General features: G+C 66.6%; 52 protein-coding genes (2 of these 52 cut by a window edge). 31 read left to right on the top strand and 21 right to left on the bottom strand.

Annotated features, from left to right (window positions below):
- Both ACFC0O_RS05810 and ACFC0O_RS05805 read right to left on the bottom strand, forming a co-directional pair.
- Positions 1–2,022, bottom strand: the 5' portion of a protein-coding gene (locus ACFC0O_RS05810) for a DUF4132 domain-containing protein (RefSeq protein WP_375954167.1). 1,356 nt of this gene lie to the left of the window's left edge; 2,022 of the gene's 3,378 nt are visible here — the first part of the coding sequence; it begins with the start codon at positions 2,020–2,022; the stop codon falls past the left edge of the window.
- Between the two features lie 83 nt (positions 2,023–2,105).
- On the bottom strand, positions 2,106–3,089 hold the full coding sequence (locus ACFC0O_RS05805; protein WP_375954165.1) for an aldo/keto reductase: 984 nt from the start codon (positions 3,087–3,089) through the stop codon (positions 2,106–2,108).
- A 232-nt stretch (positions 3,090–3,321) separates the two neighbouring features.
- Here ACFC0O_RS05805 and ACFC0O_RS05800 point away from each other — a divergent pair, with 232 nt between their 5' ends.
- The 3 genes from ACFC0O_RS05800 to ACFC0O_RS05790 all read left to right on the top strand — a co-directional run bounded on the left by ACFC0O_RS05800 (position 3,322) and on the right by ACFC0O_RS05790 (position 5,817).
- On the top strand, positions 3,322–4,047 hold the full coding sequence (locus tag ACFC0O_RS05800) for a hypothetical protein (RefSeq protein WP_375954164.1): 726 nt from the start codon (positions 3,322–3,324) through the stop codon (positions 4,045–4,047).
- Between the two features lie 62 nt (positions 4,048–4,109).
- A complete protein-coding gene (locus ACFC0O_RS05795) occupies positions 4,110–4,688 on the top strand; it encodes a hypothetical protein (RefSeq protein WP_375954162.1) in 579 nt (192 codons plus the stop codon).
- Between the two features lie 223 nt (positions 4,689–4,911).
- Positions 4,912–5,817 (top strand): sterol desaturase family protein, encoded by a 906-nt coding sequence (locus ACFC0O_RS05790; protein WP_375954160.1) that lies wholly within the window; start codon positions 4,912–4,914, stop codon positions 5,815–5,817.
- Here the strand turns inward: ACFC0O_RS05790 and ACFC0O_RS05785 are convergent.
- The gene (locus tag ACFC0O_RS05785; protein WP_375954158.1) at positions 5,777–7,207 is read right to left on the bottom strand and encodes a DHA2 family efflux MFS transporter permease subunit; all 1,431 of its coding nucleotides are present in this window, start codon (positions 7,205–7,207) and stop codon (positions 5,777–5,779) included. The two genes, ACFC0O_RS05790 and ACFC0O_RS05785, sit on opposite strands and share 41 nt — an antisense overlap.
- 98 nt (positions 7,208–7,305) lie before the next feature.
- Between ACFC0O_RS05785 and ACFC0O_RS05780 the strand changes: the two genes are divergently transcribed.
- Both ACFC0O_RS05780 and ACFC0O_RS05775 read left to right on the top strand, forming a co-directional pair.
- Positions 7,306–7,917, top strand: coding sequence for a TetR/AcrR family transcriptional regulator (locus ACFC0O_RS05780; protein WP_375954156.1), 612 nt, complete (start codon positions 7,306–7,308; stop codon positions 7,915–7,917).
- An 83-nt stretch (positions 7,918–8,000) separates the two neighbouring features.
- The gene (locus tag ACFC0O_RS05775) at positions 8,001–9,308 is read left to right on the top strand and encodes a class I SAM-dependent methyltransferase (protein ID WP_375954154.1); all 1,308 of its coding nucleotides are present in this window, start codon (positions 8,001–8,003) and stop codon (positions 9,306–9,308) included.
- A gap of 73 nt (positions 9,309–9,381) precedes the next feature.
- Here the strand turns inward: ACFC0O_RS05775 and speD are convergent, their stop codons facing one another.
- From speD to ACFC0O_RS05755, 4 genes are all read right to left on the bottom strand, one after another.
- Entirely contained in the window at positions 9,382–10,599 is a 1,218-nt protein-coding gene (gene speD / locus ACFC0O_RS05770; protein ID WP_375954152.1) for an adenosylmethionine decarboxylase, read from the bottom strand.
- An 8-nt stretch (positions 10,600–10,607) separates the two neighbouring features.
- Positions 10,608–11,669, bottom strand: coding sequence for a type III PLP-dependent enzyme (locus ACFC0O_RS05765; protein ID WP_375955973.1), 1,062 nt, complete (start codon positions 11,667–11,669; stop codon positions 10,608–10,610).
- Positions 11,670–11,914: 245 nt separating this feature from the next.
- Positions 11,915–14,425 carry a DEAD/DEAH box helicase gene (locus tag ACFC0O_RS05760; protein ID WP_375954150.1) on the bottom strand — a complete coding sequence of 837 codons (2,511 nt, stop codon included), beginning with the start codon at positions 14,423–14,425 and terminating at the stop codon, positions 11,915–11,917.
- Between the two features lie 63 nt (positions 14,426–14,488).
- A complete protein-coding gene (locus tag ACFC0O_RS05755; protein WP_375954148.1) occupies positions 14,489–15,436 on the bottom strand; it encodes a PAC2 family protein in 948 nt (315 codons plus the stop codon).
- A 257-nt stretch (positions 15,437–15,693) separates the two neighbouring features.
- On the opposite strand from ACFC0O_RS05755, the gene ACFC0O_RS05750 reads away from it, so the two are divergent.
- Positions 15,694–16,365 (top strand): sensor domain-containing protein, encoded by a 672-nt coding sequence (locus ACFC0O_RS05750; protein WP_375954146.1) that lies wholly within the window; start codon positions 15,694–15,696, stop codon positions 16,363–16,365.
- Positions 16,366–16,414: 49 nt separating this feature from the next.
- Here ACFC0O_RS05750 and ACFC0O_RS05745 read toward each other — a convergent pair whose 3' ends face one another.
- Both ACFC0O_RS05745 and ACFC0O_RS05740 read right to left on the bottom strand, forming a co-directional pair.
- Complete coding sequence (locus ACFC0O_RS05745; RefSeq protein ID WP_375954144.1) at positions 16,415–16,930, bottom strand: hypothetical protein; 516 nt, start codon at positions 16,928–16,930, stop codon at positions 16,415–16,417.
- A gap of 125 nt (positions 16,931–17,055) precedes the next feature.
- The gene (locus ACFC0O_RS05740; RefSeq protein ID WP_375954142.1) at positions 17,056–17,997 is read right to left on the bottom strand and encodes a helix-turn-helix transcriptional regulator; all 942 of its coding nucleotides are present in this window, start codon (positions 17,995–17,997) and stop codon (positions 17,056–17,058) included.
- A 91-nt stretch (positions 17,998–18,088) separates the two neighbouring features.
- Between ACFC0O_RS05740 and ACFC0O_RS05735 the strand changes: the two genes are divergently transcribed.
- Both ACFC0O_RS05735 and ACFC0O_RS05730 read left to right on the top strand, forming a co-directional pair.
- Positions 18,089–18,496 carry a VOC family protein gene (locus ACFC0O_RS05735; protein WP_375954140.1) on the top strand — a complete coding sequence of 136 codons (408 nt, stop codon included), beginning with the start codon at positions 18,089–18,091 and terminating at the stop codon, positions 18,494–18,496.
- 529 nt (positions 18,497–19,025) lie between these two features.
- Complete coding sequence (locus ACFC0O_RS05730; protein ID WP_375954138.1) at positions 19,026–20,165, top strand: DUF4192 domain-containing protein; 1,140 nt, start codon at positions 19,026–19,028, stop codon at positions 20,163–20,165.
- Positions 20,166–20,188: 23 nt separating this feature from the next.
- On the opposite strand, the gene galE is transcribed toward ACFC0O_RS05730, so the two are convergent.
- Together galE and ACFC0O_RS05720 are read right to left on the bottom strand one after the other, a co-directional pair.
- Positions 20,189–21,172: a UDP-glucose 4-epimerase GalE gene (gene galE / locus ACFC0O_RS05725; RefSeq protein ID WP_375954136.1), complete on the bottom strand. Its 984-nt coding sequence runs from the start codon at positions 21,170–21,172 to the stop codon at positions 20,189–20,191.
- A 3-nt stretch (positions 21,173–21,175) separates the two neighbouring features.
- Positions 21,176–21,862: an iron dependent repressor, metal binding and dimerization domain protein gene (locus ACFC0O_RS05720; RefSeq protein ID WP_364631491.1), complete on the bottom strand. Its 687-nt coding sequence runs from the start codon at positions 21,860–21,862 to the stop codon at positions 21,176–21,178.
- A gap of 204 nt (positions 21,863–22,066) precedes the next feature.
- On the opposite strand from ACFC0O_RS05720, the gene ACFC0O_RS05715 reads away from it, so the two are divergent.
- The 3 genes from ACFC0O_RS05715 to ppc all read left to right on the top strand — a co-directional run bounded on the left by ACFC0O_RS05715 (position 22,067) and on the right by ppc (position 28,858).
- Positions 22,067–23,305 carry an acetoin utilization protein AcuC gene (locus ACFC0O_RS05715; RefSeq protein WP_375954134.1) on the top strand — a complete coding sequence of 413 codons (1,239 nt, stop codon included), beginning with the start codon at positions 22,067–22,069 and terminating at the stop codon, positions 23,303–23,305.
- A gap of 34 nt (positions 23,306–23,339) precedes the next feature.
- The gene (locus tag ACFC0O_RS05710) at positions 23,340–26,021 is read left to right on the top strand and encodes a GNAT family N-acetyltransferase (protein WP_375955970.1); all 2,682 of its coding nucleotides are present in this window, start codon (positions 23,340–23,342) and stop codon (positions 26,019–26,021) included.
- A 74-nt stretch (positions 26,022–26,095) separates the two neighbouring features.
- On the top strand, positions 26,096–28,858 hold the full coding sequence (gene ppc / locus ACFC0O_RS05705; RefSeq protein ID WP_375954132.1) for a phosphoenolpyruvate carboxylase: 2,763 nt from the start codon (positions 26,096–26,098) through the stop codon (positions 28,856–28,858).
- On the opposite strand, the gene ACFC0O_RS05700 is transcribed toward ppc, so the two are convergent.
- A complete protein-coding gene (locus ACFC0O_RS05700) occupies positions 28,855–30,378 on the bottom strand; it encodes an MDR family MFS transporter (protein WP_375954130.1) in 1,524 nt (507 codons plus the stop codon). The two genes, ppc and ACFC0O_RS05700, sit on opposite strands and share 4 nt — an antisense overlap.
- An 83-nt stretch (positions 30,379–30,461) precedes the next feature.
- On the opposite strand from ACFC0O_RS05700, the gene ACFC0O_RS05695 reads away from it, so the two are divergent.
- Positions 30,462–31,034 carry a TetR/AcrR family transcriptional regulator gene (locus ACFC0O_RS05695; RefSeq protein ID WP_375954128.1) on the top strand — a complete coding sequence of 191 codons (573 nt, stop codon included), beginning with the start codon at positions 30,462–30,464 and terminating at the stop codon, positions 31,032–31,034.
- On the opposite strand, the gene ACFC0O_RS05690 is transcribed toward ACFC0O_RS05695, so the two are convergent.
- Positions 31,024–31,875 (bottom strand): NAD(P)H-binding protein, encoded by an 852-nt coding sequence (locus ACFC0O_RS05690; protein WP_375954127.1) that lies wholly within the window; start codon positions 31,873–31,875, stop codon positions 31,024–31,026. The two genes, ACFC0O_RS05695 and ACFC0O_RS05690, sit on opposite strands and share 11 nt — an antisense overlap.
- Positions 31,876–31,961: 86 nt before the next feature.
- Here ACFC0O_RS05690 and ACFC0O_RS05685 point away from each other — a divergent pair, with 86 nt between their 5' ends.
- Entirely contained in the window at positions 31,962–32,771 is an 810-nt protein-coding gene (locus tag ACFC0O_RS05685) for a helix-turn-helix domain-containing protein (RefSeq protein ID WP_375954125.1), read from the top strand.
- A gap of 15 nt (positions 32,772–32,786) precedes the next feature.
- Here the strand turns inward: ACFC0O_RS05685 and ACFC0O_RS05680 are convergent, their stop codons facing one another.
- Positions 32,787–33,635 carry a class I SAM-dependent methyltransferase gene (locus ACFC0O_RS05680; RefSeq protein ID WP_375954123.1) on the bottom strand — a complete coding sequence of 283 codons (849 nt, stop codon included), beginning with the start codon at positions 33,633–33,635 and terminating at the stop codon, positions 32,787–32,789.
- Between the two features lie 168 nt (positions 33,636–33,803).
- Between ACFC0O_RS05680 and ACFC0O_RS05675 the strand changes: the two genes are divergently transcribed.
- Both ACFC0O_RS05675 and ACFC0O_RS05670 read left to right on the top strand, forming a co-directional pair.
- Complete coding sequence (locus ACFC0O_RS05675; RefSeq protein ID WP_375954121.1) at positions 33,804–35,048, top strand: glycosyltransferase family 4 protein; 1,245 nt, start codon at positions 33,804–33,806, stop codon at positions 35,046–35,048.
- Positions 35,045–37,141 (top strand): glycogen debranching N-terminal domain-containing protein, encoded by a 2,097-nt coding sequence (locus tag ACFC0O_RS05670; RefSeq protein WP_375954120.1) that lies wholly within the window; start codon positions 35,045–35,047, stop codon positions 37,139–37,141. The genes ACFC0O_RS05675 and ACFC0O_RS05670 overlap by 4 nt, the downstream gene beginning before the upstream one ends.
- A gap of 147 nt (positions 37,142–37,288) precedes the next feature.
- On the opposite strand, the gene ACFC0O_RS05665 is transcribed toward ACFC0O_RS05670, so the two are convergent.
- Both ACFC0O_RS05665 and ACFC0O_RS05660 read right to left on the bottom strand, forming a co-directional pair.
- On the bottom strand, positions 37,289–38,257 hold the full coding sequence (locus tag ACFC0O_RS05665; protein ID WP_364631520.1) for a sigma-70 family RNA polymerase sigma factor: 969 nt from the start codon (positions 38,255–38,257) through the stop codon (positions 37,289–37,291).
- A gap of 460 nt (positions 38,258–38,717) precedes the next feature.
- Positions 38,718–40,235 carry a methyltransferase gene (locus ACFC0O_RS05660; RefSeq protein WP_375954118.1) on the bottom strand — a complete coding sequence of 506 codons (1,518 nt, stop codon included), beginning with the start codon at positions 40,233–40,235 and terminating at the stop codon, positions 38,718–38,720.
- 213 nt (positions 40,236–40,448) lie between these two features.
- Between ACFC0O_RS05660 and ACFC0O_RS05655 the strand changes: the two genes are divergently transcribed.
- From ACFC0O_RS05655 to ACFC0O_RS05625, 7 genes are all read left to right on the top strand, one after another.
- Positions 40,449–40,787, top strand: a complete 339-nt coding sequence (locus tag ACFC0O_RS05655) for a DUF485 domain-containing protein (RefSeq protein ID WP_375954116.1) — start codon at positions 40,449–40,451, stop codon at positions 40,785–40,787.
- Positions 40,784–42,388, top strand: coding sequence for a cation acetate symporter (locus tag ACFC0O_RS05650; RefSeq protein WP_375954114.1), 1,605 nt, complete (start codon positions 40,784–40,786; stop codon positions 42,386–42,388). Before ACFC0O_RS05655 ends, ACFC0O_RS05650 begins: the two co-directional genes overlap by 4 nt.
- A 125-nt stretch (positions 42,389–42,513) precedes the next feature.
- Positions 42,514–42,942, top strand: a complete 429-nt coding sequence (locus ACFC0O_RS05645) for a hypothetical protein (RefSeq protein ID WP_375954112.1) — start codon at positions 42,514–42,516, stop codon at positions 42,940–42,942.
- Positions 42,943–42,971: 29 nt separating this feature from the next.
- Positions 42,972–43,721, top strand: coding sequence for a F0F1 ATP synthase subunit A (atpB, locus tag ACFC0O_RS05640; protein ID WP_375955967.1), 750 nt, complete (start codon positions 42,972–42,974; stop codon positions 43,719–43,721).
- A 44-nt stretch (positions 43,722–43,765) separates the two neighbouring features.
- Complete coding sequence (locus ACFC0O_RS05635; RefSeq protein ID WP_364631538.1) at positions 43,766–44,023, top strand: F0F1 ATP synthase subunit C; 258 nt, start codon at positions 43,766–43,768, stop codon at positions 44,021–44,023.
- Between the two features lie 7 nt (positions 44,024–44,030).
- Positions 44,031–44,537, top strand: coding sequence for a F0F1 ATP synthase subunit B (locus ACFC0O_RS05630; protein WP_364631541.1), 507 nt, complete (start codon positions 44,031–44,033; stop codon positions 44,535–44,537).
- Positions 44,537–45,109 carry a hypothetical protein gene (locus tag ACFC0O_RS05625; protein WP_375954110.1) on the top strand — a complete coding sequence of 191 codons (573 nt, stop codon included), beginning with the start codon at positions 44,537–44,539 and terminating at the stop codon, positions 45,107–45,109. Before ACFC0O_RS05630 ends, ACFC0O_RS05625 begins: the two co-directional genes overlap by 1 nt.
- A gap of 26 nt (positions 45,110–45,135) precedes the next feature.
- Here the strand turns inward: ACFC0O_RS05625 and ACFC0O_RS05620 are convergent, their stop codons facing one another.
- Positions 45,136–45,861 (bottom strand): VOC family protein, encoded by a 726-nt coding sequence (locus tag ACFC0O_RS05620; protein WP_375954108.1) that lies wholly within the window; start codon positions 45,859–45,861, stop codon positions 45,136–45,138.
- The gene (locus ACFC0O_RS05615; protein WP_375954106.1) at positions 45,858–46,853 is read right to left on the bottom strand and encodes a GlxA family transcriptional regulator; all 996 of its coding nucleotides are present in this window, start codon (positions 46,851–46,853) and stop codon (positions 45,858–45,860) included. The genes ACFC0O_RS05620 and ACFC0O_RS05615 overlap by 4 nt, the downstream gene beginning before the upstream one ends.
- Positions 46,854–46,959: 106 nt before the next feature.
- Between ACFC0O_RS05615 and ACFC0O_RS05610 the strand changes: the two genes are divergently transcribed.
- A complete protein-coding gene (locus ACFC0O_RS05610; protein WP_375955964.1) occupies positions 46,960–48,285 on the top strand; it encodes an MFS transporter in 1,326 nt (441 codons plus the stop codon).
- On the opposite strand, the gene ACFC0O_RS05605 is transcribed toward ACFC0O_RS05610, so the two are convergent.
- Positions 48,256–48,606, bottom strand: coding sequence for a DUF3099 domain-containing protein (locus ACFC0O_RS05605; RefSeq protein ID WP_375955961.1), 351 nt, complete (start codon positions 48,604–48,606; stop codon positions 48,256–48,258). The two genes, ACFC0O_RS05610 and ACFC0O_RS05605, sit on opposite strands and share 30 nt — an antisense overlap.
- Positions 48,607–48,769: 163 nt before the next feature.
- Here ACFC0O_RS05605 and ACFC0O_RS05600 point away from each other — a divergent pair, with 163 nt between their 5' ends.
- The 7 genes from ACFC0O_RS05600 (at position 48,770) to ACFC0O_RS05570 (ending at position 55,047) form a co-directional block, all read left to right on the top strand.
- Entirely contained in the window at positions 48,770–49,003 is a 234-nt protein-coding gene (locus tag ACFC0O_RS05600) for a DUF3039 domain-containing protein (protein WP_375954105.1), read from the top strand.
- A gap of 267 nt (positions 49,004–49,270) precedes the next feature.
- Positions 49,271–49,777 (top strand): CGNR zinc finger domain-containing protein, encoded by a 507-nt coding sequence (locus ACFC0O_RS05595; RefSeq protein ID WP_375954103.1) that lies wholly within the window; start codon positions 49,271–49,273, stop codon positions 49,775–49,777.
- Positions 49,774–50,712 carry a hypothetical protein gene (locus ACFC0O_RS05590; RefSeq protein ID WP_375954101.1) on the top strand — a complete coding sequence of 313 codons (939 nt, stop codon included), beginning with the start codon at positions 49,774–49,776 and terminating at the stop codon, positions 50,710–50,712. The genes ACFC0O_RS05595 and ACFC0O_RS05590 overlap by 4 nt, the downstream gene beginning before the upstream one ends.
- 59 nt (positions 50,713–50,771) lie before the next feature.
- Complete coding sequence (locus ACFC0O_RS05585) at positions 50,772–51,149, top strand: hypothetical protein (protein WP_375954099.1); 378 nt, start codon at positions 50,772–50,774, stop codon at positions 51,147–51,149.
- A 112-nt stretch (positions 51,150–51,261) separates the two neighbouring features.
- Entirely contained in the window at positions 51,262–53,070 is a 1,809-nt protein-coding gene (locus ACFC0O_RS05580) for a tetratricopeptide repeat protein (RefSeq protein WP_375954097.1), read from the top strand.
- A gap of 168 nt (positions 53,071–53,238) precedes the next feature.
- Positions 53,239–54,090: a universal stress protein gene (locus tag ACFC0O_RS05575; protein ID WP_375954095.1), complete on the top strand. Its 852-nt coding sequence runs from the start codon at positions 53,239–53,241 to the stop codon at positions 54,088–54,090.
- Between the two features lie 36 nt (positions 54,091–54,126).
- Positions 54,127–55,047: a universal stress protein gene (locus tag ACFC0O_RS05570; RefSeq protein ID WP_375954093.1), complete on the top strand. Its 921-nt coding sequence runs from the start codon at positions 54,127–54,129 to the stop codon at positions 55,045–55,047.
- Positions 55,048–55,063: 16 nt separating this feature from the next.
- On the opposite strand, the gene ACFC0O_RS05565 is transcribed toward ACFC0O_RS05570, so the two are convergent.
- Both ACFC0O_RS05565 and ACFC0O_RS05560 read right to left on the bottom strand, forming a co-directional pair.
- Positions 55,064–55,705 carry a dihydrofolate reductase family protein gene (locus ACFC0O_RS05565; protein ID WP_375954091.1) on the bottom strand — a complete coding sequence of 214 codons (642 nt, stop codon included), beginning with the start codon at positions 55,703–55,705 and terminating at the stop codon, positions 55,064–55,066.
- 80 nt (positions 55,706–55,785) lie between these two features.
- On the bottom strand, positions 55,786–56,049 hold the full coding sequence (locus ACFC0O_RS05560; RefSeq protein ID WP_364631593.1) for a metal-sensitive transcriptional regulator: 264 nt from the start codon (positions 56,047–56,049) through the stop codon (positions 55,786–55,788).
- Between the two features lie 164 nt (positions 56,050–56,213).
- Between ACFC0O_RS05560 and ACFC0O_RS05555 the strand changes: the two genes are divergently transcribed.
- Positions 56,214–56,842 carry the 5' end (the start) of an FAD-dependent oxidoreductase gene (locus ACFC0O_RS05555; RefSeq protein ID WP_375954089.1) on the top strand. 991 nt of this gene lie beyond the right edge of the window, so only the first 629 of its 1,620 coding nucleotides appear in the window; the start codon lies at positions 56,214–56,216; its stop codon lies beyond the right edge, outside the window.

Genomic DNA, 56,842 nt, shown 5'->3' with positions numbered 1-56,842 from the left:
CATGGCGAGCATGGTGCACACGTGCAGGGCATCGGGCGCGGACAGGAAGGTGACGGCATCCTGCGGCGCGGACCCGTCCCTGCGCCGCAGCGCCAGCGCGGGAAGGTGTTCGGGCACCAGCCAATCGGGTGTCACGGGGATCTTCGGCGGCAACTGGTGCAGCGGATTCGCCTCCAGTACACCCGTGATCGCCTTCGCCACCGGCTCGCCGAATTCCATTGCGGCACTGTCCACCGCGTTGCGATGACCCCGCTCGGCCAGCAGGCGCAGCGCCGTCTCGGCGTGGCGTCGGTCCTTACCCGGTTTGCCCAGCGCGATGCCGATGATGACCGGGAGCGCCGTGGCGTGATTGCGGTCCAGCCAGGCCAGCGCGGTCGCGCGGGACCTCTTCCCGTCGAGTCTGCGGATCGTCGTCAGGGTCACCGCGCTACCGGTGATCGGGGCGAGCAGATACGCAAGTCCCTGCGTATCCTGTTGCACCGCACGCAGCACGAACGGCAGGGCGTCCGCGCCGAAGCGGGCGAGAATGCGGCGCAGCGCGTGCTCGACCGTGTAGTACCGGTCGAGTTTGGCCGTGGCCAGATAGGGCCGGGCCAGCTCCTCGGGGGCGAGGGCGAGCATGCGCATCAGATCGCCGTGATTCTGCACCACCGCGCGGGCGAGGCTGGCCGCCCAATCGGTGTGGTACGGCCGATAGACCGTGACCTCCGTGGCCGCCCACTCGGCTTGCTCACCCGGAAGCCAGGCCAGCCCGTCCGGAATCGACTGTGTCAGTTCGGGAAAGCTGACCGCCTTGGATTTCGCACGGGCCTCGCGCCACGGCAGGACGCGCAGCACCTCGGGGAGTTCGGCCGGTGCGGCGGTGCGTAGCCGATCGGTATCGAGGAACCCGGTGGCCTCCGGGAGCCGGGCGACCAGTGCCGGGCGCAGCGCGGCCAGTGTGCGCAGGATATGGCGGGCCATACCGGATTTGGGCGAGATCGGACCCAGCAGGCGCAGCGCACGCCGCGGATAGCGCAGCGATGCTTCGAGCAGCGCCGGTGGGATGAAGCGCTGCTCGACCCGCGATGTGAGCGCCGAGAACGCCGCATCGCTGGGCAAGCAGGCCAGAATGGCCGCCAGCTTCGCCACGTAATCACCGCTGAGCTCACGGTCGCGCAGCATTCGATCGATCGCCCCGGCGCATTCGGGACCGAAACGCGCCAGCGCGGTTTCCCACAGCCCGTGCTGTGAGCTGTAGATGAACGAGCTGGCGGGAAACGCGTCGACGAGGCGTTCGAAATCCGGATAGGCGTGCACGGATCCGATCAGGAGCAGGAAACGGCTGTTGTAGTCCAGGATGTGGTTTGTGAGTTCGTCCAGATCGGCACGTACCCAATGCTGTTCGGTGGGGAGTAGATACGACGCGGCGATGCGAATCGCCAAACCGCCCGGCGCGGAACGCAATGCGTCGATCGCGGCCACCGCCGCACGGTAATCCTGTTCGGACGCGTCGGCGAGCAGCGCGCGGACGCGGCGCAGATTCTCCGGCGCATCGGACCTGCCCGGATCACCGGACGAGCTGCGGCCGATCCGGTAGTGGTAGGTGTTGTTGGACCGGTCCCATTCGCCATCGCGGATCAGCGCGGCGTGCAGGACCGCGGCTTCGGCCGCGAAAACCAGTCCGTGCTGCAGCACCCAGGCGTCGGCGACCGCTGGTGTGCCGTACTCCGCGATCTCGAGCGCGAGCGACAGCGCCGCCGCGCCGAGCGGAGAACAGGTCGCGAAGTCGGTTACCGCCGCCGCACCGGCCTGCGCCAACTCGGGATCGGGATGTGAGTTGCCCAGTGTGTCTTGTACCGAATCCTGATGGGCGGCAAGCCTTTCGGCCTGGTCGGCGATAGCCGTCGCCGACACCGGCAGCGGCTCGCGCCGGGGTCCGTGGCCGCGCACCGGCAGCGCCCGCGCCCACCACTCGTCCGGCACCACCCAGTGGTCCTCATCAAGGTGGGCACCGGTGGCGGTGTAAGCGGAGTCGAGCATGATCCCCCGAATCGTGGAGCGTTTTGACGCAGCGACTGTAACCAGAGGCTCCGACAGGGATTCGGGGGAGCGGCGTGCCGCGCCTATTTCCCGGCCGCGCGGGCCAATTCCTCCGGGTAGCGGGCTCCTGCGATAGCGTTCGCCGGGGCGGCGGCCTCGATGCGCGCCAAATCCGCGGGGCTGAGGGGGATCTCGGCCGCGGCGACGTTCTGCTCCAGGTAGGTGCGGCGCTTGGTGCCCGGAATCGGCACTACGTCCGCGCCCTGATTCAGCACCCACGCGAGCGCCAATTGCCCCGCGGTGACGCCCTTTTCCTCGGCCAGCTCGCGCAGGGCGGCGACGATCGCGAGGTTGCTGTCGAGGTTGCCGTCCGCGAAGCGGGGGAGGCGGCGGCGCATGTCATCGGCGGGCAGATCCGCGGTGGAGGTGATCGCGCCGGTGAGGAAGCCGCGACCCAGCGGTGAGAACGGCACGATACCGATCCCCAATTCCCGTGCGGTGGGCAGGATCTCGGCCTCGATATCGCGAGTCCACAGCGACCACTCGCTCTGCAGCGCCGTCACCGGATGTACCGCGTGCGCCTTGCGGATGGTCTCCGCCGATGCCTCGGAAATCCCGAGGTACCGCACCTTGCCCGCCTGCACCAGCTCCGAGAGCGCACCCCAGGTTTCCTCGACCGGCACATTCGGATCCACTCGATGCTGGTAGTACAGATCGATGTAGTCCACGCCGAGCCGCTTCAGCGAGGCATCGCAACTCTGCTTCACGTATGCGGCGTCCCCGCGCGCTCCCATCGAGCCGCCCTCACCCCACACGATCCCGAACTTGGTGGCCAGCACCACCTGATCCCGGCGATCCGCGATAGCCCGCCCCACCAGCTCCTCATTGGTCTCCGGCCCATACACATTCGCGGTATCGAGCATCGTCACCCCGAGTTCGAGCGCCCGATGAATGGTCGCGATCGACTCCGCATCACTATCGCGAACCCCATACGCCTGACTCATCCCCATGCACCCGAGCCCCTCGGCCCCGACCGTCAATTCCCCGAGCTTCCTGGTCGCGATCATGCCCAACTCCTCCTCGATCAACCTCGAATCCGGGCCTCAACCCGCTCGAAACGAACCTACGACTTGGAGCGCACTCCAAGTCAACCCGTCAACTCACCAAGGCGGTACCCGCCGCGGAGATCCGCACAGAATCCTGCGACCAATACCCCTCTCGATTGCTCGTGGATGGGGGGTTAGGCTGCGCGGGACTCGATACGGGTCGCTTGTTCAGCTGGAGGGGATTGTTGTGTCGGTGCGTCGGATTGTGTTGGCGGGGTTGGCCGCCGTATCGGTGATCGCGATCGGCGGATGCGGGAAATCCGAGGAAGCGGCCGCACCCGCGACGACCACCGCGCCCACCACGACGGTGCCGCCGCGGCCCATGACGGACTATCTGGTGACAACGGGGGATACGCCCGGCGTGACCTATGTTGTGCCGCCCGCGACCGATGCGATGGCGCTGGGCATGATCGGATTCGCCTCGGCGCAGCAGACTCCCGAATGTCAGGCCCGCAATACCGCGATCAAGGTGATCAACAGCGATCCCTACGCGAGTGCGCTGGCCCGCATCGACACCGCCGACGGGCGGCCTCGCTACGACGTTCAGATCGCGGTGGTCAACCGGGCGATCGACACCACGGCCCTGGCCGATGCCATGCACGGCTGCGCCGGCACCGGCTCGGGCATGGTCTTCATGGACGGTGCGGGCAAGTCCGCGGATCCGGGCTTCGAAATACCGGTCACCCGCGATATCGCCGATATCGGCCCGGTCGTGGAAATGCCACTGATGCGCGAATTGGGTTCCCGCGCAACGGGAACCATGCCGTCCTCGGGCCTGATCAAATTCGCCACGGTAGGCTCCCGCACCGCAATCGTCTACATCACCGGCAAATTCATGTCCGCCGAAGTCCCCGCCGACAGCATCGCCTTCGGTGACCGCGTTCTCACCGCCCAGGTAGCCAAACTCCGCACCCACTGACCTCGTCACTTCACCTCCAAACCTCGCCCGTTCTCAACCGCTACGGGCTAGGGTTTTCGGGTATGTCCGATTCGCTACATTCCGATCCGGATTCGGTGCTGGCGGAGGGGCCGCCGCCGAAGCTTCCCGCGCTCGCGGAGCCCACTGTCGTGTGGAAGGCCGGACCGGAAACCGCAGGCCTGCTGGCGCGCGCCCTGGTTCGGTACAGCACGGTTCGGCCGAGCCAAATCCTTTGGGAGATAGCGTTTGCCGCGCTGATCATCGGTTTGGCCGCCAAGGCGTGGGGGCGCGGCACCGCACTGCTCGCGCTGTTCGGGGTACTGATTCTCGCGTACCTGCGTTGGCGTCAGGTACGCCAGACCGGAGATGCGTACGAGCGCCAGTTCGCGAGTGGGAGCTTTTCCGACGGCTCGGTGCTATCGGCCCGTTTCGGCACCGAATCTGTCGATATCGCGCTTCCCGCAGGCTATTCGCGCGTGCACTATGCCGATCTCACCCGCGTCGAAGTGCGCGGCTCCGTCGTCCTGCTGTGCTACCCCTCCGGCGCGTACCTCACACTGCCGCGCGGCCTGTTCCCCGACCCGGTACTCGCGGCCCTGCCCGCCGCGGGACTGCCCGTCCGGCACCGCAGCGGCGGTTGAGATTCCGTGCCGATACCCGCGGGGATGTGCGGTAGCGAAAATGCCGCAGCAGGTAATCCGTGCTTACCTTCCGGCACACAGGACCTCGGTCGTGGGTTCGGAATGATGTGACGGGCGGCCGTTCGTAGGGGTTTGGCCCCTGAGGAATCCCCCAGAGGTGCTATCCCGCTCTAGCTCCTCAGGGCGATGTGCGACGCGCGGTATCCGACTTACCGTCTGGCACATGGACTTCGAGCACATCGTAGAGACGGTGGCCACGAATTCGGAATGGGCGATATACGTCCTGCTCGTGGTCGACATCGGCGCGTTTCTGATCAGCAGGCGCAGGGGGCGGCATCCGGAGCGGCGGGGCTACGGGGTGAAGGACACCGTCACGAATGTGACCCTCGGCCTGGCCAACGGCTTCATCCTGCGGTTCACCGAGGTGCTCGGCGGCGCGGCGATGGTCGCGGTGGCCGCCGCCATCACCCCGCTGCACTGGCAGCCCGGCGGCCTCGGCTGGCTGATCGTCATCATGATGGCCGACCTCGCCTACTACTGGGAACATCGCACCGCACACCGGGTTCGGCTGTTCTGGGCGACGCACAGCGTCCACCACTCCAGCGAGCACTTCAACCTCACCACCGCCAACCGCCTCGGCTTCATCGGCGCGATGGATCTGCTCGGCCAACTCTGGTACATCCCCATGGCCCTGCTCGGCGTCCCCGTCTACTCCATCCTGCTCGCCAAAGCGGTGACCATCCTCTACCAGGTCCCCCTGCACACCGAACGCGTCAACCGCCTCTGGGCACCCCTGGAATACCTCTTCAACACCCCCTCCCACCACCGCGTCCACCACGGCGCCAACAACCCCTACCTCGACAAGAACTTCGGCGGCGTCTTCATGCTCTGGGACCGCCTCTTCGGCACCTACGCCCCCGAACTCGAACGCGTCGACTTCGGCCTCACCCACCAAATAGCCACCCACAACCCCCTGAAGGTCTACACCCACGAAATCCGTTCCCTCATAACAGATGTCCGCACCGCCACCACCTGGCGCAACCGCGCCGGCTACCTCTTCGGCCCACCCGGCTGGCAGCCGAAGGACGCTACACCGGCGGTCGAGAGCGACGTTCGAGTACAGCCATAGCGATCGCGGGCGCGATGGCGAGAACGGCGGCGGCGAGCACCCACGCGAAGGTGACACCGAATGCGCCGGACTGCTGCGCCGGTCGAATACCGCTGTCCCGCAGCCGATTATCGAGAACAACCACGAACACCGCGGTTCCGATCGAGCCGCCGAGCCGTTGTGCGATATTGAGCTGCGGTGTGGCATCGCTGATCTGGTCCGGTCGCAGCCCACGCAGGGCGACGGTCATCGCGGGCATCGCCGCCAATCCGATGCCCGCACCGCGCACCACCATCGCCAGTCCGAGCACCCAGTACGGGGTGCGGTCGCCGATCAGCAGGAACGGGAGGGTGGCCACCGCGCCGATCACTCCGCCGATCACGCAGATTCGACTGCCGATGCGATCGAAGATGCGGCTCGACACCGCCATGGCGACCGCCGCGCCGAGGCCCTGCGGCGCCAGCAGCAGCCCGGTATGGGCGGCATCCTGATCGCGGACAATCTGAAAATATAAGGGCAGCAACACCATCGAGCCGTACGTGGCGACTCCGAAAAGGAAAGTGGCGACCGCCGCCGAGCTGTACAGCCCATCGCGATAGAGCCGGAGGTCGAGAATCGGATGGACGACTCGCAGCGAACGCGCCACGAATAGCACGGTTACCACGAGCCCGGCGCACAGCGGCACCAGCACCCGTGCCGAGGAGATTCCGCGCGTGCCGACCTCGGCAAGTGCGTAGGTCAGCCCCACCATGCCGAGCGAGGCCAGGGCGAGGCCGAGGAAGTCCAGCGGCGCAACGGATTCCGTGCGCGTGTCGCGCGGCAGCAACCGCAGTCCCAGCGCCAGTCCAACCACGGCTATCGGCACATTGATCAGGAAGATCCACGGCCAGCCCGCGTACTCCAGGAGCAAACCCCCGATCGTCGGTCCGATCACGGGTGTCAGCACCATCGGAATGCCAACGGCCGCCATCACTTTCGACAGCCCGTCGCGCCCCGCCGCCGTCACCAGGATTATCTGACCCGCCGGCAGCATCGCGCCGCCGCCGATGCCCTGGAGCACTCGTGCGCCGATCAGTTCACCGACGCTGTCCGACAGTCCGCACCGGATCGACGCGAGGGTGAAAACCAGCAGTGCGATCAGATACAGCCGCTTGGCTCCGATTCGCCGTGCCGCCCAACCGGTTACCGGCAGTACCGCCGCCTGGGCCAGCAGGTATGCGGTCACCACCCAGGGGATGGCGTCGAGCGAGCTGCCCAAACTCTCGGACAACGATTTCAGCGCCACATTGACGACGGTGGCGTCGAGCAGCGAAAGGATCGCGCCGATCAGGACGACCACTACGGCTTTGCGGGCCCGGGGAGTCAGTGTGGATTTCGCGGTCACACCGCCGGGAAGGTCGGAAACTGTCACCTCGGAAGTGTCACCCCGTTGTACAAGTGTGTCAACCGAATGGATGATTAGTGCATCCGATCGGATGGTTGAGTCACCTCTCACGTACAGTCGTCCACATGACGGCGACCTCCCGCCCCCGGCGCTCACCCGATCCGCAGGACCGCAGACGCGATGCCGAACGCTCCCGGCAGGCACTGCTCAACGCCGCCCTCGACGAGTTCTCGGAGAAGGGTTACGACGGCGCGCGTATTCAGGACATCGCGGCCCGAGCCGGAGTGAACAAGCAGCTCATCGCCTATTACTTCGGTGGAAAGGAGAATCTCTACCGCGAGATCCAGCGCGACTGGCAGCAGCGCGAAACCGCCATCACCGATCCGGCGCTGCCGCTGGAACAGGTCGCCGACCGCTATCTGGCCGCAGGATTCGCCGAACCGCGCGCCGCGCGCCTGATGGCCTGGCACGGTCTGACCGCCGGTGATCCGGAGCTGAATATCGACTCCTCCGACACCGATCTCGCCAACCTGCGGCGTGCCCGCGACCGCGGCGAATTTCCCGCCGAACTAGATCCGGAATTCCTCCGCACCGCGCTACTGGCCATCGTCTCCGCACCGGTCATCTACCCGCAGGTCGCCCAGGGTCCGGACGGAATCCGGCCCGGGTCAGCGGAATTCGAGACCTGGTACCGCGACCAGCTGCGGAAGTTACTGAGCCACCTCGCCGCCGATTAGCTCGCGGCCTCGGGGCGACACGCCAGGTTCGATCGGGGGCGACTTCGCCACGAAAAGGGGAGATTTCGGACCATAGTGGAACGATGGGCAACCAGACAGTCGCGGAAGCGTTCGAACCTCTGTTGCATGCCGCGGTGGGGAGGACCTCACCGGTGCGATTCGAGTTCTGGGATGGGAGCGTTATCGAGCCGGTGGGGGAGTGTGCGGGGACCATGCGGGTGCGGTCGAAAGATGCGCTGCGGCATGTGGTTTGGGCTCCGGGGGAGTTGGGGGTGGGGCGGGCGTTCGTTTCCGGGGCGGTGGATTTGGATGGGGATATATTCGTGCTGTTGCGGGCGTTGAGTTCTACCGCGCCGCGGGATGCCAGGCTGGGGGTTGACGCGGTGTGGGAGGCGTTCGGTGCGGCGCGCCGGGTCGGGGCGCTCGGACGGCGGCCACCGCGACCGGCGGAGGAAGCTCTGCCCGTGCGCAGAGGGCTGCACACCAAGCGGCGGGACGCGGCGGCGATCAGCCATCACTATGACGTCGGCAATGACTTCTACGAACTGGTGCTCGGCCCGAGCATGACCTACTCGTGCGCTCGGTTCGTCGGATCCGGCGACGACGGTCACCAGCCCGCCGACGCGACGGTCTCGCTGCAGGACGCGCAAAGCGCCAAGCACGATCTGATCTGCCGCAAACTGGGGTTGGACGCCCGGCCCGGTATGCGCCTGCTGGATGTCGGATGTGGTTGGGGCGCAATGGCAATGCATGCCGCGCGGACCTATCAGGCCCAGGTGGTCGGGGTCACCATCAGCACCGCCCAGGCCGAACTGGCACGCAAGCGGATAGCGGATGCGGGTCTGTCCGCTCGCATCGAGATCCGACTACAGGATTACCGCGATCTTCCCGGTGAACAGTTCGACGCCATTTCCTCGATCGGCATGTTCGAGCATGTGGGGAGTAAGCGGGCCGCCGAGTACTTCACCACGTTGCGCGGGTTGCTGCGGGATGAAGGGCGGCTGCTCAACCATGCCATCTCCTCGCCCGGTGGCTCGGTGATGAACTCGCGAGGATTCGTGGGGCGCTATGTGTTTCCCGATGGGGAACTCATGGATGTGGGGGAGACCATTCTCGCGATGGAGCGCGCCGGGTTCGAGGTCCGGGATGTGGAATCCCTGCGCGAGCATTACGCGCTCACCCTGCGGAATTGGGTGGCGAATCTCGAATCCCGGTGGGAGGAAGCGGTTTCGCTGACGAGTGAGGGGCGCGCCCGGGTATGGCGGCTTTACATGGCCGCTTCCGCACTGGGTTTCGAGGACGGCGGCCTCGGATTGCATCAGGTGCTGGGCGTAATCCCCGCTCCCGCAGGCGATACCGGTATGCCAGCCACGCGGCGCGCCTGGGGGTGAACCGTCTCGGAGACGAGAAATGCCCGTACGGATCCGAGATCCGTACGGGCACTGTGCCTCCGGTGCGAGTGAGCTAGCCGACCGTCGCGCCCACGCGCAGGGCGTGCGGCTCGATCGCGCCGCGGACGATCGCACGCTCGTCGATGGTCTCCGCCTTGTAGGGCAGGGTCGACAGGGTGGCGGTCATCTTGGCGACCGGATCCTCGATGGCCTTCGGGGTACCGAAGATGAAGGTCCACTCGTGCTCATCGCTGACGTACGGGACGACCGTCTCGAACAGATTGTGGAAGCGGGTCCACGAACGCTTGAGAGTCTCGTTGCGCCACATGGTCTGACAGCCCGCCTGCGCGGCCAGCACGCCGCCCTCGGCCAGAATCGCCTTGCAGCGGTTCAGGAAATCGTCCTCGTACAGGCGATTGTGCTGTGCGTCCTCGACCCGCTCATCCGGCAGATCGATACAGATCATGTCGTAGCGCACGCCATCGGCCTCGGCCTTGGCCAGGAAGTCCCAGCCGTCGGCGTAGTGCATCTTGATCGGGCCGGTCTGCGCGACCGCCTCGGCCAGATCCGCCTCGGAGTAGCCGTAGGGGAGGTGCTTGGCGCAGAGCTCCACTTCCAGCTGATCGATGTCCACGTGATCGACGAGCGAAGCGCCCGCCGCGGCCGACATCTGCGAGGCGACGCCCTCACCGGAACCGATGATCAGCACCTTGTCCAGCTTCTCGGCCAGCGCGTAACCCGGGACCAGCATGGCCTCGTGGTAGGTGAGCTGGGAGAACTCGGTGGACTGGCGATCGTCGTCGGAGAACAGCGACAGGCCCTGCTCGGTCTGCGCGATCACCATGTGCTGGAACGGGGTATTGGTGTCCACCACGACATCGGTCATATTCCACACCCGCGTCAGGCCGTCGCCGACCGGCTCGTGGATCCGGCGCGAGGCGTGCCCGCGCTGAATGACCTCCATATTGACCGTCGCGGGCGAAAGCTCCTGCTGGAGCAGCTCAACCGCCTTGGTCGCCCCGGCACCGATACTGCCGCAGGTGAATACGTCGACGAAGATGTCTCCGGATTCGGGGTAGGTGTGGATCGAGGCGTGCGACTCGGCGAGTAGAGCCAGGATGGTGACACCCTGCGGCTCGAACTGCTTGCGCACGACATCACAGATGGTCACCCCCGCGGCGACCAGCGATTTTCGAAGTGCGGCTTCGAGTCGTTCGAGGTCGTCGCAGAGGGCCGCGTCGACACCACCGAACTCGGCCAGCACATGCCAGCCGGTGAATTCTGCCGTCATGGCTAAACTCACTCTCGCTCAGCGCCAGTGACATGAACAGTCAAAGGCGGAAAACCGTTGAAGGACACCGACGAATAGCTCGCCGTATAGGCGCCGGTCTCGAGGATTCGCACTGAATCACCGGCTCGCAACGTGGTCGGAAGAAGGACCCGCGTGCGCTGATAGAGTACATCGTCGCCATCGCAGGTCGGACCCGCGACCACCGCCTCGGCCACCGGATCGCCGTCGCGATCGGTCTGGAAACGGTAAGCGATGTACTCGTTCTCGGTTTCGGCCATGCCGTTGTAGCGGCCGATGTCGAGGTATATCCAGCGCCGCCCGTCCGGCGCCTGGCGAACATTCACCACCTCCGCGTGGATCACACCGGTGTTACCCACAAGGGCGCGACCGGGTTCCACGATGAGAGCGATGTGTTCCGGGAGATGGCGGGCGGCGGCCGCGGTGATCACCGCGCCCAGCTCGGCCACGCCGGGAGCCGCGTCGGCGTACGAAATCGGCAGTCCCCCACCGATATTCACCGCCGCGACCGGAATGTCCTTGACCGCCAACGCTTCCGCGATGGCTCCGGCCTGTTCGATGCCGATCTGCCAGGCGATCGGATCCAGCTGCTGCGAACCGACGTGGAAGTACGGCCCGCCGACCCGTAGGCCCAGATCGTGCGCGCGCACCAGCAACTGCCCGGCTTCCTCGGGCGCACAACCGAACTTGGTTCCGAACGGCGTCTGCGACTGCGGAGCGGAGGCGAGGAATCGGCACTCGACCTCGGATCCCGGCGCATGCTCGGCGATACGTTCGAGATCGTCCTCGGTATCGAAGGCGAACCGGCGCACACCCGCGGCGAACGCGGCGGCGATATGAGCGGCCTTCTTGATGGGATTGCCGTAGCACATGACGGCCGGATCAACCCCCTGCGCGAGGCAGAGCTCGATCTCCCCGACGCTGGCTACGTCGAATTCAGCGCCTTCTACGTTGAGGAGCCGGATGATCTCCGGTAGGGGACTCGCCTTGACGGCGAAGCGAATTCGCGCGGTGGGTAGCGCGGCTTGCAGGGCGCGGTAGTTGGCACGCACCAGCTCGAGGTCGACGACGAGACAGGGTGACTCGCGAGAGTTTGAGACGGTCAATCTAAGGGAACTCCCCACTGTTCGGGCCGTCAAAACGGCCTCGGGCAACAGCCAGCGAGAATAGCAGTGCTTGGCGTCGGAAAACGAACTGGCGATCAACGACTACGTCACCTTAACGCCGCGGGGCCGCCCGAAGGCGGCCCCGAGACCTTACGAGAGTGTGACCGGATCAGCCGGTTCCAGGCGGGCGATCAGCCCGCCGAGATGGTGACCTCGTCGAACACCACTTCACCCGCCGCATCGGATTCGGCCAGGTCAACGACCGCGTTGATACTCCAGCCGTGGTCACCGGCCGGATCGTCGAGCACCTGGCGCACATGCCAGAACTCGCCCCGCTTCTCCACCTGGAACAGCTTCGGACCGCGCGCGTTCGGGCCGGTGCGAATTTCGTCGTACTCGGCGAAGTACGGCTCGAGCTCGCCCTCCCAATCCAGCTCGTCCTCGAACTCGTCGAGCGCGTCCCAGCGCCGCAGCGATGCCAGGTCGACCCGGCGGAACAGGGCATTGCGAACCAATACCCGGAACGAGCGTTCGTTCGCGGAGATGGGGCGTACGGATTCCGCACCGAACGCGACCTGTTCGGTATCGGTCTCCGCGCCCGGATTGGTGAGCTGCTCCCATTCGTCCAAAAGGCTCGAGTCCACCTGCCGGATCAGCTCGCCCAGCCATTCGGTGATGTCATCGAGCTCCTCGGTGCGCGCCTGCTCCGGCACCGTGCGCCGCAGCGCCCGGTACGCGTCCGCCAGGTACCGCAGCACCACGCCCTCCGAGCGCGCCAGCTCGTACACCGACACCAATTCCGCGAACGTCATGGACCTTTCGACCATTTCACGCACTACGGACTTGGGCGCGGGCTCGAACTCGGACACCCACGGATGCCCGGCCTTGTACGTCTCGAACGCCGGAAGAATGAGCTCCTCGGCCAGCGGCTTGGGCCAGGTGACCTCTTCCAGGAGCTCCATCCGCTCCTCGTATTCGATCCCATCGGCCTTCATCTCCGCGACCGCCACCCCGCGCGCCTTGTGCTGCTGCGCCATCAGCAACTGCCGCGGATCCTCCAGCGTCGCCTCGATGAGTGTGATGACATCGAGGGTGTAGGTCGGGGACTCCTTGTCCAGCAGCTCGAACGCGGCCAGCGCGAACGGCGAGAGCGGCTGATCGAGTGCGAAATCGCGTTGCAGATCCACCATCAGCCGGGCGTGCCTGCCGAACTCGTCGGGCTCGTCCAGCTGCTGCACCACGCCCGCGTCCCGCAGTGCGCGATACAGCTTGATCGCCTTGAGGATGTGTTTGCGCTGTGCCGCCCGCGGTTCGTGATTGTCCTCCAGCAGATGTCGCATGGCATAGAAGCAATTGCCCTTGCGCGCAATGACATTCAGCAACATCGCATTGGTGACGTTGAAACGCGACAGCATCGGTTCGGGCGAGGCCGCCACCAGCCGGTCGAAGGTCTCCTCGGACCAGGAGACGAAACCCTCCGGCGGCTTGCGCTTCTGGACCTTCTTGAGCTTCTTGGGGTCATCCCCGGCACGGGCGATCAGCCGCGCGTTCTCCACCTCGTGCTCGGGCGCCTGCACCACGACCGTGCCCATGGTGTCGAATCCCGCACGCCCCGCGCGACCCGAAATCTGATGGAACTCACGGGCATTGAGCCGGCGCGTGCGCACACCGTCGTATTTGGTGAGCCCGGTCAGCAGCACCGTGCGAATCGGCACATTGATGCCGACGCCGAGAGTGTCTGTGCCGCAGACCACTTTGAGCAGTCCGTCCTGCGCCAGCTTCTCCACCAGTCGCCGGTACTTGGGCAGCATTCCCGCGTGATGTACGCCGATGCCGTGCCGGATGAACCGCGACAGCGTCTTGCCGAATCCGGTGGCGAACCGGAATTCGCCCAGCGCGTCGGCGATCGCGTCCTTCTCGGCCTTGGAGGCGAAGTTCACGCTCATCAGCGCCTGCGCGCGTTCGATGGCCGCGGCCTGGGTGAAATGCACGACGTACACCGGCGCGAGCGAGGTGGTGACCAGATCCTCGAGCGTCTCGCTTATCTGCGTGCGCACATACGAAAAGCTCAGTGGCACAGGGCGTTCCGCACCGGAGACGATCGCGGTGTCATTCCCGGTGCGCCGCTTCAGATCCTCGGCGAAGAAGTCGACCTCACCGAGCGTCGCCGACATGAGCAGGAACTGCGCGCCCGGCAATTCGATCAGCGGCACCTGCCACGCCCAGCCACGATCGGGATCGGAGTAGTAGTGGAACTCATCCATGATCACCTGGCCGACATTGGCCTTCGCGCCCTCGCGCAAAGCCAGATTCGCCAGGATCTCCGCGGTGGCGCAAATGATCGGCGCATCCGGATTCACCGCCGCGTCACCGGTCACCATGCCGACCCGATCCGCCCCGAACACCTCGCACAGCGCGAAGAACTTCTCGCTGACCAGGGCCTTGATCGGCGCGGTGTAGTAGCTGCGCTGCCCGCGATTGAGCGCCGCGTAATGCGCGCCGATCGCCACGAGTGATTTACCCGACCCGGTCGGCGTCGCCAGAATGACATTCGACCCGGTGAAGAGCTCGAGCAACGCCTCTTCCTGGGCCGGATACAGCGTCAGCCCTTCGGAAGTGGTCCAGTCGGTGAAAGTCTCGTACAGCCAGTCCGGGTCCACATCGGGTATGGCTTGGTCGGGGACGAGTTCGGATAGCTGCACGCGCCCTACGTTACTGGGCGATCTGCCCGGCTCCGCCCACGGCGGGCGGAGCGGATGTGCGAACTAGCGACGCTGCTCGCCGTCCCCGTCCTCGGTGAAGCCGGACTGTTCGGCCAGGAAGCGTTCGAATTCCGCGCCCAGTTCATCGCCGGTGGGCAGTTCGGCATCGCTGGCGAGCAGGCTCGACTGGCGTTCCTGCGCGGTGACGAAGCTGTCGTACTGCTGCTCGAGCGCCGAGACCACGTTCTCCACCTCGGAATTGCCCGAGATGTGCTCGTTGACCTGTTCGCGGACGCGCGCCGCCGATTCGCTCAGCGCGGCGAGGGGGAGTTCCAGGCCCGCGTTCTCGGCCACGTTCTCCAGCAGCGTCTGCGCGGCCTCCGGGTACGCGGTCTGGGTCAGATAGTGCGGCACATGCACCGAGAACCCGACCGATTCATGACCGTGCTGGGCCATCCGGTACTCCAGCAGCGACGAGGCGCTACCCGGCACCTGGAGTTCGCCCGGCCAGCGCTGGTGATCGCCGATCAGATCGGTATCGCTGGCGTGCGCGGTCACCCCGAGCGGGCGGGTGTGCGGAATCGCCATGGGAATCGCGCTCAGACCGATGGTCCGGCGCACGCCCAGCTGTTCGGCCAGCAAACGCACGGCCGTGGTGAACTTCTCCCAGCGCAGATCCGGTTCCAGCCCGGACAGCAGCAGGAACGGGGTCCCCGCGGTGTCCTTGAGCGCCCAGAGATTCAACTCCGGCTCGGAGTACTCGGAGAAGTGATCGGTCTTGAACATCATCAGCGGGCGGCGGGAGCGGTAGTCCAGCAGCTCATCCATATCGAACGAGGCGACCAGTTCGCTCTCCAGGCTCTCGCGCAGATGCGTGGTAGCCAGCTTGACGGCGTGCCCGGCGTCGGTGAAACCCTCCAGCCCGTGCACCAGTACCGGACCGGCGCCGTCGGCGGACGACAGTTGCGGAGCCGGGAACTCCAGCTCGTACATATGCGACTCTGAGTCCATCGCGTACTCCTTCCTGCGTGGCCCACCTGCGCGACCCGTTACCCATTCTCTCTCATGCGCCGACAGGTCGTGCATTGCCCGCACCCGTGCTGCAACGCGCCGCACCCGGACACGCATTCCCGAGGCGTCGCCACGCGGCGTGGCATTCGGTGTGAACAGCAGATATTCGGCATAGTGGACGGGTGACCGTGCCGAATTCGCCGGGTCGGCAGGTGGCTTACACGCCCTGCCCCATGCCCGCCCGCAGATGGTGCCGAATGCCCTTCCGCCCCGTGGGTATCGCGTTATCGGCCATCGTATTGGCGGGCTGCGGCGGCACCGTATCGGGTCACCCGCAAGCCTCGCAGGGGCTGATCACCGCCGTGCAGACCGATAGCGGACTGGCCCGGCTGCTGCCGGACTCATCACAATTCCCCGCGCGCTACGCCGCGGTCACCCTGCCCGTCGACGCGGCCGGTCAGGCCGCGAGCGATCTCGACGGCGTACTGCCCGGGGCAATGATCGATCCCGCCACCTGCGCACCGCAGGCCCCGACCGCCGGACCCGTGGTGGTCGTCGGCACCGATGACGCCGCGCGCGCCACCCTCACCGTGGAATTGGTGCGCACCGATCAGAAACTGAGCGTGCTGCGAGATCAATTGCAGCGCTGCGGAACCGTGCGCGTGGGACACGGCGGCACCACCGCCACCATCACCACCGAGATGGATCCGCCGCCACCGCTGGATGCCGATGACACCCTCGCGCTGCGCCGCAGCGTCCGCTCCGAGAACGGCAGCGCGGGTATGACACGGAATATGCAAACGCTGCTCGGACAGATCGGCGATGTGCGGATCAACGTCACCTACATGTCCTTCACCGACGCCAAAGCCGATGCGCAAGCCCTCGATTCACTGTTCACCACCGCGGTGGGCAAGGTGCGCAAGGGCTGAGAAATCCGGGAGAGGAGCCGACCCCTGCCTGCCCGGCTCCAACACCGAATCAGCAGGCAGAACCGGTGCCCGAGCCCGAACCCGCGGAACCCGAGCCCGCCGAACCGGTTCCGGCCGAACCGCTGCCGCCGGAACCGCTCGCGGAACCGCTGCCGCCGGAGCCGCTGGAGGAACCGCTGGGCAGCAGTGAGCACAGCGAACCCGGTGCGCCGACCGGGTAGACGATCGTCGACATGGACAGGCCCTGCTTCACGCCGATGGTGTAGCTGCCCGAGGCGGTGGGGTGCCAGTCGATGGAAGCGGTCACCACACCGGAATTGGCGGCGGGCGTGGCGGTTCCGATGCTGGTGCCGTTGATCAGGAACTCGACCTGGTTGAACTTGTTGTCACCGGAGACGCCCACGATGATCGAACAGCCGTCGGCGACGGTGCAGTTCTTACCCGGGATGAGGCCGACCACGCTGATATCGGCGATATCCGCGGTGGCGGGTCCGGCCAGCAGCACCGGCCCCGCGAGGGTGGCGAACGCGGCGGCCGCGCCCACCTTGGAAAGTGTTCTCGTCATTGCGTAATTCCTTCCGGCGCCTCCGACGGGCACCGGCCGTACGGTAACAGCGTGCAGGCTTCGTTTTGGTGAAATCAAAAGTGCTGCAACATGATTCGAATCATGCATGACTGCGCAGCGGTGTGTCAGGTGGCATAGCGCGCCACCAATTCCGAACCGAGACGGGCGAGTTCGGCGCGCACCGATTCCGGTTCGGTGACCTCGAGCGCGGTACCCCAGCCCGCCAACTGCTGGGCGATCATCAGCGGGCTCGGAGCGGTGATGCGAACCCTGGTGCGGCCCTCGGTGATCGGGCCGTCGATCTCACAGTGCCTGCCCTGCTGATGAGCCAGCACCGGTAACAGGTGATCCGGCACCAGGACCGTCGCCGCGAGGGTCGAGCGGCGCTGCTCCATCGCCTCGACCACCTCGGACCAGGCGGCGTTCAGATCGAAATCCTCGGGGCGATGGGCTGTTTCATCGGTGATCTCGATTCCGGCCATGCGGTCCACGCGGAAAGTGCGCTGTCCGCGGTCGGTTCCGGCGATCAGGTACCAGATGGCGTCCTTGTCGACCAGCCCCCAGGGATCGACCGTGCGTTCGGTGCGGCTGCCCGACCGGCCGTAGTCGAAGCGCACCCTGCGACGGCGCACCACCGCTCGCTGTAGGCGCGCGACCTCGGGTGGGGTCTGTTCATCGCGCTCGCCCCAGCGGGCCGGGTCGACGATCATGGCACCGGCCGCGGCCTCCGCCTCCGCGCGGAAGGATTGCGGCAGGGCGCGCAATAGCTTGCGCAGTGCGGCGCGGGTGGCCGGGCTCGCGGTGGTCATCGGGCCCAGCAGCAGGAACAGCGATTGCGCCTCGCCCTCGGTCAAACCGCTCAGATCGGTGCGCGCGCCACCCACCAGCGCCCAGCCGCCACCGCGCCCGGCCTGCGGATATACCGGAATTCCGGCGGTGGACAGCGCCTCCAGATCGCGCCGCGCGGTGGCCACCGACACTTCCAGTTCGGTCGCGACCTCGGCCGCGGTCACCCGGCCGCGGGTCTGCATGAACAACAGGGTGGCTACCAATCGATCGGCTCGCATATTTGAATCTTGCCAATAAAAGTGCTCATTCGGTGAGCACTTTGCCGTCGATGATTGTTATATCGACATCGGAACGACCAAGGAGAACGACATGCTGCGTGGAATGGCCACCGTGACCTATTACGCCGACGACCTCGAGGCCGCCAAGGACTGGTACAGCGAATTCCTCGGCACCGCACCGTATTTCACCGTCCCCGGCGGGTACTACGAGTTCCGTATCGGCGATTACCAGGCCGAGTTGGGGCTCATCAATCGCAAGTTCGCGCCGAGCCGGCCAGATCAGCCCGGCGGTCAGGTGGTGAACTGGCACGTCGACGACCTCTCCGCCACCTTCGAACGGCTGCTGAGCATGGGGGCCAAGGAGTACGAGCCCATCACCGAGCGTGGCGCGGGCACCGGATTCGTCACCGCCGCGGTCATCGATCCGTTCGGCAATATCCTCGGCATCATGTCCAACCCGCACTACCTCGAAATGCTCGCGCAGCTGCGGCCCGAGTAGGGCGCACCCGCCTGATCCGCATTGCGCACGCCACTCCTTCCAGCACGCGTGGAGCGTGCTGGAGCGGACTGTAACAGCATGTGGCGGCGCTTTCGGGCAAAATGAAACGAATCCATTTCACGTTGTGGCCGGGCCTCCGCTGATAGGTGTGGATCCCGGCCGAAAACGTGCCGGGATGACGGGGCTGGTTCGCGTGTGAACCTCCCGACTCGTCGCTAGCAGCGCGTACCGACAGATTCGCGGTTCGGGGGAGCGCGCCACGCCGAATAGTCCACGGCGCGAATCAAATTCCACAGGCAGGGGCCGATGCCCGGCCGGGACCGCAGAGCTGTCGGTGCCCCTGCCGACCGTCGACGCCATGACCACACCTGCCGAACCACCTGTCCACCGCCAACCCTCGTCCCCGGAAGACGGTCCGCCTCGGGGTCTGCCGTCGGAAGGCCCGCCCCGACCGGTGCTGCCGGAGGCCGTGCCTCATGAGGGACCGACCGAAACGCCGTCCGAGGAGTCACCGCCAAAGAGTTCGTTCGTGGGGGTACCGCGGGAAGGCTCGTCGGAACTGTCCGAACGGGCGGTGACCGAGCCGGATTCGCATTTGCGAGATCCGGGGGAGTTCATCGCGGCGGTGCCCGCCATGCTCGGATTCGTTCCGGCCAGGTCGCTGGTGATCACCGTGTTGCGGGCGGCGTCCGGTGAATCCGGTAGGGCTGCTGTCGATGTGGTGGCAAGGATGGATTTGGATAATCCGGGCCGGGTCGCCACCGGGGAGTTGGTGGACCGGGTGGCGAGCGTATGCGTCCGCGGTACGGCGCTCGCGGTGCTGGCGTTGGTAGTCGATGATCGGGCGACCGCGCCCGCCGATCGGCATCGCGGGGTGCGATCGCGTAAGCATCGCGATTTGATCGGGGCGCTGGAACATCGCCTCGATACCGAGGCGGTGCCGCTCGCCGGGGCGTGGGCGGTGCGCGCGATCGGGGGTGAGTTGCCCTGGTGGAGCCTGCTCGGTCCCGATCGCAGGGGTCGTCAACCGGATCCGGCTACGTCGCTGGTGACGCTCAAACATGTGCTCGAGGGTCGTCCGATGCGGGCATCGCGCGATGAACTGGTCGCCGCGGTGGCGGTGAATGCCGTTGTGCGGGACAAGATGCCGGATCTGCTCGATGCCGCGACCGAGGTCGCCACCGATCGGCTCGCCCAGGCCGTGCGCCGCGGCGAGCCGAATTTCTACAGTCGCGCCGCCTTGCGCACGGTGCTCGAACGGATCGCGGATATCGAGGCGGGCAGTCTGCCCAATGTCGCCGAACTGGCGGAAGTGGCCGTGGCCCTGCGTGATCCGGAGGTGCGGGACATCCTGTTCGGACTCATACCGGGCGCGCACGCCCGCGCGGCCGAAACCCTGTGGCTCGAATTGACCCGCGCCCTGCCCGATCCCGATCGCGCCGAAGCGGCCATGCTGCTGGGCTACGCCGCCTACGCGCGCGGGGACGGACCGCTCGCCGGGGTGGCGCTGGAGGCCGCACTGGCCTCCGACGAATCACATCGCATGGCGAATCTGCTCGATATCGGCCTGCAGACCGGTATGCCGCCCGAGCGCCTGCACCGCCTGGCCGAGGCCGGACGCGAAGCCGCCGCGGACCTCGGGGTCGATCTGCGATCGGAGCACCCGTGAAATCCGCGGCGGAATCGAGAGCCTTACTTGCGAGCGCTGTGCGCGCGATCGCCGAGCGAGCGCAGGAACTCCCAGGCATCCGAGACGATCTCGACCAGATCGGTGTGCTCGGGCCGCCAGCCGAGTTCGGCCATGGCCTTATCGCTGGAGGCGATGAGCACCGCCGGATCACCCGCGCGGCGCGGGGCGTCGATCGAGGCGATGGGCAGGCCCGTCACCTCGCGGCAGGCCGAAATGACCTCGCGCACCGAGAATCCGGTACCGCTGCCCAGATTGAAGATCCGGTGCACGCCCGGCTGCGACTGGGCCAGCGCCAGCGAATGCGCCTGCGCCAGATCGAGGATGTGGATGTAGTCGCGCACGGCACTGCCGTCCGGGGTCGGATAGTCGGTGCCGAAGACCGAGATCGAATCCCGATGTCCCAGCGCCGTTTGCAGCACCAGGGGGATCAAATGCGTTTCCACCACCCGGTTCTCACCGAGCCCGGCATACGCCCCGGCCACATTGAAGTAGCGCAGGCTGGTCGCGGCCAGCCCGTGCGCCGCCGCGTACGAGGTGATGGCGTAATCGATCGAGAGCTTCGACGCGCCATAGGGATTGGTCGGAGCCTTCGGGGCGTCCTCGACGATCGGCACCTGCTCCGGTTCGCCGTACACCGCCGCGGTCGAGGAGAAGACCAGACGCTCGGTACCGGCGGCCCGCATGGCCTCCAGCAGCGCGAGCGTCTTGACCACATTGCCGTGCCAGTATTTCTCCGGCTGCGTCACCGATTCGCCGACCAGCGACTGCGCCGCGAAATGCAGGACGCCGTCGAAGGATTCGGCCGCGATCAGATCGACGCCCGCGGTGGCGATATCGCCCTCGACGAACTTCGCTCCGGCCGGGACGCCATCGGCATTGCCGGTGGACAGATCATCGACGACGACCACTTCGTGGCCGTCCTCGAGCAGTACCTGCGCGACTCCGCCGCCGACGTAGCCCGCGCCTCCGGTAACCAGCAGTTTCAAGTCTCAGACCAACTTCACCTGGACGGCGTGCGCCATCTCGTCGGACAATTCATAGCCTTCGTGACCCGGCACCAGAATGACGACCGCGCCCGGCTTGGTCTCCACATTCACGCGCGCGTCCGGAACCACGCCGGCCTCACGCAGCTGGCCGATGATCTCCGGATCGGTCTGAATGTGCTCCGAGAGGCGGCGCACCACCACCGCGGCCGACTGGCCGGACGGCAGATCCGAGAGCCGGATGAGCTTCTCCTCGCTGCCCGAACTCGGGGTGACGCCCAGTTCGTCCAGTCCGGGAATGGGATTGCCGTACGGGGAGGTGGTGGGATTGTTCAGCACCTCCACCAGGCGGCGCTCCACCTCCTCGCTCATCACGTGCTCCCAGCGGCACGCCTCGGCGTGCACGTTCTCCCAGTCCAGCCCGATGATGTCGACCAGCAGTCGTTCGGCGAGCCGGTGCTTGCGCATGACCGAGACCGCCATGGCCCGGCCCTTATCGGTCAATTCGAGGTGGCGGTCACCGGCAACGGTCAGCAAACCGTCGCGTTCCATCCGCGCCACCGTCTGGCTGACCGTGGGCCCGCTCTGTTCGAGGCGCTCGGCAATGCGGGCGCGCAGGGGCGTGACGCCCTCCTCCTCGAGGTCGTAGATGGTACGGAGGTACATCTCCGTGGTGTCGACCAGATCCTTCACCTGTTAACCCCTTCGTCGGCACGAATTCTACCCATGCGCGGCGGCTACACCGGGCGACAGCATATTTCGCGAACGCCGGGAGAACACCCAGGACGGCCTGCGTGTTCCCCACGGGTTTCGGGGGGTGACGGGGCAGAGGTCCGGAATGGCGGTGCAGCAGTGTCACTAGCCTACGAAGTCCGGCGACGCATTAGCGTGGCAGGTATGCCCGACCGTGCGCGTGGAGATGGAACCGTTGTCTGGAGCGATAGGTTCCTCGACTACACGTGGACGCCCGAACACCCCATGCGACCGGTGCGATTGCGGTTCACCATGGCGCTTGCCGAGAATCTCGGACTGCTCGACGGGGTGGAGACGATCACACCCGAGGCGGCGGGGGAGTCCGAATTGCTGCGGGTGCACACCCACGATTACGTCGAGGCGGTCAAGCACGCGCGGCAACCTCCGGGCGCACCGCCCGCAGCGCCGCCGTTCGGTCTCGGCTCGACCGATAACCCGGTCTTCCCGCATATGCACGAAGCGGCTTCGGTCATCGTCGGTGGAACACTGGCCGCCGCACAGGAGATCGCGTCGGGGCGCACCAAACGGGCGGTGAGCATCGGCGGTGGCATGCATCACGCCATGCCGGATTCGGCGGCCGGGTTCTGTGTGTACAACGATGTGGCGGTGGCGATTTCGTGGCTGCTGGAGAACGGGTTCGACCGCATCGCCTATCTCGACGTCGACGTGCATCACGGAGATGGCGTGCAGCGCATGTTCTATGGCGATCCGCGCGTGCTGACCGTGTCCATCCACCAGCATCCCGCGACGCTGTGGCCCAATACCGGCTGGCCCGAGGAGACCGGGGCGGGCAAGGCCGAGGGCACCGCCGTCAATCTGCCGATCATGCCCGGCACCCGGGATCAGCTGTGGTTGCGCGGGTTTCACGCTGTCGCCCCCGGTGCGCTCGCGGCCTTCCGCCCGCAGATCGTGATCAGTCAGTGCGGTGTCGACACCCACCGGGAAGATCCGCTGGCCGATCTGGAATTGAGCGTCGATGGCCAGCGCGCGGCCTTCATCGCCATGCGTGATCTCGCGGATCAATACGCCGAGGGCCGCTGGCTCGCGGTCGGCGGCGGCGGCTACGGCCTCATTCGCGTGGTCCCGCGCGCCTGGACCCATCTGCTCGCCACCGCCCTGGACCGCACCATCGATCCGGATACCGCGATACCCGCGCAGTGGAAGGAATTGGTCGGCGCGTACGCCCCGACCGTCGCCGCGCCCGAGACCATGGGCGATGGCGCGGACACCACCTTCACGCGCTGGGACGGTCCCGGCGGCGGCCGCGAAACCGGTGATGAGCGCGCGGACCGCGCCCGCCGCGCCCTGGACACCTCTATTCTGGCAACCCGCCGAGCGACTTTCGGCCTGCTCGGCCTGGATCCGGAGGATCCCCGTGACTGACCCCGCCGACCCCGCCGCCCAACCGGTCGCGCCGCTGCTGCCCGCCGATACCCCCGGCACCCCGGCGGTTCCGCCGCCGCCCCCGGAGCACTGGTTCGCGGATGTGCTCGCCTCCGACGGCGGGGTGGTGCGGCTGCGGCCGATCACGCCCGAGGATGCGGCGGAGCTGGAGCGCTTTCACACCCGGCTGTCGGATCGGACCCGGTACCTGCGGTACTTCGGGCCGTATCCGCGCATGACGCCGAAGGATCTGTACCGGACCACGCACGTGGATTACCGGGATCGGGTCGGGCTGGTGATCGAGCTCGGGGACGACATCATCGCGGTGGGCCGGTACGAGTACCTGGCCGAGCGAGCGGGTGCGCGGTCGGCCGAGGTGGCGTTCGTGGTGGCCGATCAGCATCAGGGTCGCGGGCTGGGGTCGATACTGCTCGAGCATTTGGCGGGGGCCGCGGCCGAGAATCACATCGAAACCTTCGTGGCCGAAGTGCTCGCCGAGAACAACGCCATGGTGCAGGTGTTCCGCGATGCCGGATATCAGGTGCAGCGCAGCCGCGACGGATCGGTGCTGCACCTCGAATTCGCGATCGATCCCAGCGAGGCGTTGCAATCGGTGCGGGATTCGCGCGAACGCGCCTCGGAGGCGCGCAGTGTCGGGAATCTGCTGTCCCCGCGCTCGGTCGCGGTGATCGGCGCGACCCCGCTGGCGACCCGGGTCGGCGGTGCGGTGCTGGCGAATCTGCTGTCCGGTGGCTTCCAGGGGCCGGTGTTCCCGGTGAACCGCAATCGCACCGCCGTGCGCGGGGTGCGCGCGTACGCGACCGTGCGCGATATTCCGGATGAGGTCGATCTGGCCGTAATCGCCGTTCCCGCAGCCGAAATCGGCTCGGTACTCGACGACTGCATGGCCAAGGGCGTCAAGGGGCTGGTGGTGCTCACCGCCGGATTCTCCGAAACCGGGCCGCGCGGTTACGCCGCCGAACGCGAACTGGTCGACGCGGTGCGTTCGCACGGTATGCGGGTGGTGGGTCCGAGCGCGCTCGGCATCGCCAATACCGATCCCGCGATCTCCCTGAACGCCACGCTGGCATCGGTGCTGCCGGGACGCGGGCGGATCGGATTCTTCTGTCAGTCAGGCCCTTTGGGCGCTGCCATTCTCGGTGAGGCGGCGGCCCGCCAGCTCGGCCTGTCCACCTTCGTCTCGGCGGGTAATCGCGCCGATGTCTCCGGTAATGACCTGCTGCAATATTGGGACAGCGATCCCAGCACCGATGTGGTGCTGCTGTACCTGGAGACCTTCGGCAATCCGCGCAAGTTCTCCCGTATCGCGCGCCGGGTGGCGCGCACCAAACCCATTGTGGCCGTGAGCAGTGGCCGCAATGCCGTGCGGGTGGACGGGGAGCCGGATCTGGATCGCTCCCTGGTGCGGAATCTGTTCGCGCAGGCGGGCATCGTCCAGGTCGATTCCATCAGTGAGCTTTTCGACTGCGCCATGCTGCTGGCCTATCAGCCGCTGCCCGCCGGACCGCGTCTTGCGGTGCTGGGCAATAGCGCCGCGCTGAACTGGCTCGCGGTCGATGCCGGGCGCGGTGAGGGCCTCACGGTCGGGGAGCCGATTCAACTCGGCCCGCAGGCCGGACCCGCCGACTATCTCACCGCCGTGGCGGCCGCCGTCACCGATAGCGCCGTGGACGCGGTCATTGTCATCTACTCCCCGCCCGTGCCCACCGCGGTCGCAGCCTTCGCCGAGGCCATTCGCTCCGGTGCCCAATCCGACCCGGACACACCGGTTCTCACCACCTTCGTGGCCGATCAGGGCATGTCGAATCTGCTCGCCACGCGCGGCCCGGGCGGCATGCTCGAGCGCGGATCGATTCCGTCCTACGGTGATCCGGAACGCGCCGCCCGCGCGCTGGCGCGGGTGCGGCGCTATGCCGATTGGCGGACCCGCCCGGTATCGCCGGTCGCGCGCCCCGACGGCGTCGACACCGCTCGTGCGCGCGAACTCGTCGCCGCGTGGATGGCCTCGGCGACCGATCACTGGCTCTCGGATCTGGAGGCCGCGGAACTGCTGGGCTGCTACGGGATTCGCGTCGTCGAATTCCGCGAGGTGCGCGATGCGGACGCCGCCGTGGCCGCCGCCGAGGAACTCGGCTATCCGGTGGCCGCCAAGGCGACCGGTGAGATCTGGCGTAATCGACCGGATCTCACCGGTGTCCGGCTGGATCTGTGGCGTCCGGACGCGGTGCGGCGCGGCTTCACCGATCTGGCCGAGATATCGGGCAATCCCGTGCACATTCAGCGCATGGCCACCAAGGGCGTCGGCTGTGGTTTCCGGGTACAGGACGATCCGTCGTTCGGTTCGGTGATCAGTTTCGGCCTGTCCGGCACCATTATCGATCTGCTCGGTGACCGGGTGTACCGGGCGCTGCCGCTGACCGAGGCCGAGTCCATCGAGCTGATCGACGCCCCGCGCGCGGCCCCGCTGCTCTCGGGCACCGTGCGCGGCCGCGATATCGGCAAACCGGTGGATCGGGCCGCGCTCGCCGAACTCGCACAGCGCATTTCGGCGCTCTGCGATGACCTGCCCGAGGTGCGCGAGTTGCAGTGCGAGCCGATCATGGCCGCACCCGAGGGCGCCGCGGTGCTGTACAGCCGGGTGCGCATCGGCCCGGAACCCAGCAGATTCGATATCGGACCGCGCCGTATGGCATGACTCACACAGCGGTGGCGGCAGCGCGCGAATGAGTTGAGATGGACCAAGAATCGTCGGCAAGGAGAGGTGATCGTATGCGGGAGAACCAGATCGAAACGGCGACCGCGCCACTGCGCGATGACATCCGGTTCCTGGGCGGCATCCTCGGGGAAACGATTCGCGATCACGAGGGCGCGGACGTCTTCGACCTGATCGAACGGGTCCGGGTGGAGGCGTTCAAGATTCGCCGCGAGGAGGTGGATCGCGATGCGGTCGCCGATATGCTGCGCGATCTCGACATAGCCACCGCGATACCGGTGATTCGCGCCTTCAGCCACTTCCTACTGCTCGCGAATCTGGCCGAGGATCTGCAGCGCGATCGCCGGCGCGCGGTGCATATCGCGGCGGGGGAGCCGCCCCAGGACTCCAGTCTGGCGGCCACCTATCGCAAACTCGACGCCGCGCGGCCCGATGGCGATCTGGTCGCCGATCTGCTCAGTGACGCCCTGGTCTCGCCCGTCATCACCGCGCACCCCACCGAAACCCGGCGGCGCACCATCTTCGATGTGCAGGCGCGCATCACCGAACTCATGAAGCAGCGCCAGCGCTACGGTGAGCACGAGGCCGAATTCGCCGTCATCGACACCGATATCCGGCGGCAGGTGCTGCAGCTGTGGCGGGCCGCGCTGATTCGCCTGGCGCGCTTGCGCATTCAGGACGAGATCGAGGTCGGCCTGCGGTACTACGACCTCACGCTGTTCGAGGTGATCCCGAAGATCAATGCCGATCTGCGCGACGCTCTGCGCGCCCGCTGGCCCGAACACGAGCTGCTGTCCCGGCCGATGCTGCGGCCCGGCTCCTGGATCGGCGGCGACCGGGACGGCAATCCCTTCGTCACCGCGGACGTGGTGCACCGCGCCACCCATCGCGCCGGATCGGTCGCCTTCGAGCGGTATTCGAAATCCCTTGTCGAACTGGAGAAATCGCTCTCGCAGTCGGCGCGCCTGGTACCGGTGACACCCGAACTGGCGGCCCTGGCCGATGCCGGATTCGATGACTCACCGCAGCGCGCCGACGAACCGTATCGCCGCGCCATTCGCGGCATCCGGGCGCGGCTCACCGCCTCGGCGCGGCAGGCCCTCGATGAAATCCCCACGGAGGGAGTCGATGTCGGGGCGCGGCCGTATGCCGGACCACAGGAATTGCTCGCTGATCTGAATGTGGTCGACGCGTCCATGCGCGCCTCGGGTGACGGTCTGCTCGCCGATGATCAGCTCGCCGCGCTGCGCGGTGCGGTGGAGACCTTCGGCTTCCATTTGCAGGGCCTGGATCTGCGGCAGAACTCCGAAACCCACGAGCAGGTGGTCGCCGAGCTGTTCGCCTGGGCCGGAGTGCATTCGGACTACGCCGCGCTGGACGAGGCGCAGCGGGTGGAGCTGCTCGCCGCCGAATTGACCACGCGCAGGCCACTTGTCAGCCCGGTCGCCGATCTCAGTGAATTGGCCGCCAAGGAGCTCGCGGTGGTGCGCGCCGCCAAGGCCGCCATCGATGATCTGGGGCCGGATACGGTGCCCAACTACATCATCAGCATGTGCACCTCGGTCAGCGATATGCTCGAGGCCGCGCTGCTGCTCAAGGAGGCGGGCATCCTGGATCCGGGTGACGCCGATACGCCGCCGTCGAGTTCGGTGGGCGTGGTGCCGCTCTTCGAGACCATCGACGATCTGCGCGGCGGTGCCGAAATCCTTTCCGCCGCATTGGAAGTTCCCGCGTACGCGCGGTTGGTGCGGGCGCGCGGCATGCAGCAGGAGATCATGCTCGGCTACTCCGACTCCAATAAGGACGGCGGATACCTGGCCGCCAACTGGGCGCTGTATCGGGCCGAGCTGGACCTGATCGACACCGCGCGCAAAACCGGAATTCGCATGCGGCTCTTCCACGGTCGCGGCGGCACCGTCGGTCGTGGCGGCGGCCGCAGCTATGACGCCATCCTGGCCCAGCCCGCGGGCGCGGTGCGGGGTTCGCTGCGCCTGACCGAACAGGGCGAGGTCATCTCCACCAAATACGCGGAGGCGGGCACCGCCTACCGCAATCTGGAAGCCCTGGTGGCGGGCACTCTGGAATCCACGCTGCTGGATGTGGAGGGCCTCGGTGACGATGCCGAACCCGCCTACGCGGTATTGGACGAGTTGGCCGAGCTTGCGCGCCAGGCGTATTCGCGCCTGGTCCACGAAACCCCTGGATTCGTCGAGTATTTCCGCGCCTCCACCCCGGTCGCCGAAGTCGCGGATCTCAATCTCGGCAGTCGCCCGGCCTCGCGCAAACCGACGAACTCCGTCTACGACCTGCGCGCCATCCCCTGGGTGATGTCCTGGAGTCAATCCCGGGTGATGCTCCCGGGCTGGTACGGCACCGGATCCGCCATCGAGGAGTGGATCGGCGACGACCCGGAACGCCTCGCGCAGTTGGCCGATCTCTACCGCCGCTGGCCGTTCTTCCAGACGGTGCTGTCGAACCTGGCGCAGGTCATGGCGAAGGCCGATATGGATATCGCGGCCACCTACGCCGAACTGGTCCCCGATGAAACCTTGCGCGCCACCGTCTTCGGCATGATCTGCGATGAGTTCAACCGCACCGCCCGCATGCACGCCGCCATCACCGGCGCGGACGAACTGCTCTCCGATAACCCGGCCCTGGCCGAATCCATCCATAATCGTTTCCCCTACCTCGAACCCATCAACCAACTCCAGGTCGAGCTATTGCGCCGCCGGCGCGCGGGCGATGACTCCGAACTGGTCGAACGCGGCATCCTGCTCACCATGAACGGCCTGGCCACCGCCCTGCGCAACTCCGGCTAGACAGCGGGTTCCTTGACGGGCGCGGCCGCCGCGGGCGCGCCCATCTGCCGCAGTGGCACCTCCACGATGGCGAGGGCGGCGATCACACCGATCGCGCACAGCACCGCCGACCACAGGAAGATGCTGTGGATACCGGATGCCACCCCGTGCAGGTAGGCATCGCGCACGGCGGCGGGCAGCTTGCCCAGCGCGGACGGATCCGGTTGCGCGCCAGTGGTATTGCCCTGTCCGGTCATTGCGGCGGTGAGCTGCCGGTTGAACAGCGCACCGAACAGCGCCACCCCGAAGGAGCCGCCCAGCGTGCGGAACAGGGTGGACACCCCCGATGCCGCGCCGATGTCCTTCATGGCCACGCTGTTCTGCGCGATCAGCATGGTCATCTGCATGAGGAATCCCATACCCGCGCCCAGCAGCACCATGTAGCTGCCCGAGGTGAGTCGGCTGGTGCCGGTATCGACCGTGGCCATGGCGATGCTGCCCGCGGTCAGGAAGAGCGCGCCGAGGATCGGAAAAACCTTGTAGCGACCGGTTCTGCTCATCACCCGGCCCGCGATCTGGGAGACCACGATGACGGGCACCATCATCGGCAGCAGGAGCAGTCCCGAATTCGAGGCGGACGCGCCCTGCACGGTCTGCTGGAACAGCGGCAGGAAGCTCACCGCGCCGAACATGGCCACACCGGCCACCGCCGACAGGATCGCGGTCAGGGTGAAGTTGCGATTGGTGAACAGCCCGAGCGGGATGATCGGCTCGGTCGCGCGGGTCTGCGACCACGCGAACGCGGCGAGCCCGAGCACCGCCACCGCGATCACGGTGAGCATTTGCGCTGAGCCCCAAGCATATTGGTTGCCGCCCCAGGTGGTGGCGAGCACGATCGCGGAGATGGTGACGGTGAGCAGGGCCGCGCCCGGATAGTCGATCTTGGCATTGGGCCGCCGCGCGGTCAGATGCAGTGTGGTCTGGCACCACACCAGGGCGATGAGTCCGAGCGGCAGGTTGAGGTAGAAGGCCCAGCGCCAGCCGAAGTTGTCGGTGACGATACCGCCGAGCAGCGGTCCGCCGATGGTCGCCAATGCCATGACCGAGGCGGTCATGCCCATGTACTTGGCGCGCTCACGCGGCGGAATCAGTTCGCCGATGATGGCCATCGCGCCGGCGGCCAGCCCGCCCGCGCCGATGCCCTGGAGCACTCGGAATCCGATGAGCTGCTCCATGCTCTGCGCGGCTCCGGACAGTCCGGAGCCGATCAGGAAGATCACGATCGAGGCGAGGAAATTGTTCTTGCGGCCGAACAGGTCTCCCAGTTTGGCCCAGATCGGGGTGGATGCGGCGGTCGCCAGCGTGTAGGCGGAGACCACCCAGGACAGGTGTTCGAGGCCGCCGAGTTCACCGACGATCGTCGGCATGGCGGTGCCGACGATCATGTTGTCGAGCATTCCCAGCAGCATGGCGAGCATGACGCCCAGCAGCACCCAGCGCACATTGTGCGGGGTGGTCCGAGCCGTGATTGTTCCGGTCATGACTCCAGAAAAACATAACGACTTAAAAAATTCAATGGAGTTAAAAATTTGTACGACTTAGGTCAGTCGGCTACGATGCGGTCATGAGTGGACTGCGCGAGCGGAAGAAGGCACAGACCCGCAAGAACCTGGCCGATGTGGCCATGCGGCTGTTCATCGAGCGCGGTTACGACGCGGTCAGCGTCAAGGAGATCGCCGAGGCCGCCGATGTCTCGGTGCCCACGCTCTTCGCGCACTTCCCGGACGGGAAGGAATCGCTTGTTTTCGACCTCGACGCCGATCGCGAACAGGGCCTGATCGCCGCCGTCCGCGATCGCGCGCCCGGCACCACGGTGCTCGAGGGCCTCCGCGACGCGTTCTTGGAATCCGCCGCGGGCGGGGAGACCCAGGAAATGCGGGACTTCATGCGCCTCGTGCACGAAACCCCGGTGCTCACCGGCTATTTCCGGCGCATGTGGCAGCGTCACGAAGGTGCGCTGGCACGAGCGATCGCCGAGGATCTGGGCCGCGATCCGGACGATGTCGCCGTTAGAGCACTGGCGCACTTCGTCTTCGGCGCGATGGACGTCGCGCGGCGCGGTGAGACACCGGCCGCGGACTTCACTCGCATCTTCGAACTGCTCGAAACCGGCTGGGGTCCGATCGTCAGGAAGTGAACGCCGCGGCGTGATCGCGGGCCCAGGCCGCGTAGGTGCCGGGTGCGCGGCCGAGCACTCGCTCCACATCATCGGTGACGATGGCATTGCCGCCCGCGCGCACGAATGCCTGCCCGGCGGATGCGCCGTCCGCGAATTCCTCGGACATGCCCGCGCCGAGCATGAATTCGCGGGCTCGGTCCTGGTCGATATCGGCCACCTCGATCGGCCGGTTCAGCACGGCGGACAGTGCGGCGGCCTGATCGCGGGTGGTGAGCAGATCCGGGCCGGTGAGAGTGAGGATGCGGCCCGAATGCGTATCCGAGAGCAGGGTTTCCACGGCTACGGCGGCGACATCGCGCGGATCGATGACGCCCTGCGTGCCATCACCGGTCAGATTCGGCACCGCCTGACCGGCCTGGATCATGGGTGACCAGCTGAGCGTATTGCTCGCGAAACTGCTGGGCCGCAGGATCGTCCACGCCACCCCGCTGTCCCGAACGGCCTGTTCACCGGCCAGATGCCAGGTGCCGACGCGACCCAATTCCGGTTCGCCGGTGCCGATGGCCGACAGCTTCACGATCCGCCGGACTCCGGCTGCGCGCGCGGCGTTCACCAGCGCACGGTCCAGTTCGACGAACTCCGGGCCGAGCAAGCCCACGATGAACGCGGCCTCGGCACCTTCGAAAGCCGCTGCCATGGAATCGGTGTCGGCGTAGTCACCGCGCACCACCTCCACGCCTTCGGGCAGCTGTGCCGCCTCGGGATCGCGGGTCACGGCCCGCACCTTCACTTCTCGTGCCGCCAGCTGCCGCACGACCGCACTGCCAATGGTTCCGGTTGCACCGGTGATAACGATCATGCTGCCAACAATGCCGCCGCCCCTACCTCGCGCTATAGGAAAAACCGGCACACTTCGGGGACTCCGCACGGCCTACAGTGGATCGGGTGACCGCTCTGATGAACCCGGCCGTGGTGACCGCCGACGGCTTCGAGGACGCCCTGCCGCCCTCGGAGGCATTGCGCCCCTGGATCACCGAGATCGGCCGCATCGACCCCCGCACCGATCTGCCCCCGCGCTTCACCCATCTCCCGCACGCCGCGACCACGATCGTGCTGCGCGCGGAGCCCTCCGGTCGTCGCGACGCCCTGGTGATCGGCCCGCGCACCCGCGCCACCTACGCCGGTGCGAAAGAACCCCTGGGCTGCCTCCGGCTCCGATTGGCTCCCGGCGTCGCCCAGCCGCTATTGGGCGCTCCCGCAGCCGATCTCACCGACCGTGTCCTGCGGCTGGCCGATATGCCCGGCCCCGCGGCCGATCTCGCGGGAGCGCTCACCGAGATCGACCTCGATGAGGTGCTCACCTTTCTGGAATCCGCACTCCCGCGCGCACTTTCGGAGAGCTCCACCCGCCGCGAACATCGCCGCCTGCTCGACACCGCGGTCGCCGCCATCCACCGCTCCACCCCGATGCCCGAAGTGGCGACCACCCTCGCGGTCAGCGAACGCCAACTGCGCAACCTCTTCACCGCCGGTGTCGGCGTCTCACCCAAGCATTACGCCCGCATCACCCGAATCCGCCAGGTCCTGGCGGCGGCGGGAAACACCCCCTGGTCCGATATCGCCACCACCACAGGCTATTTCGACCAATCCCACCTGACATCCGACTTCCGCGCCCTGATGGGAGTCACACCCGGCAAGTTCGTCAGGGGCGATCTGCCCGCCCCCACCGCGTGCCAGCGGACCACGCGTCTGTGAGGGCCGCCGCGCCGATCAGCGGCCCAGTCGGGTGACCGCCGTGTACGGCCAGTCGCCGGGTGCGCGGGGATCGGGCTGCGGACCCTCGAGCGCGGCGCGGTGCAGCGGGGTGGTGAGGCGGCCGAATCGGTTGGCGCCCGCCGCTATCGGTTCGAGGTATTCGACTGTCCAGCCGTGGGTTTCGAAGAAGGCGATGCCATTCGCGGGGAGGAATCGCATGGGGGACTGTTCGAGCAGCCCGACCTTGCGATCGGCCATCAGCTTGGCCACCCCGGGGGTGCTGAGTTCGAGGCACCAGCCCGCGATGTCGGGACGGGTGAAGGACTTGGACAGGGCTACGACATCGGGTTCGGGCAGGTACATGAGCAGCCCCTCGGTCACGATGAGGGCCCGCCCGATATCCGCGAGGGCGGAATCCAGGAAGGCCGCCAGCGCGTCCGAATCGGTGAGATCGATTGCGGTGCGGCTCAATCGGCACGCGGGGGTCTCGGCGGCCAGCAGGGTGTTCTTCTCCGCGATCAGGCCCGGCAGATCGGCTTCGATCCAGCGCAATTCGGCGGGCAGGTCCATGCGGTAGGGGCGGGTGTCCAGGCCCGCACCGAGATTCAGCACGGCATCGCAGCCCTCGGCGACGGCGGTGGCGATCTGGTCGTCGATCAGCCTGGTGCGGGTCACGAAGTACCAGTCGTCATCGAGTTTGCGCCCGGCCGCCGCGGCGATCTCACGGCCGCGCTCACCCGCGAGGCGATCGGCCAGCGGATCACGGAACAGCGCGTCGGGCCGGGCCGATTCGGCGGCCCGGCGGGCAGCCACCCAGCGCGCGGTATCGGATACGTGGTTCACCAGTGGTTCGGCGGATGCCATCTGCCCGACTCCTTCGCCCGCCCGGCGGTCTGCGGGCGTCCCCAGTCAGTTCTAGAGGACACCGGCGGCCGCCGCCAGCGGGGGATGTTTGCGATTGGATTGCCGAGGTAATAGATACGTCGATTGGCTTTCGATATTCATTCAGACCTCAACGACGAGGAGATTGGAATGACTTTCGAACTCTCGGCCGAATACTCCGCACAGCCCCTGCATATAGTGCTGGTCGCGCCACCCTACTTCGATATTCCACCCGCCGGATACGGCGGCGTCGAGGCCATGGTCGCGACGCTCGCCGATTCGCTGGTCGATCGGGGACACCGGGTGACGCTGCTCGGCGCGGGTCGCGCCGGGACCAAGGCGCGGTTCATCCGGGTCTGGGACGAGGTGCTCACCGCGCGCCTCGGTGAAACATTTCCCGAAGTCGTGAATGCTATGAAGGTGTGCCGGATCATCGAGGAACTCCATGCCGAGGACCCGGTGGACATCGTGCATGACCACACCTTCGCGGGTCCGCTCAACGCTGCCGCCTATCGGCTGCTCGGCATCCCGACGGTGGTGACGGTGCACGGTCCGGTCGATGCGGATATGCGCGAGTACTACGAATCCTTCGACCGCAGTGCCCACCTGATCGCCATCAGTGATCGGCAGCGCGAATTGGCCCCGGGATTGCCTTGGATTGCCCGCGTGCACAATGCGATTCGACCGGAGGAATGGCCGTTCCGAGCCGAGAAAATGGATTACGGGCTGTTCCTGGGCCGGTATTCACCGTCGAAAGCGCCCGATCTCGCCCTCGCGGCCGCGCATGCCGCGGGTTTGCGGCTGATTCTGGCGGGTAAATGCAATGAACCGCCCGAGAAGGCGTACTTCGAACAGGCGATCAAGCCGCTGCTCACCGCGTCCGATCAGGTTTTCGGCGAGGCCGACGCCATCGCCAAGCGGGAACTGCTGGCGGGCGCGCGCTGTCTGCTGTTTCCGATCCAGTGGGAGGAGCCGTTCGGTTTGGTGATGATCGAGGCGATGGTCTGCGGCACCCCGGTGATCGCCCTGCGCGGCGGTGCGGTCGCGGAGGTCATCGAACACGGGGTCACGGGCTTCATCTGTGAGGACCCCGCGGAATTGCCCGCGGCCATCGACCGGGCCGGGGAGATCGATCCGTACGCCTGCCGCGAGCGGGTGGAGCGGCTCTTCGCCGCCGATCACTTCGTGCGCGGTTACGAAGCGGCGTACCACGGTGCCATGGACGACGGCATGGATCGCACTCCCTCGCGAGTCGCGGACTACCGCAGCGTGATTCACACCGCGAAGGTCGCCGCCGAAACCGCCGCCCGGGCGGTGCCGGACGCCGTCGCCGGCGCGGTGCCCGATGCCGTCGCGATGACCGTGCCCGATACCGCCGCAGTGAGCCGCCGATGAGCATTTTCAATGCCGGGCCTCCATCACCGGTAGACGGTCGCGGGATCGTCACCCTGGTGGAGGCCGGATCCTTCTGTCTCTCCGACCAATTGGGCGATATCCATCCGGGTACCGCCCAGGGACTGTTCTACCGGGACGCCCGGCTGCTCTCGCGCTGGGAACTGCGGCTGGACAGCCATCCGCCGGAACACCTCGCGGTCATGATGGCGGAGGCGTTCCGGGCCCGCTTCGTGACCCGCAAACCGCCCAATCACGGTGTCGCCGACGCCACGGTGCTGGTGCTGCGCCGCCGCATGATCGGCGAGGGTATGCGCGAGACCATCACGGTGCACAATCTCGGCGACGAGGACACCGCCATGACGGTCACGCTCGCCGCGGACTCCGATTTCGCGGATCTGTTCGCGGTCAAGGACGGCCGAGTGCACAGCGGCGGTTGTGAACTCGCCGCCGACCAGGGCATGCTGCGGCTGACCGACCGCGCCAATTCCGGGCGCGGCCTCGTCATCACCGCCACCGAAGACCCTGTCGCACAACCGGGTTCGCTGAGCTGGCATATCGTCGTCCCGCGCCGCTCCACCTGGCAGACCGTGGTGCTGTGCCAGCCGATCGTCGGACACCATCCGGTCGCGGTGAACCTGGACGACGATTCGAATGACAACCCGTCCAACAAGATTCGGCAGTGGCGCGCCACCGCCACCAGCCTCACCGCCAGCGGTGCGGGCCTGAACGCCATCCTGCAGCGCACCGAGAGCGACCTCGGCGCACTGCGCATGGACGATCCGAACAACGGCACCGCGTACGTGGCCGCGGGCGCACCCTGGTTCATGGCCCTGTTCGGCCGCGACAGCCTGCTCACCTCGTGGATGGCGCTGGTGCTGGATTCGGCACTGGCCCTGGGCACGCTCCGGCAGCTGGCGAAACTCCAAGGCACACAGCACAATCCGCTCACCGAGGAGGAACCCGGCCGCATCATGCACGAAATGCGGCACGGCCCGGGCGGCGATGCCGTGCTCGGCGGCAGCGTCTATTACGGAACCGCCGACGCCACACCGCTTTTCGTCATGCTGCTGGCCGAATGCCTGCAATGGGGTGTGGACCGCTCCGCCATCGCCGAACTGCTGCCCGCCGCCGACGCCGCGCTGGCCTGGATCGACGAGTACGGCGACAGCGACGGTGACGGCTTCGTCGAATACCGCCGCAAAACCGATCGAGGACTGGCCAATCAGGGCTGGAAGGACAGCTGGGACGCGATCAGCTTCGCCGACGGCCGCCTCGCCGATCCGCCGCTGGCCCTGTGCGAGGTGCAGGGCTACGTCTACGCCGCCCGCCTGGGCCGGGCCGATCTGGCCGAAGCCTTCGGCGATCCCGCCCTCGCCCAGCGCCTGCGCGCTCAGGCTCAGGATTTGAAACAGCGCTTCGATCAAGCCTTCTGGATGCCCTCGGAGAACCGCTACGCCCTCGCCCTGGACGGTGCCAAGCAACAGGTCGACACCGCCACCAGCAATGCGGGCCACTGCCTGTGGACCGGCATCGTCGAGGACGAGCGCGCCGAAGCCCTCATCGCGAGCCTCGGCGGCGCCGACCTGGACAGCGGATTCGGCTTGCGCACACTGTCTTCCACCGCTCGCCGCTACAACCCGATGGGCTATCACACCGGCTCGGTGTGGCCGCATGACACCGCGATCGTGGTCGCCGGACTGCTCCGCTACCGCCACATTCCGGGGGCGTTCGAACTGGCCGAGCGCCTGTCGGTGGGTCTGCTGGAGGCGATCGCCGAATTCGACGCCCGCCCGCCCGAACTCTTCTGCGGCTTCCCCCGCCCCGAATTCCATTCCCCCGTCCCGTACCCGACTTCCTGCTCCCCGCAGGCGTGGTCCAGTGCCGCACCGCTGCTGCTGATGCGCTCATTCCTGGGTCTGGCCCCGGATGTGCCGAACCGAACGCTCAATGTCGCGCCCAGGCTTCCGGCGCGGGCGGGCCGCATTCGCCTCTCGGATCTGCGCCTGGGTACCGCCGTGGTGACCATCGAGGCGCACGGCGACACCATCACCGTGGAGGGCCTGCCCGAGGACTGGCGACTGAATCAGGGCTGAGCGGACAGCGAAGCGCCAGCCGACTCGCGCTTTCCGGAGGGGGACAACGGAATACGGGAACCGGCTGGCGTATCTCGGACCGGCGCCTCGTATGACGGCCCGAAGATGGAGCAGCGGCCGAACGGAAAACCGTTCGGCCGCTTGATATCAGCTCGCGTAGGCGCGCAGTCTGTCGGCGCGCTCACCCTTGCGGAGCTTGGACATGACCTCGCGTTCGATCTGGCGGACGCGCTCGCGGGACAGCCCGAAGAGCTTGCCGATCTGATCGAGGGTGCGCGGCTGGCCGTCGTCCAGGCCGTAGCGCAGCCGGATGACCTGCTGTTCCCGCTCGTCGAGGGTGGCGAGCACCACTCGGACGTCGCGATGCAGCAGACCCGCGATCACCGCGGACTCGGCCGAGGTGGCCTCGGAATCCTCGATGAAATCGCCGAGCGGGGCCTCTTCGTCATTGCCGACCGGCATATCCAGCGATACCGGATCGCGGCTGTGGTCCAGCAGATCGGCGATCTTCTCCTGCGGGATACCCGATTCGCGGGCCAGTTCGGCATCGGTGGCCTCGCGCCCGAGCTGCTGGTGCAGTTCGCGCTTGATCCTGGCAAGCTTGTTGACCTGCTCCACCAGATGCACGGGCAGCCGGATGGTGCGACTCTGGTCGGCCATACCGCGGGTGATCGCCTGACGAATCCACCAGGTGGCGTACGTCGAGAACTTGAAGCCCTTGGTGTAGTCGAATTTCTCCATGGCGCGAATCAGACCCAGGTTGCCCTCCTGGATCAGGTCCAGCAGCGGCATACCGCGGCCGGTGTATCGCTTGGCCAGAGAAACCACGAGGCGCAGGTTGGCTTCGAGCAGGTGCTGGCGGGCGGACTGTCCTTCGCGAACCAGGATCGCGAGATCCTTCTTCTTGGCCGCGGACAATCGCTTACCCGTTTCCAGCAGGTGCTGAGCGTAGAGGCCCGCCTCGATGCGCTTCGCCAGCTCGACCTCGTCGGCGGCCGTGAGCAGCGCGGTCTTGCCAATGCCATTCAGGTACACGCGTACCAGGTCGGCTGCGGGGCTCTGGGCGTCGAGGTCCTGTTCGCTGATGCGCACGTCAGTGGTGGCGGGGCTTGTCATGACTTGCCTCCTGTCGGTGGTGTCTCGCTCCGTTCAACGGACCCGACATCAGGAAAGTTCCCAGCGATGGCGCTTATAAACCGTATCTGAGCTGCGGTTTCCGCTATCGACGGCTGAGAAGTTCCTGAGAAGGGCGTACAGTGCGGAACTTCGGAACCCGATCGGCGGCCATCGTTATCCGGGTGGTTGCCGCCGCCGGAACCCGAACTTCGGAGCGCGGCAATCGAATACGTGTGTACGGGCCTTGCCCTGCCGCTGGTCGTTCGAGTCTCTGTGTAACGATCCGCAGGTCGGAGGCATTCCAGAGGTACCCGCCGGATGAGATCCAAACGTGAGATAGCTCACGGAGATCAGATAAACTCCTGGTCACGGGGCGGAAACGAACCGGCCGCCGAGCGGAGTGCGTCGGCGGCCGGAAGTCGGACCCGGGCTGAGGTGTCAGCGCGGAGGGACAGGTTCGTCAGCGCGGGTGGATCAGGCCGTGCCGGACCAAACCGACCACCACGCCCAGCACCGCGGACTCGAATTCGGGGGTGGCCGCACCGCCGGTCTCGCTGAAGGCCAGCAGTTCCACCAATTCACTCAGCGGCAGCCCGTCCGGGCGCATACCGGCCAGCAGTGCGGCGGTGGCGTCATCCACCTCGTGCTGCCAGAGCGGACCGTCGCCGCGGTGCAGGCGGGCCACCTGCTGCTCCCAGCCTTCGGCTCCCGGGAGGTAGACGCGTTCCAGCGCGCTCTTGGAATCGACTTCGAAACGGCTCGCCAGCACCAGGTCCGGATCGGTGGCCACCGCGCGCAGCCACGCCGAGCGCTCGAAGTAGCGGCTCGCCTCATTGCCCAGCGGATCCTCGAAGGGATGGGTGAGGTCCTCGGCCAGGATCTCGGTGGGGCCTTCTATATCGCGCAGATAGACCACGCCGAAGCCGATGCCGTCGACCTTGGCGTCGGTGAACGCCTGCAACCAGCGCTCGGCCTGTTCCTGTGCCTGCGGTTCGCGCGGATCCAATCCGGCATCGCGCAACCAGGTTCCGACGTACAGCGCGGGATCGGCGATATCGCGCTGCACGATCCACGCGTCCACCCCCTGATCGGGCAGCCAGCTCGATACCCGCGCGCGCCAGTCCTCACCCTCCACGTGCACCCAGGAGGCCAGCAGTGCGGCCGTGCCGCCGGGGTTCAGCATGGCGGGCATTCCGGAGATGACGAGTTCGCTCGCACCGTCCATGGCGAGGCCGCTATCCCTATATGTGTGCTCGACGCGCGCCGGGCCGACCACGAACGGGGGATTGGCGACCACCTGATCGAAGCGGCGGCCCGCGACCGGCTCGTACCAGGAGCCCTGTCGCAGTTCGATATCCAGGCCGTTGAGCGCGGCGGTGGCCTCGGCCAGCCAGAGCGCGCGCTTGTTGAGATCGGTGCCGGTGACCTGCTTGCCGTAGGACGCGGCGTGAATGGCCTGTACGCCGCAGCCGGTGCCGAGATCGAGCACGGTGCCGACCGGACGGGTCGGGGTGGCGCGCAGCAGGGACAGGGATGCCTGGCCGACGCCGAGCACATGATCGGTGTCGAGGGTGCGGCGGCGCATGGAGTCGTCGAGGTCGGAGAGCACCCAGCGGGTGCCGTCGCCGAGATCGAGCGGGCGCAGATCCAGTGCGGGGCGGATATCGCCGCCATCGCGTTCGAGTAGCCCGGCCGTGACCGCACGGTCGATATCGACCGGGGCCAGCGCGGCCGCCACCTCGCGCTCGGGCATTGCGTCACCGAGCAGCAGCAGGCGCACCAGCGTGCCGAGTTCTCCGGCATCGCGGGCGGCGCGGCGCACCGGCACCGGCTCGGAGCGCCAGAGCGCGGCATGCGCCTCGTCGCCCAGTACCTCGAGGAGGGAATCGGAGTCGTAGCGGACTCGGGTCAGCGCCTTGCGGAGATCGGGGGCTAGGTCGGCGAGCAGGGACGAGGCGGTCGTCTGATTCGTCGGCATGAGTGGGAACTCTGCCACCGCAATCTTCGGGCATATTCGGGCGGCCCCGGTTCCCGCGTCGTATCGCTGGGTTCGCCGAATGTGCGCCGGGCGCAGGACGCGTGAATTCCCGCTCACTTCAACATCATTGAACGATCTCACCTGCGGTTATTCCGACCGCTCGGACCGATATTCGTTGCTACTGTGACCTGGTTCACAAGGGAGGTATCGCGGATGACATCCGATATCGAGACCGGCGGACCCGAGCCGGACTGGCAGCAGATCTACGACAGCCCCGAATTCCAGCGACTACGCCGGCGCTTCCGGCTCTTCGTCTTCCCCATGACCGCACTGTTCCTGGCCTGGTACGCGCTGTACGTACTGCTCGCGGACTACGCGCACGATTTCATGGCCACCAAGGTCGCCGGGAATATCAACCTCGGGCTGATTCTCGGCCTGCTGCAATTCCTCTCGACCTTCGTCATCACCGGCGTGTACGTGCGCTATGCCGATCGCAGGCTGGATCCGATCGCCGATGCGATCAGGGATGAAGTGGAAGGTCCGCGCGCATGACCGTATATATGGCGACGGCCGTCGAGGGCAGCCGGCCGGGGCTGAACATCACCATCTTCGCGATCTTCGTGGTCATCACGCTGGGCATAGTGTTCTGGGCCAGCCGTGATACTCGAACGGCCACAGACTATTACGCGGCCGGGCGGGCTTTCTCGGGACCGCAGAACGGGATCGCCATCTCGGGCGACTATCTGTCCGCCGCCAGCTTCCTCGGCATCGCGGGAGCCATCGCGCTGTCCGGCTACGACGGCTTCCTCTATTCGATCGGCTTTCTGGTGGCCTGGCTGGTAGCGCTGCTGCTGGTCGCCGAATTACTGCGCAACACAGGCAAATTCACGCTCGGCGATGTGCTGGCCTTCCGGATGCGACAGCGTCCGGTGCGGGCCGCGGCGGCCACCTCCACGCTCGCGGTGAGTCTGTTCTATCTGCTCGCGCAGATGGCGGGCGCGGGCGTGCTGGTATCGCTGCTGCTCGGCGTATCCGGCGGTGCCGGACAGAATCTCGTGATCGCGGTGGTCGGCGCGATCATGATCGTGTACGTGCTGGTTGGCGGTATGAAGGGCACCACCTGGGTGCAGATCGTCAAGGCGGCGTTGCTGATCGCCGCCGCCGGTGCCATGACGGTCTGGGTGCTCGCCAGGTACGGGATGAACCTGTCCAGCCTGCTACAGGACGCGGTCGATCACGGCGGCAAGGTGGGGGAGAAGCTGCTCGAGCCGGGGGTGAAATACGGCAAGAACGGGACGTCCAAACTCGACTTCCTGTCTCTCGCACTGGCTCTGGTGCTCGGAACGGCGGGTCTGCCGCATGTGCTGATGCGCTTCTATACGGTGCCGACGGCCAAGGACGCACGGCGGTCGGTGGTCTGGGCCATCGGGCTGATTGGCGTCTTCTACCTGTTCACCCTGGTGCTCGGCTACGGTGCGGGCGCACTGGTCGGACCGGAGAAGATCGCCAAAGCACCGGGTAAGGAGAATGCCGCCGCACCGCTGCTCGCGCTCGAACTCGGCGGTCCGGTGCTGCTGGGATTCGTTGCGGCCGTGGCCTTCGCGACGATCTTGGCGGTGGTCGCCGGGCTCACCATCACCGCCTCGGCCTCGTTCGCGCACGATGTGTACGCCAATGTCATCAAGCGCGGCAGTCCCGACGCCAAGGACAATGAGGTGACGGTCGCGCGCATCACCGCGGTGGTGATCGGCGCGCTGGCGATCGTGGGCGGCATTCTGGCGAAGAACCAGAATGTTGCCTTCCTGGTTGCCCTGGCGTTCGCGGTGGCGGCTTCGGCGAATCTGCCGACGCTGCTCTACTCGCTGTTCTGGCGGCGCTTCAATACCGCCGGGGCGCTGAGCAGCATCTACGGTGGGCTGGCGGTCACCATCGTGCTCATCGTGTTCTCCCCGGCGGTTTCCGGGACGCCCACGTCCATGATCAAAACCATGGACTTCCACTGGTTTCCGCTCGCGAACCCGGGGCTGGTGTCCATCCCGGTTTCGTTCGCTTTCGGCTGGCTGGGAACGGTGCTTTCCTCGGAACGCAATAATGCGAAGTATGCCGAGATGCAGGTGCGATCCCTGTCCGGCATAGGCGCGGAAAAGAAATAGTAATAAGAGATTAAAGAAATTGTCGCTACGGTGTCGCTGAAAACCGTTCCGGCATTGCAAGATCGAAAAATTCGAAGATCAAAAATACTGCTACGCAACGTGGTTGGGCTGTGTATGCTTCGGTCATGCACAGCCCCACTGCGAGGTGGGATGATGGCGAGGCGGTGTTCCAGGTGGACGTCAACAGGCTCCGAATGCGCCGTGCGACGATTATTGTCGTCGCACTCGGCGTACTGGTCCTTGCGGCGACCGGAGTGTTCGATCGATTGTTGCTCGGCGTATTCATAAGCGCCGGACTGGCTCTCGGTTGGATCAATGCGCAAGTGACGTGGATGTCCATTGTCCGCATCACCGATGCGGAAACTCCGAGCAAGCAGAAGCTCGCATTGTCCTCAGCCGCGCGCTTACTCATACTCACCGGCCTGTCCATTCTCGTCGCGTTCTTCACGCGCCCCTACGGGGTCGGAATCTTCTTCGGGCTGGCCGTCTTTCAATTGATTCTGGTACTGCACACCGCATTGCCCGAAGTGAAAGGGCTCCGACAGCAGCCATGAGCCATCCCGTCGCCCAGCTGACCGCAAATATGATCCTGAGCGCCGATGAGGGCTCGGAGCCGAAGATCCACGTCGGTGATCACGCCGTCGCGCACCTGTGGGGCCTGGAGTTCAATGTCGACACCATCGTGTCGACCACCGTGGCCGCGCTCATCGTGCTCGGACTAGCCTTCTATCTGCGCGTGAAGCTCACTTCCGGTGTCCCCAACGGTGTTCAGCTGTTCTTCGAGGCCGTCACCGTGCAGATGCGCAATCAGGTGGAGACCGCCATCGGCATGCGCGTCGCCCCCTTCGTGCTGCCACTGGCGGTCACGCTGTTCACGTTCATCCTGCTGTCCAATTGGTTATCGGTGCTGCCGGTGCAGTACGGCTCCGGGGAATTGATCGCCCCGCCGGCCTCGGATGTCAACTTCGTGTACGCGCTGGCGCTGTTCGTATTCGTGGCGTATCACGCCGCGGGTGTATCGCGGCGCGGGCCGGGCACACACGCCAAACAATTGCTCAAGGGTCACACCGGTTGGGGCCCCATGGTTTTCATCAATGTGATCGAGGAAATCGCCAAACCGCTTTCCCTGGCGCTGCGACTTTTCGGCAATATGTTCGCCGGTGGCGTCATGGTCGCGGTGATCACGCTGTTCCCGTTCTGGATCAGCTGGGGCCCGAATGCGATATGGAAGTTGTTCGACCTTTTCGTCGGCGCGATCCAGGCATTCATCTTCTCCCTGCTGACCGTCCTCTACTTCAGCCAGTCGATGTCGCTGGAGGATGAAAAGCACTGATCGGCACCGCTGTTCGGTGAGGATTTCCACAAAGGAAGTGAAAAATGGCAGACCCAGCAACCGCGAGTATCATCCAGGGCGCTCTTATCGGCGGCGGCATCATCCTGGCGGGCGGTGCGATCGGCGCTGGTATCGGTGACGGTCTCGCCGGCGCGGCATTGATCAATGGCGTCACCCGGCAGCCCGAGGCGGAAGGCCGCCTGCGCGGTAACTTCTTCCTGACCGTCGGTCTGGTGGAAGCGGCGTACTTCATCAACCTGGCGTTCATGGCGCTTTTCGTATTCGCGACTCCCGGTAAGTAGCGTAATCATGTCTCCGAGAACAGATGTGGAGGCCGCGGGGAACTTCCTGATTCCCAACGGCACCTTCTTCGTCGAGCTGGCGATCTTCCTGATCGTGCTCGGGGTCATCATGTTCTTCGTGGTCCCGCCGATCCGAAAGGTGCTGGCGGAACGGGAGGCTCGGGTCGAAGAGACGGCAGCGACCGCGAAATCGGCGACCGAACTGTTCGCCGAGGCCGAGGCCAGATACCAGACCGCACTGGAACAGGCTCGGTCCGAAGCGGCCGAGATCCGGAACCAGGCGCGTGCCGAAGGCCGGGCAATACTCGAAGAACTCCGTGGCGACGCCAAGAACGAGGTCGATCACATCGTCGCCGAATCCTCGGCACATTTGCGTGCCGAGGCCGATCAGGTCGCCGCCGAACTCCGCGAGGACGTCGAACCGCTGGCCCAGAATCTCGCCGATCGCATGCTCGGCGTGAAGGATAGACCCCGGACCAGCGCCGGTCAGCAGAGAGGCAGGGGGACGCCCTGATGCACACGAACGGCGTACTCGCCGAGGCGATTTACGACATCTCCTTCGATTGGCCGGTGTTCTTCAGCCAGCTGTTCGGGTTCGTCGTCATCGTATGGATCTTCGTGAAATACATCTTGCCACCATTGAAGAAGATAATGACCAAGGCGCAGGACACCGTCCGGCGTCAGCTGGAGGAGAGCGCGGACGCGGCCGATCGGCTGACCGACGCGAAATCCGCCTACGACAGCGCCATCGCCGAAGCCAAGGCCGAACTCGAGCGCATGCGGGCCGACGCCCGCACCGATGCCGATCGCATCATCGCGCAAATGCGGGAGGCGGCGGCCGAGGAAGTCGAACGGGTCCGCAAACAGGGCCGCGATCAGATCCTGCAGTACCGCAGGCAGTTGATGCGCGATCTGGAGGCCGATCTCTCGGCCGCCATGCTGGCTCTCACCGAAGAGAAGGTGCGCGAGCAGATCGGCACCCCGCAGGCCAGGTCCGAGAGCGTGGAGCGTTTCCTCGCCGATCTCGAGGCCCTGGCCAACTCGACCCCGGCCGTACGGCAGCAGCCGCAGACCGGGTTGAATTGATCAGAAATCGTGTGACATAGACACGGTTAGTCCGGATCCCGGCCGGTCAGGCAGTAGTGCTGACCGGCCGGATCGGTCATTACCAGCCATTCCCGGCCCCACCGCACGCGTCGCGCGCCGAGTTCTTCATGCCAGGTCGCGGTCTTGTCGATATCGTCGCAGGCCAGATCGAGATGCGCGCCGGTCGGGCGGTTTTCGTCCAGGCGTTGCAGCAGCAGTTTCACCGGCAACGTGAAATCCGGTGTGAGCCTGGAGTATTCGGGCAGTGTGCCGGGCGTCCAGCGCCAGCCGGTGAGCTCGGTCCAGAAGCGGACCTCCTCGGCGTGATCGGTCTGGCCGATATCCAGGCAGACCTGATCCAGTCGGCTGCGATCACCCTCCGGGCCGGTGACCACGGGTGCGATATCACCCTCGTTGCCCGCCGGAGTCAGGCAGAAGATCATTCCGTGCGGTGACCTCAGCACGGTGTAGTCCGGATGTTCGAGAACCACTGTGGCCCCGAGCTTTTCCGCTCGCGCCGCCTCCGCCCGGACATCCTCGACGTCCAGGTCCAGATGGATGCGCGGTCCTTCGGGCACGGCCTGCATCTTCACCGAGGGTGCGCCGGAATCCGGTAGCAGCGTGAGGAATTCGGAGTTCTCGCCGCGTTTGGCCGAGAGCGCGCTGCCGGTGATGGTGCGCCAGAACTCCGCGCTCTCGTCGAATCGTGCCGCGGGAGTGTCGATGAACGCCCAGACCCATCGAATCGTCATACCGTCTCCAAACTCTCGCGTTGCCAGTCTTTGCGGAACGTCTTGCGGTAGGTCAGCGGCGGCACACCGAGTTCGGCGCGCATGTGATGCCGCAGCGAGGCCGCGGTGCCCATACCCGCGGATCGGGCCACCTCGTCGATCGCCAGATCGGTGGTCTCCAGCAGTTGGCGGGCGTGGCGCAGGCGCTGCTGCAATACCCATGCGCCGGGGGCCATTCCGGTTTCGGCCTTGAATCGGCGGGTGAAGGTGCGCACGCTCATGCACGCGTGCGCGGCCAGGGTGTTCAGGTCCAGTTCTCGATGCAACTGATGCAGCGCCCACAACCGGGTGGGCGCGGTGCCGTCATTGCCCGGTTCGGGGACCTGCTGTTCGATGAACTGCGATTGCCCGCCCTCGCGCCACGGCGGGACCACGCAGTAGCGGGCGGCGTTATTGGCCACCGCGCTGCCGTGGTCGGTGCGGATCAGATGCAGGCACAGATCGATGCCCGCGGCCAAACCCGCTGAGGACCAGATGTTTTCGTCCTGTACGAAGAGCAGGTTCTCATCGAGCCGGACCGCCGGATACAGCGAGCGGAACATATCGGCGAAATTCCAGTGCGTGGTGGCGCGCCTGCCGTCCAGCAGGCCCGCCGCGGCCAGGACGAAAGCGCCGGTGCAGATGGAGACGATACGGGCGTCCGGGCGAATCGCGCGCAGGGCGTCGGTCAGTTCCGGCGGCAGTACGCCCTGGGTGCGCGGTTCCGCGATTCTGGTGCCGGGCACGATCACCGTATCGGCGCGGGCGAGCAGTTCCGGGCCGAACTTCGGGATCACCAGGAAGCCGTTGGTGCTGGAAATCGGCTGTCCCGCTTGCAATCCGCAGATCTGCACGTTGTAGAGCGGACGGCCCGATTCGTCCTTGGCCTCGCCGAGTACCAGCGGCGGAATCGTCATATCGAATCCGATCAGCGGTTCCAGCGCCAGTACGGCCACCAGATGCGGTGTGCCCATCACCGGCCTCCTCTCTCCCTCAACAATGGCCGGATATTGACGCATTGTGTCATTCAGGCCACTCGTTCGCCAGCCCGGAATCCGTCACGATCGATCGGTGACCGAACTGCGCTCCGATTCCGATGTCGAATCACCCCGAGGCTCCGCACCCTTGCGCTCGGGCCGCTTGCATCCGGCCTGGATCGTCGCGGCGGTCGGCTTCGTCGCACTGGTGGGCGCGGCCGCCTTCCGGTCGGTGCCCGGCGTGCTCATGGAACCGCTGCACGAGGAATTCGGCTGGTCGCACGGCACCATCGGGGCCGCAGTCTCGGTGAATGTGCTGCTGTACGGCCTGATTTCACCGTTCGCGGCGGCGCTGATGGATCGCTTCGGGATTCGGCGGGTGGTGGCGGGTGCGCTGCTGCTCATCGCCACCGGGGCGGGGCTCACCGTATTCATGACCCAGCCCTGGCAGCTGATGGCCACCTGGGGGCTGCTGGTCGGCGTCGGTGTGGGGTCCATGTCCATGCCGTTCGTGGCCACCATCACCGGGCGCTGGTTCGTGCGGCAGCGCGGGCTGGTGACGGGCGTGCTGACGGCGGCGGGCGCGGCCGGGCAGCTGGTATTCCTGCCGCTGATCGCGCGGCTCGCGGGCGATTACGGTTGGCGCACACCGTCTCTCGTGGTGGCGGGGACCGCGCTGGTGGTGGTGCCGCTGGTGCTGCTGTTCATCCGGGACTATCCCAGCGATATCGGCCGCACCGCGTACGGGGCCGAACCCGGCAGCATGGTCGGCGTGCGCACCCAGGCTCCGGGAGGAGCGGGGCGAGCGCTCACGGTGCTTTTCTCGGTGGCCCGCAAGCCCGTATTCTGGCTGCTGGCAGGAGGTTTCGCGATCTGCGGGGCGTCCACCAACGGTCTCATCGGCACCCATTTCGTGAGTGCCGCCCATGATCACGGCATGCCCGCCACCACCGCGGCCGGATTGCTCGCGCTGGTCGGTGTTTTCGATGTGGCCGGAACCATCGCCTCGGGCTGGTTCACCGATCGCGTGGATTCGCGGTATCTGCTGGTCGGCTACTACTCGCTGCGCGGACTGTCGCTGCTGGTGCTGCCGCTGCTGTTCGGGCCGGATGTGCAGCCGAGCATGTGGGCGTTCATCATCTTCTACGGCCTGGACTGGATCGCCACCGTGCCGCCGACGGTCGCGCTGTGCCGTCAGCATTTCGGTGACGACGGTCCGGTCGCCTTCGGCTGGGTTTTCGCCTCACATCAGATCGGCGCGGCCATCGCGGCCTTCGGTGCGGGCGTGATCCGTGATGTGCAGGGGAGCTACACCATGGCCTGGTTCATCGCGGGCGGATTGTGCGGGCTGGCCGCGCTCATGTCGGCGAGCATTCGCCGCAGGAAGCCGGAGGATGTCTCAGCTGTCGATGGCGTTGTGCGGGCGTGAATCGAGCGCCTTCTGATTGCGCCGTCCGTCCCAGCGGCTGGGTTCGTCCTTGCTGCGGGGCGGGCGGTCGTTCGCGCCCAGCACCGCGATCCACGGCAGCGGAATCGACACCCCGATGATCAGCAGTGAAATCACCCAGTTATGCCAGATGCCGTACGCGATTGCCGCGCCCACCAGGCATGGAATCCGGAAAGCCATGATCATCACATAGCGCCGCACCCGATTGCGATGCTGCTGCTCCAGCGACGTCGCCGCCTCGGTGATCAGCGTCGGATGGTCCTTCTCACCCCGGAAGAACCCCGCCGGTTTGCGCTCCGGCATGGGAATCGAACCGGCAGGAAGGAATTCGACCTCCGGGCGATCATCGCCGCCCGAGACCTCGGCCCCTGATTCGCCATCACGCTGCATACCTCGAGTCTTGCACTCCCGCCTGTCGAATGCACATGCCGGTTGCCGCCCGCCGGTGACCTGGCATCATGGACGGGTGAGCACAGACACCCTGGTACGTCCGGAAACGACCACCGACGAGTCGACCGACAACGACACCCCCAAGGTCTTCCACTACGTGAAGAAGAACAAGATCGCCGAAAGCGCCGTCATGGGCACCTTCGTGCAGGCCCTGTGTGGCGAGGTGTTCCCGGTCACCCGCTCCGCCAAGCCGGGCTCCCCGGTCTGCGAGGAGTGCAAGCGCGTCTACGAGATGATGAAGAAGGACTAACTCTCCTTCCGAAGTCCGTATAGGCGGCGAACGGTCTGCCGCGCCGAGCGGGCGCGGGGGTGCGCCGACGGCGCTGAATCGGCGGGGGCCGCGGCGAAGGCGCTCTCGCCCGCCGTGGCTATCACCGTCGCATGATCTTCGACGATCCATTGTCCGCATACACAACGCAGGTAGCGGACGGTTCGGTGTGCGGAGACGAGGGTGGGGTCGGGCCAGGAGCAGGTGGGGCAGGTGGCGGGCATGCCTCCACCCTGATGTAATGGTTCAGTGCATTTCAACCCTTACGGTGGGGTGGCGGCGGAGATCGCCGCTCGGCTGGTGAACGCGGGGGCGGACGAGGATCTCGAGGGGTTGCTCGTCGATGCCGGGTATCGGCCGGTGGGGGCCATCGATGCGCGGCAGGAAGCCGAATTGCGGCGCTGGATAAAGGAACTCGACGGGGTGTTCACAGCGCCCACGGTCGAGTTGCTCAATGGGCTGCTTGCCGAGACCACTCATCGGCCGTATATCTCGACCCATGACGGGCGGGCTCCGCATATGCACTATTCGCAGGAGACCGCGCCGATCGATGAACGTGTGAAGGCTTACACCGCGTTCGGGTTGGCGACGCTGTTCTGTGAGGATCCGGCTCGGATCGGGCGGTGTGATCGCGAGGGGTGCGAAATCGTCTTCATCGACACGTCGCGTAATGGCAAGCGGCGGTTCTGTTCCACCCGCTGTTCGACGCGGGTGCATGTGGCGGCGCATCGCCGCCGGGGCGGGGACGGGCAGTGATCGCGGGGGTGCTGCGGGAGACCGCGGCCGATGAGCGGCGCGTGGCGCTGACACCCGATGATGTGCGGCGGCTGCGTGCGGCCGGTCTGGGGCTGGTGGTGGAGGCTGCGGCCGGAGCCGGTGCGGGATTCGATGATCGCGCCTACGAACGTGCCGGAGCGCGATTGGTGGCAGATCCCGCGATGGTTTTCGAGTCGGCGGATCTGATCGTGTGGGTGAAACCGCCTGTCTATCAGCTGGATTCGATGCCGTTGCGACAGGGACAGGTGCTGATCGGATTTCAGGATCCGATCGTGCGCGCCGAGCGGATCGCGTGGTTGCGCGAGCGCGGGGTGGAATCGGTGGCGTTCGAGCAGGTGCCCGGTGATAGCGGGTCCGATACCGACGCGCTGTCGGCGATGAGTCGCATCGCCGGGGCCATCGCCTATGCGGAGGGACGCGGGCTGCTGGCCGGAGAACCGCGCGACCAGCCGCTGCGAACGCTGGTGCTGGGGTGCGGGCACGCGGGCCTGGCGGCACTCGGCGCGGCGGCACGGCATGGCGATGAGGTGATCGCCGTGGGACATCGCGCGGCGCAAAGGGATAGCGCGATTGCGCACGGTGCCGGACGATTCCTGCTCGATTCCGAGATATCCGCACTGCTCGAACAGGAGCGGATCGATCTGGTGATCTGCGCGGCCGTGCGCCGGGGAGAGCGTGCGCCGGTGGTGCTCGGCGCTCGCGAACTCGCCGCATTACCGTCCGGGGCGGTCGTGGTCGACCTCACCGGCAAGGCGGGCGGGAACTGCGTCGCCACGGTGCTGCACACCACGGTCACGCTGCCCAGCGGTGTCATCGTCACCCACCGCTCGAACTATCCGGCGCGCGAACCCGTCGCCGCGAGTCACGCCTACAGCGCCGCGGTCGCCGCAATGTTGCTGTCCCGCACCCATTGATGCCGAACGCGCATAGGATTCACCGCAGGCGCGTGTCAACGGGAGCGAAGGGATCGGCCATGAAGGGCAGGTACGGCGGGGCGCTCGGGGCGGCTGTGCTCGCGGCGGTGGTGATCGCGGCACCGCGGGCGAGCGCGGATCCGCCGATCGTCGAGCTCGGTTTCCACAATGGCTACTGTTCGACGACCGAGGTCTCGGTCCCCGCGAATACGCCGTTCTTCGTCGATATCGACACCGGATTCCAGTTCACCGATCAGTCCGAGTTCCGGATTCCCTCGCTGCAGATCCGGGTGATTCTGCCGAGCGCCTATTTCAGCCCGCGCGCCCGGGTCGCGGTGGACGCGCAGCCCGCGGGTGCGATCCCGTTCCAGCTCATGACACCGTGGGTGTCGGGGAGTGCGGGGCACGGCTGCTGGGGGACGATTCGGGTCTGGTGACGCGCCGAGTCCGGTGATGAAGCGGGACCGGTGTTTTCGTCGTTGGCAACCAGGGCTCGATTCGGACATCATGGGCGCGTAGTCAGTGGATTCGCGCACACGATGGGGAGCGATGGCAGCGGTATCGGAAACAAGTGACGGGGTCGGCGATCGCCGGATCGAGGCGGAGGGTGAGATCGCGATCGCGGTACTCGCCCTCGACAGCGGGGATCTCACGCACGCCGCGGACCATATCGCGGGGGCATTGCAGCTCGAACCCATGCTGCCCGAGGCACATGAGCTGCTGGCCCGGCTCGTGGTCGCGGCAGGTGGCGTCGAGGCCGCGCTGACGCTGTATCCGACCGATCGCCCCAGCCTGGGTGCGATGGGCGCGCGGGCGCATGTGCTGGCCGCCGACGCGCAGTGGGATTCCGCGATATCGCTGCTCACCCAGGTCGTCGCATTCGATCCGAGCCTGCCGTGGGCGCAGGCGGCGTGGCTGGATCAGCCGGATATCGTGCCTGCGTTGAGCGCCGACACCGTCCTCTACGCGGTCCTCGCGCTCAATCGGCAACTGCCGGAACCGGTTTCCCCCGAGATTCGGGAGACGATCGCACCGCTGTACGAATTGCTGTGCGCCGCGGTCGAACAGTATGACGAGGATTCCCGGCTGCTGGCGATGGGATCCTCGCTGGCGCGCCGCTTCACCGCGTTCGAGCTCGCGGAATCCCTTGCGGTGCGGGCACATCGGATCAGCGCGGATCAGATCACGAGCGTGATGCTCGGGCAGGTGTACCGCCGTACCGGCCGGGCCGACGCGGCGATCGAGGTGTGGGCCGATCAGCTGCGGCGCGATCCATCCGATGAATACCTGCACACCGATCTCGCGGAGCTCTACGCCGAAACCGGCCGGCCCGAACTCGGCCTGCCCTGGCTCGAAGCCGTCGTGGCGATGTCGCCCGAGCATGAGAAGGGCGCGCCCGCGCTGCTCGGCCTGCGCTATCGAATGGATGGGGACATCGGGCATCTGGTGGCGCTCGCCGATCATCTGCGCGCACATCCGGACCACCACTACGCCGACGAACTGCTCACCCAATTCTGTGGTGACGCTTCATGGCTCGGCTATATCGAGGGTGCGGGCGAGTCCCTGGTGAACATGCTGCGGCAGGTGATCGAACAGGTGCCCGAGGGTCGTGCGGAGCTGGAGCTGCAATGCACGGTCTCGATGATCGAGCCGCCGAGCGCCGTGCTGACCCTGCGCCGAGCGCTGCCGCGCGTCGAGATCACGGTCTCCGAGGTCGGTGACCCGGACCCGCGACTGCGGTCCGCCGACTGGAATCCGACGGGTCTTGCGGTCTGGCACTATCCCGACAATGCCATGACCGCCGTTCCCATTGTCGCGCCGCCTTCCCCCGAGGCCGCCGAAAAGATCCGCCGGACAACACAATTGCGCTGGCCGCATCTGCCCGCCGCCTACGACTTCGCCGTCGCGCTCGCCGGTCTGCCGCTCCCGGATCTACTCGGCGCGCTGGTGCATCCCCCCGTACCGGATCCCGAGCCCTTCTACGAGCAGCACCCGGCCCTGTGGATCCGGGCGGTGCAGATGTGGGCGTGTCTGGGTATCGCACACCATCGCGCCGATGAACCCTGGCAGGAATCCACCCGCCGCACGGTACTTTTCGATCTGCTGCACGGTGTCGAGGACTGGGTCTGCGAGGCCGCCGCGATCGCGCTGATAGCGGTCGCCTGGACCGATCCCAGCACCCGGGCCGATATCGGCTACGCGGTCTGCCGCCGTTTCATCACCCTGGCCGAGGCGTCGCGCTCCCGCCCGGTGACCATCCTCGATTCGTTCTGCCGACTTGTCCTGGCCTGCCCGTGGGTGGACGCGAGCATCCTCGAGCTGGCCCGGGACATCCTGGAGGCCGAAACGCAGGACTGAGCGCGCCGTAAATCCCCTGCGGTAGCTCTGTGATTGCGCTTACCCGCCAACCGGGCCTGTCGCCGGTATTGTCGGAATTGACGGAGGGTACTTCCGGTCGCACCGGGAGTCCCGCCGACATGGTCCGCGGTATCGCCGATGGAGAGGTGAGATACGTTGCCTGCCAGCATGATCGATCGTCCGGTGGTTGCGGGAGTGGATTCCTCGGAGTCCGCGGGGCATGCGGTGCGGTGGGCGGCGATCGACGCCGCGCTGCACGGGGCCGAACTGCATCTGGTATTCGCTGTACCGCCGTTCGTGGAGACGCCCCTGGACGACAATCCGGTGCGGCTCTGGCATGACGAGTATCGGCAGACCGCGGAACAGGCGCTCGCGGATGCGGCGCGGGCGGCCGTGGCGTTCGCCGCACCGTACGGCGATATCAAGACCCGGACCTTCCTGGTCGACGCGCCGCCCATCCCGACCCTGAATGCGCTGGCCGCGACCGCCCGCTATGTGGTGGTCGGCTCGCGCGGGCTGGGCGCCTACCATCGCAGCCTGCTCGGTTCGGTGAGTATGGCGGTGACGCGGTATGCGCTCGGTCCCGTGGTCGTGGTGCCCGGCGAACCCGCGCCGGACTCCACGCTGCCGGTGGTGGTCGGCGTGGACGGATCGCCGTACAGCACCCGCGCGATCGAAGTCGCCTTCGACGAGGCGTCCCGGCGCGGTGCCGGACTGGTCGCGGTGCATGTCTGGGATCGACTGGGGCAGAGCGGATCCGGCTCGCAGCAGCGCGCCGAAAAGGTGCTCGCAGACAGCCTGGCGCACAGCCGCGCGGAATTCCCGGGTGTGAGCGTGCGCAGTGTGGTCGCGGAGGATCGCCCGGTGCGCGCCCTGCTGGCGGAAAGCGAAGCGGCGCAACTGGTTGTGGTCGGCAGTCACGGCGTCGGGGGCTTCCAAGGTATGACGCTGGGCTCCACCGGTGAGGCGCTGCTGCCCGTGGTGGCCTGCCCGATCGCCATTGTGCGACTGCGGAACTGAACCAGAACGGTTATCGATAGAACAGGAGTGGATCGAATGAGCCTGTCCCGGAACGAGAATCCCCACCTGCTGGCGTCCGCGCCGGTCGTGGTCGGTGTGGACGGCACGCCGGAAGCCAGTCACGCGGTCGTCTGGGCGGCGCACACCGCATCGGCTCGGGAGCGGGAACTGCGCATCGTGCACGGCACCAATCTGGAGATGACGCGCGCGCTGCTCGGCTCCTATTCCGTGGTCAATCAGGATGTGGTGCTGCCTATTTCGCAGCACGGCGAGGAACTGGTGGCCGCCGCGCGGCAGGTCGCGGAGAAGATCGATCCGGATCTGCGCATCAGCACCGAGGTCTCACCCGAACATCCGGCGCGACTGCTCATCGAACATTCGGCCGCCGCGCATATGGTGGTGATCGGGGGTCCGGAACCCAGGCGCGGACTCAATCGCCTGGGCTCGATCCTGCTGTCGGTCTCCAGTCACAGCCGCGGTGCGGTGGTCACCGTGCGCAGCCCCGCCGCCGACGCGCCCCCGCCGTCCAGCGGTCCGGTCGTGGTGGGTGTGGACGGCAGCCCGGTCAGCGAGGCCGCGATCGAGGTGGCCTTCCAGGAGGCGGCCCTGCGCGGTGCGCCGCTGGTGGCGGTGCACGCCTGGAGCGATCTCTACCTGAGCCAGTTCTCCGGGATCATCGACACCTCCATCGAGGCCGACCAGATCGCCGAGGCCGAGCGTTCACTGCTGGTGGAGCGGCTGGCCGGGTATCGCGAGAACTATCCGGAGGTGGAGGTCACCCGCGATATCCACCTCGCCGATCCGCGCGATCATCTGCTCACCTGGTCGGACACCGCGCAACTGCTGGTGGTCGGCAGCCGCGGCCGCGGCGGATTCACCGGGATGCTGCTCGGCTCCACCAGCAACGCACTGGTGCAGCAGGCGAACTGCCCGGTCATGGTGGTGCACCCGGAATAGCGGAAAGCGTTGCGGCTCAGCGGGACAGACCGCGATCGGGGGCGCTCATATCCCCGGTCGCGGGCGTGCCGTCGGCCAGGCCGTAGCGCAGCAGTACGGTGCCCAGCTTGCCCGCCACCGGCGGCTCCAGCAGCGTGATATTGGTGGGCACCGCGCCGCCGTCGAACACCTTCTTGCCCACGCCGAGCACGATCGGATGCACCCACAGGTCGAGGCGGTCGAACAGCTTCTCCCGCAACAGGGTTTGCACCAGGTTCAGGCTGCCGACGACGGTGACGTGCTCATGCCGTTCCCGGATCTCGCGCACCGCCGCGGGCAGATCCGGACCGAGCAGTGACGATCCGGCCCAGGACAGCTCGGGCAGGCCGCGCGAGGCCACGTACTTCGGAATCCGGTTGAACAGGTTCGCGAAGTCCTGGTCCTCGTCACTGGCCTGATCCGGCCAGTAGCCGGCGAAGATGTCATAGGTCCGCCTGCCGAGCAGCAGCGCGTCCGTACCCTCGTACGCATCGCTGACCTGGGCCCCGGACACCTCGTCCAGTAGCGGCGCCTGCCAGCCGCCGAACGGGAAACCCCCGTCCGGATCCTCGCCCGGACCGCCGGGCGCCTGCCCGACGAGGTCCAATGTCGCGAACATCTCGATGTGGATCAGTCCCATATCGCACTCCCGATGAATCGGCCGGTTCGGTCACTGGCTAAGACGGGGGAGCGCCCGCGAATTCATCGGGGCTCGGCGATTCAGGCCAGGGCGAGGAAGAGCTTCTCGAGCTCGGCCTCGCTGAGCGGTTCGCGGCCCTCGGCCCCGGTGAGGCATTCCCGCAAGCCGCTGGCGACGATTTTGAATCCGGCGCGATCCAGGGCGCGGGAGACCGCGGCCAGCTGGGTGACGACGTCCTTGCAATCGCGGCCCTGTTCGATCATCGAGATGACGCCGGTGAGCTGGCCCTGCGCACGGCGCAGTCGATTGAGCACCGCGGTGATGGTCTCTTCGTCGCCGACCATGATTGCCTCCTGCGTTCCGTGGGTCCGGGATGGTCGCGTCGACTCCCGCCACTGTCGAGAATACCCCATGGGGTATGTTGGAACAGAATTGTCAGATACCCCCTGGGGTATACCTAACGATCGTTGTGTCGGGTGCACGTGAGTGGCCCGTCGGGAGGTGTCGGATGAAGGTCGTGATCGTGGGTGGCGTCGCCGGTGGCATGTCGGCCGCCACCCGTCTGCGCAGGCTCGACGAGTCCGCCGAGATCATCGTGTTCGAGCGTGGCGCGCACGTCTCGTTCGCCAATTGCGGTCTGCCGTACTACGTCGGCGGGGTCATTCCGAAACGGGAATCGCTGCTGTTGCAGACCCCCGAATCGCTGGCCGCGCGGTTCCGGCTCGATGTGCGGGTGCGGCACGAGGTGATCGCGGTGGACCCGCACGGCCGGACCGTCACCGTGCGCGATCTGGACTCCGGACGCGAATTCACTGAAACCTTCGACGAATTGGTGCTCAGCACCGGCGCCGCGGCGATCGTCCCGCCGCTGCCGGGCGTCGAGCGGGCCCTGGTGCTGCGCGATGTCGAGGATGTGGATCGGATGGTCGCCGCGCTCGGCGATGCCCGTTCCGCCGTGGTGACCGGGGCCGGATTCATCGGCGTCGAGATGGCGGAAAACCTGGTGCGCCAGGGTATTCCGACCACTCTGGTGGAGCGCGGCCCGCAGCTGCTGGCACCGCTGGATCCCGAGATGGCCGCACCCGTCGCGGCGGAACTGCGCGCACACGGTATCGGAGTGGAGTTGGCGGCGGAACT

The organism is Nocardia sp. NPDC056100 (genome assembly GCF_042266325.1).
GTDB lineage: Bacteria > Actinomycetota > Actinomycetes > Mycobacteriales > Mycobacteriaceae > Nocardia.
The sequence above is the reverse complement of the archived record's forward strand: the minus strand, read 5'-3'. Positions and strand labels throughout refer to the sequence as shown.

What these genes read in the sequence shown, in the direction of transcription:
- ACFC0O_RS05805 (WP_375954165.1), bottom strand. Translation starts at nt 3,089, where the DNA reads ATGATCGCGACCAGGAAGCTCGGGGAATTGACGGTCGGGGCCGAGGGG.
- ACFC0O_RS05795 (WP_375954162.1), top strand. Translation starts at nt 4,110, where the DNA reads ATGTCCGATTCGCTACATTCCGATCCGGATTCGGTGCTGGCGGAGGGG.
- ACFC0O_RS05790 (WP_375954160.1), top strand. Translation starts at nt 4,912, where the DNA reads ATGGACTTCGAGCACATCGTAGAGACGGTGGCCACGAATTCGGAATGG.
- ACFC0O_RS05780 (WP_375954156.1), top strand. Translation starts at nt 7,306, where the DNA reads ATGACGGCGACCTCCCGCCCCCGGCGCTCACCCGATCCGCAGGACCGC.
- ACFC0O_RS05775 (WP_375954154.1), top strand. Translation starts at nt 8,001, where the DNA reads ATGGGCAACCAGACAGTCGCGGAAGCGTTCGAACCTCTGTTGCATGCC.
- speD (WP_375954152.1), bottom strand. Translation starts at nt 10,599, where the DNA reads ATGACGGCAGAATTCACCGGCTGGCATGTGCTGGCCGAGTTCGGTGGT.
- ACFC0O_RS05755 (WP_375954148.1), bottom strand. Translation starts at nt 15,436, where the DNA reads ATGGACTCAGAGTCGCATATGTACGAGCTGGAGTTCCCGGCTCCGCAA.
- ACFC0O_RS05750 (WP_375954146.1), top strand. Translation starts at nt 15,694, where the DNA reads ATGCCCTTCCGCCCCGTGGGTATCGCGTTATCGGCCATCGTATTGGCG.
- ACFC0O_RS05745 (WP_375954144.1), bottom strand. Translation starts at nt 16,930, where the DNA reads ATGACGAGAACACTTTCCAAGGTGGGCGCGGCCGCCGCGTTCGCCACC.
- ACFC0O_RS05740 (WP_375954142.1), bottom strand. Translation starts at nt 17,997, where the DNA reads ATGCGAGCCGATCGATTGGTAGCCACCCTGTTGTTCATGCAGACCCGC.
- ACFC0O_RS05735 (WP_375954140.1), top strand. Translation starts at nt 18,089, where the DNA reads ATGCTGCGTGGAATGGCCACCGTGACCTATTACGCCGACGACCTCGAG.
- ACFC0O_RS05715 (WP_375954134.1), top strand. Translation starts at nt 22,067, where the DNA reads ATGCCCGACCGTGCGCGTGGAGATGGAACCGTTGTCTGGAGCGATAGG.
- ppc (WP_375954132.1), top strand. Translation starts at nt 26,096, where the DNA reads ATGCGGGAGAACCAGATCGAAACGGCGACCGCGCCACTGCGCGATGAC.
- ACFC0O_RS05700 (WP_375954130.1), bottom strand. Translation starts at nt 30,378, where the DNA reads ATGACCGGAACAATCACGGCTCGGACCACCCCGCACAATGTGCGCTGG.
- ACFC0O_RS05695 (WP_375954128.1), top strand. Translation starts at nt 30,462, where the DNA reads ATGAGTGGACTGCGCGAGCGGAAGAAGGCACAGACCCGCAAGAACCTG.
- ACFC0O_RS05690 (WP_375954127.1), bottom strand. Translation starts at nt 31,875, where the DNA reads ATGATCGTTATCACCGGTGCAACCGGAACCATTGGCAGTGCGGTCGTG.
- ACFC0O_RS05680 (WP_375954123.1), bottom strand. Translation starts at nt 33,635, where the DNA reads ATGGCATCCGCCGAACCACTGGTGAACCACGTATCCGATACCGCGCGC.
- ACFC0O_RS05675 (WP_375954121.1), top strand. Translation starts at nt 33,804, where the DNA reads ATGACTTTCGAACTCTCGGCCGAATACTCCGCACAGCCCCTGCATATA.
- ACFC0O_RS05670 (WP_375954120.1), top strand. Translation starts at nt 35,045, where the DNA reads ATGAGCATTTTCAATGCCGGGCCTCCATCACCGGTAGACGGTCGCGGG.
- ACFC0O_RS05665 (WP_364631520.1), bottom strand. Translation starts at nt 38,257, where the DNA reads ATGACAAGCCCCGCCACCACTGACGTGCGCATCAGCGAACAGGACCTC.
- ACFC0O_RS05660 (WP_375954118.1), bottom strand. Translation starts at nt 40,235, where the DNA reads ATGCCGACGAATCAGACGACCGCCTCGTCCCTGCTCGCCGACCTAGCC.
- ACFC0O_RS05655 (WP_375954116.1), top strand. Translation starts at nt 40,449, where the DNA reads ATGACATCCGATATCGAGACCGGCGGACCCGAGCCGGACTGGCAGCAG.
- ACFC0O_RS05650 (WP_375954114.1), top strand. Translation starts at nt 40,784, where the DNA reads ATGACCGTATATATGGCGACGGCCGTCGAGGGCAGCCGGCCGGGGCTG.
- ACFC0O_RS05645 (WP_375954112.1), top strand. Translation starts at nt 42,514, where the DNA reads ATGCACAGCCCCACTGCGAGGTGGGATGATGGCGAGGCGGTGTTCCAG.
- atpB (WP_375955967.1), top strand. Translation starts at nt 42,972, where the DNA reads ATGATCCTGAGCGCCGATGAGGGCTCGGAGCCGAAGATCCACGTCGGT.
- ACFC0O_RS05635 (WP_364631538.1), top strand. Translation starts at nt 43,766, where the DNA reads ATGGCAGACCCAGCAACCGCGAGTATCATCCAGGGCGCTCTTATCGGC.
- ACFC0O_RS05630 (WP_364631541.1), top strand. Translation starts at nt 44,031, where the DNA reads ATGTCTCCGAGAACAGATGTGGAGGCCGCGGGGAACTTCCTGATTCCC.
- ACFC0O_RS05625 (WP_375954110.1), top strand. Translation starts at nt 44,537, where the DNA reads ATGCACACGAACGGCGTACTCGCCGAGGCGATTTACGACATCTCCTTC.
- ACFC0O_RS05620 (WP_375954108.1), bottom strand. Translation starts at nt 45,861, where the DNA reads ATGACGATTCGATGGGTCTGGGCGTTCATCGACACTCCCGCGGCACGA.
- ACFC0O_RS05615 (WP_375954106.1), bottom strand. Translation starts at nt 46,853, where the DNA reads ATGGGCACACCGCATCTGGTGGCCGTACTGGCGCTGGAACCGCTGATC.
- ACFC0O_RS05605 (WP_375955961.1), bottom strand. Translation starts at nt 48,606, where the DNA reads ATGCCGGAGCGCAAACCGGCGGGGTTCTTCCGGGGTGAGAAGGACCAT.
- ACFC0O_RS05585 (WP_375954099.1), top strand. Translation starts at nt 50,772, where the DNA reads ATGAAGGGCAGGTACGGCGGGGCGCTCGGGGCGGCTGTGCTCGCGGCG.
- ACFC0O_RS05580 (WP_375954097.1), top strand. Translation starts at nt 51,262, where the DNA reads ATGGCAGCGGTATCGGAAACAAGTGACGGGGTCGGCGATCGCCGGATC.
- ACFC0O_RS05575 (WP_375954095.1), top strand. Translation starts at nt 53,239, where the DNA reads ATGATCGATCGTCCGGTGGTTGCGGGAGTGGATTCCTCGGAGTCCGCG.
- ACFC0O_RS05570 (WP_375954093.1), top strand. Translation starts at nt 54,127, where the DNA reads ATGAGCCTGTCCCGGAACGAGAATCCCCACCTGCTGGCGTCCGCGCCG.
- ACFC0O_RS05565 (WP_375954091.1), bottom strand. Translation starts at nt 55,705, where the DNA reads ATGGGACTGATCCACATCGAGATGTTCGCGACATTGGACCTCGTCGGG.
- ACFC0O_RS05560 (WP_364631593.1), bottom strand. Translation starts at nt 56,049, where the DNA reads ATGGTCGGCGACGAAGAGACCATCACCGCGGTGCTCAATCGACTGCGC.